Here is a 56,130-nt window from a genome sequence, read left to right as displayed (position 1 = left end):
TCGGGGCCGGAACGCCGTGGTAGGCGACCTCGGTGGTGAACGGCAGACCCTTCCACAGCGGGGACCTCGGCGTGATCACGAGTTCGTGGTCGCCGGTGCGCGTGAACTTCGCGGGTACGCCATTGACCTTGACCGAGTCGACGGTGAGCCCGCGCAGGTCGAGGTCGAACGAGCTGAGCGACTGGGTCGCCTTCGCGTGGACCGTCTGGAGGCCGATGAGCTGGTGGGTGTTCGGTGCGTAGTTGACCTTGAGGTCGTAGTCGGAGACCTCGTACCCGCCGTTGCCGTCCTGGGGGTAGTAGCTGTCTCCGGCACCGTCCGAACCGGGCTTCGGCTGATCCCAGCCGTTCTGTCCGGCCGACGCGATTCCCGTGCCGAGCGTCAATGCGGTGAGGGTGGCTGCGACGGTCACTGCCGGGCGACGCCAGCGGTGCAGTGTCATGGGCGCTCCTGTGTCTGCGGGTGAATCCTCCGCAACGTAGCGCCGAGAAGCCATGCAGTAACCGGTAGGCGGCAGAATGTCCCGAAAGTCCACACTTCCGTCGGGCCCCGACACGGCCGGGTCTTCGTCTGGAAAGCTGGACCGTATGCGCCTCGCGCTACTGGGCCCGCTGCGCGCGGAAGGGGAGGACGGCACGCCGATCGACATCGGCGGAGCCCGCCTTCGCATGCTCCTTTCCCGGCTCGCGCTCGACGCCGGTCGCGCGGTTCCCGCCGAGGCGCTGATCGACGGTCTGTGGGGTGCTGAACCCCCGGCCGACGCGGCCAACGCGCTCCAGTCGCTCGTCTCGCGGCTGCGTCGCGCGCTGCGGCCGGTGGGGGCCGAACTGGAGTCCGTCAACGGCGGTTACCGGCTTGTGGTGCCGCCGGAGGCAGTGGACATCCACCGGTTCGAGCAGCTGTCCGCGGAGGGCCGCCGGGAGCTTTCCGCTGGCCGGGACGGTACCGCCGCTGAAGCGCTCTCCGCCGCGCTCGCGTTGTGGCGCGGGGCGGCGCTCGCGGACGTGCTGGACGCGCCCTTCGCCGCCGCGCCCGCGACGCTGCTGGAGGAGCGGCGCACGGAGACCGCCGAGGACTGGTTCGAGGCTGAGTTGCGGCTGGGACGGCATGCGGACGTGCTCGCGGAACTCACCGCGGCGGCGCAAGCGCATCCGCTGCGGGAACGGTTGGCCGGCCTGCGAATCCGTGCGCTTTCCGCCGCCGGACGGCAGGCGGACGCACTCGCCGCGTACTCCGCGATCCGCACGACGCTGGCCGACGAACTGGGCGTGGACCCGTCGGCTGAGCTGCAGGAAGTGCATCTGCGTGCGCTGCGCGGCGAGTACACGCCGGTCGCCGCGGTGGCGGACCGGCTGCCGCAGCGGCTGACCAGCTTCATCGGCCGTACCGACGAGCTGAAACTGCTGGCTGAGCTGCTCGAAGGGGCCCGGCTGGTCACGCTCGTCGGCCCGGGCGGCGCGGGTAAGACGCGGCTCGCGACGGAAGCGGCTTCGCGTCATCCAGCACACTCGCGCGGCCTGGTGTGGTTCGTGCCGCTGGCTGGTGTTCGCGACGCTGAGGACGTGTTGTCCGCGCTGCTCAACGCGTTGGAGGTCCGCGATCTCCGTACCGCGGAGACCGACGCGCGGCGGCGGCAGATCGACCCCTTCGAGCATGCGGTGGAAGCGCTCGGCGGCGGGGAAGCGTTGCTGGTGCTGGACAACTGCGAGCACGTCGTGGACACCGCGGCGGAGCTGGCCGAGAACCTGCTGCGCCGGCTGCCAGGGCTGCGGGTGCTCGCCACGAGCCGCGAACCGCTGGCGATCACCGGGGAAGCGTTGTGCCCGCTCGGTCCGCTGCCGGTGCCGGACGAGGCCGCGCCGCCCGCGGACGTCGGCACGCTCGATTCCGTCCGGTTGTTCCTCGACCGGGCAATGGCGGTGCGGCCGGGTTTCCGGCTCGATGAGTCCACAGTGGACGCGGTGCGGCAGATCTGCCGCCGGCTCGACGGCATGCCGCTCGCACTGGAACTGGCTGCCGCGCGGCTGCGGTCGATGACCGCCGAACAGATCGCCGAACGCCTCGACGACCGGTTCCGGCTGCTCACCTCCGGCAGCCGGACGGCGTTGCCTCGGCAGCGCACGCTGCGTGCCGTGGTGGAGTGGAGCTGGGATCTGCTGAGCGACGCCGAGGTCCGGCTCGCCCGCAGGCTCGCGGTGTTCGCGGCGAGTTTTTCCGAGGAGGCGGTGGAAAACGTCTGCGCGGACGACGAGCTGGCCACTGACGACATCGTGTACGTATTGGGTTCGCTGGTCGAGAAGTCCATTGTGGACGTAGTGGGCCTGCGGTACCGGCTGCTGGAAACCCTGCGCGTCTACGCGAGCGAGCGGCTCGTCGAATCCGGCGAGCGGGAGCGGATGCGGGAGGCGATGGTCGCGTATTACGCGGAACTGGCTGCCCGCAACGAACCGCTGCTGCGCGGCCGGGATCAGCTCGACGCGATCGACGTCTACGAGCACGACAGCGACAACTTCACCTCCGCGCTGCGGGCGGCGATCGAGTCCGGCTCGGCGGAAGCCGCGGCCCAGCTGCTGTTCGGGCTGTTCTGGTACCTCAACATCGTCGGCCAGAACGAACGGGCCGTGCAGTTTGTCGACGAGGTGCTCGAACTGGGCGACGACCTCTCGCCGGACAAGCTGGCGAGCTTGCGGCTGATCCAGGTGCTGATGCGGGTCATGGCCGGTCCGCACGACAAGGTGAACGTGTCCGAACTGGTCAACGAATGCGTGCGGACCGGTGCGGCGGAACGGAATCCGTGGTTGTGGGTCGGGTTGCCGATAGTGGCTTACCTCAGCGGCGAGCGGGACCTGGCGAAGCGTGAGATCCGCCGGGCGATCGAACGGGACGACGTCTGGGGCCGCGCCGCCGGACGCTGGGCGGAGAGTTTCGTCCTCGGCGACATGGGCGACCTCGAAGGCGCGGACCGGGCGCGGGACCTCGCCCACCAGGGCTTCTCCGAGGTCGGCGACCGCTGGGGCCTCGGCATGACGTACGGCTTCCGGGCCGCGGCGCAATCGCAGTCCGGCGACCACGAGGCGGCGATCGCGGGATACACCGAGGGCCTGCGGCTGGTGATGGAGCTGCGGTCACGCGACGACATCGTGCAGCAATGGTGGCGGCTAGCCGTCGAGCGTTCGCGCGCCGGCGACCAGGCAGGCGCGTGGCGGGACATGGAAGCCGCGGAACGGTACGCGGCCGCCGGCACGAACAGCGGGCTGCGGTTGATCGTCCTGCTCGGCCGCACTGAGCTGCTGATCCGCGAGGGCAACTTGGCGGAGGCGCGCGAGGCGTACCGGGAAATGAAGTCGGCGCGGGCGGAGTGGCAGGCGCCCGAGGGCTTCGAGATGGAATGGTTCGGCGCGATCGAAGGTGGTTTGCTGCTCGCCGAAGGCCGCCCGGACGAGGCGGAACCGGCCGTGTTCGCGGTGATCGAGCAGACGGCCGGGCGCTTCGACATGCCGGATCTGGCGGGCGTGGTGGAGCTGCTGGCGCGGATCCGGTACGCGCAGGGCCAGCTGGAGTCGTCCGCGCGGCTGCTGGCACTGAGCGCGGTGGTGCGCGGACGGTTCGACCTCGGGAGCCCGGAGGTGCGGGGCCTGATCGAGAGCCTGACCACGGAGCTTGGCGCGGAACGGTATGAGGCGCTCGTCGCCGAAACCTTGAAGACAGACCGGGTCGCGGCGATCGAGGCCGTTCGGGCGGAGGGGGCCCGCGAGTAGTCGTTATCGGCGATAAGCAAGTCTTGCTTCCATCGATGTTTTCAGTGATACGCTTCGGGAGGTATCACTGGAAACACCAGGAGCTGTCATGCGCATCGTCGCCCTTGAAGAACACGTGGTCCTGCCCGTCCTGCGCGACGCTTGGGCGAAGGCGGGGCTCCGCCCGCACGGCTATCCCGACGACCACCCGGTCACTCAACGCCTGTACGACGTCGGCGAGAGACGTCTCGCCGACATGGACGAGCAGGGCATCGACGTCGCGGTGCTGTCCCTGTCCACGCCCGGCGTGCAGAACCTTCCGGCGGCCGACGCCGTGCCCGTCGCGCACGAGGCCAACGACGCGCTCGCCGAGATCGTCGCCGCCAACCCGTCGAGGTTCCAGGCCTTCGCCACCCTCCCGACGTCCTCGCCCGAAGCCGCCGCCGAGGAGCTGGAGCGCGCGGTCACCCTCGGCTTCCGCGGCGCGATGCTGTACGGCCGCACCGGCGACAAACTGGCTGACGCACCGGAGTTCGACGTCCTTTACGGAACCGCTGAACGACTCCGTGTCCCGTTGCATTTCCACCCGCAGGCTCCGGTAAAGGCGGTCCAGGACGCGTACTACTCGGGGCTGCCGGGCGGCGTCGGCGCGGCGCTGGCGACCGCCGGGCTCGGCTGGTACTACGACCTCGGCGTGCAGTACCTGCGGATGATCTTCTCCGGAGTGTTCGACCGGCATCCCGAACTGCAGGTGATCGCCGGGCACTGGGGCGAGGTGGTTTTGTTCTATCTCGACCACGTCGGCTTCCTGCGGGAGATGGCCGGGCTGCGGCAGCCGTTGGCGGACTACTTCCGCCGGAACTTCTGGATCGCGGGCAGCGGCACGGTCAGCGAGCGTTATCTGCGGTGGGCGGCGGAGGTGGTCGGGACCGAGCGGATGCTCTACTCGACGGACTATCCGTACACCTTCGGCACTCGGCCTGGTGGTTTTCCTTACCTGGACACGAGCGGCGGGGTTGCGCGGTCGTTTCTGGAGAAGGCGCCGTTCAGCGAGGAGGAGAAGGTCGCCATCGGTTCAGGCAACTGGGAGCGGCTGACCGGTCATCTTGCCGTCAGCCACTAAAAAAGTGAGTGTCTGTGCCCGGCTGTGGAACCCGGACACAGACACTCACCCACAGCGCCCACACCCCCGTGAAGGACGCCCTCAGACCCGCTTGCGGTAGGCCCACGTCGCGAGCGGGAAGAACACCACGACCGCACCGGCCATCCACGCCAGTGCGCCCAGCAGGGAGCCGCCGTATGCGACGCCGCCGTTGAGCAGGCCGCGCATCACGTCGGACATCAGGCTCACCGGGCTGATGTCCGCCCAGGCCTTGAGCCAGCCCGGCATCGTGGCCGTCGGGAGGAACACGTTGCTGCCGAAGGTCAGCGGCATGATGAAGACGAACATCAGGCCCTGCGCCGCGCCAGGCGATTTCATCAGCATTCCGACGAACACCGAACCCCAGCAGAAGCACAGGCCGAACGCGACCGCCAGCAGGATCGCGAGGACGAACTCCCCAGGACCGGTCTGCACGCGGAAGCCCATCACGGTCGCCACGACCAGCAGGACCGCCAGGCACACCACGTATCGCACGAGGTCCGCCAGCACCGCGCCCACCAACGGTGCCGAACGAGCGATCGGCATGGCACGGAAACGGTCGAAGACGCCCTTCGTGATGTCGGTGTTGAGCTGCGTGCCGACCGACAGCGACGCCTGCAGCACGTTCATCACGATCAGGCCCGGCACGAACGACTGCAGGTAGTTCTCGATCGAACCGCCCAGTGCGTTGCCGAACAGGTAGGTGAACATCAGCAGGAAGATGATCGGCATCAGCGTGACGTCGGCCAGCTGTTCCGGATTCTTGCGGATCTTCAGGATTCCCCGCCAGGCAAGCGAAAACGCGTGCTTCGCACCCTGGACCGGGCTGATGTGCCGGGGCGGGGCCGCCACGGCGGTCGCGGTGGTCACGAGCGGCTCCCTTCGAGTTCGCGTTCCGGCTTCGGTTCTTCGGCGGTGTGCCCGGTCAGCGCCAGGAACACCTCGTCGAGGCTGGGCAGTCGCAGCGCCAGTTCGTCCGAGGTGATGCCCGCCGAATCGAGGCGGCGCACCAGCGTGGACAGCAGCACCGGGTCGGACACCGGTGCGGTCAGCAGCCCGGTGGCGTCGTCGCGGACCGGCCGGACGCCGGTGAGTTCGGCCAGGATGCGGTCGACCTCGTCGAGGTCCCGCAGCGACGTCGGCCGTACCTGCAGCGTCTGCCCGCCGACCCGTCGCTTTAGCTCGTCGGCGCGGCCGTCGGCGACTACGTGGCCGTGGTCGAACACGGTGATCCGGTCGGCCAGCTGGTCGGCTTCCTCCAGGTACTGCGTGGTGAGCAGCACCGTCGCGCCGTCGGTGACGAGGCTGCGGACCACCGTCCACACCTCGTTGCGCGCGTGCGGGTCGAGCCCGGTGGTCGGCTCGTCCAGGTACAGCACCGCGGGACGGCCGACGAGGCTCGCCGCCAGGTCGAGCCTGCGCCGCATCCCGCCGGAATACGTGCGGATCGGCCGCTTGGCCGCGTCGGTCAGCTCGAACCGTTCCAGCAGTTCGGCCGCCCGTGCCCGCGCGTCGCCCCGGGACAGGTTCAGCAGCTTGCCGATCAGCACCAGGTTCTCGGTGCCGCTCAGGTCCTCGTCCACCGACGCGTACTGCCCGGTCAGCCCGATCAGGCTGCGCACCCGGACCGGGTCGCGGACCACGTCGTACCCCCCGACCGTGGCCCGCCCCGCGTCGGGTCTCAGCAGGGTGGCCAGGATGCGGACCGCGGTTGTCTTGCCCGCGCCGTTCGGCCCGAGCACCCCGACCACCTTCCCGAACGGGACCTCCAGGTCCACCCCGTCCAGCGCCTTCGTCTCCCCGAAATGCTTGACCAGGCCTTCCGCCTGGATCGCGTGCGACATGTCGCCTCCTCCTGTGTCGCTCCAGCACACAATGGACGGAGGCGCTGGCAGGACGCGCACACGGCGCTGACACGGACCTGTCAGCGGCTGCCCGGCATACTCTTCGATCATGGTGATGGAGGCGCGGACGCGAACCCGGCTGGTCACGGGCCTGTTCGTGCTGCTCGGGCTGCCGCTGCTGGCAGTGGCCGTGCTGCGCACGATCGGCTGGGACGGCTTCTGGTACCTGACCGCACTGCTCGCGCTGACGCCGTACGTCGTCATCTACGGCGTCCTGCTCGCCGCTCTCGCGTTGCTGCTGCGGCGGTGGTGGGTCGGCGGCGTCGCGCTGGTGCTGTCGGTGCTGCTGGCGGTGTACGTCGCGCCGCGGGTGGCGTCCGACGACCAGCCCGCGGCGAAGGGGAAGACGGTGCGCGTGCTCGCCGCCAACCTGTACCGGGGCCAGGCCGATCCGGCGGCGCTCGTGAAGTTGGTCCGGGAGCAGCGGGTCGACGTGCTGAACCTGCTGGAGATGACGCCGCTCGCGATGTCCGGGCTGGAGAAGGCCGGGCTGTTCCAGGCGCTGCCTTATCGCGTGATGCACCCGGCGTCCGGAGTGGACGGTTCCGGCATCGTGTCGCGGTATCCGCTCACCGAAGCGGACTACACCGGCGATTCGACCCAGAAACAGCCGAGCGCGGCGGCGGATCTCGGCGGCGGGGCGACGCTGGAGATCGTGGCGGCGCATCCGTTGTCGCCGGATGCGGGGTATCACCAGTGGGAGCAAGAGATGCGGGACCTGTCGCGCGCGATCGGGGAGCACGGCCTGCGCGTGGTGGCGGGCGATTTCAACGCGACCCTCGACCACGCCGCGCTGCGGACGGTGCTGTCCCGTGGCTATGTCGACGCGGCGGAGGCTCGCGGCGACGGACTGATCCCGACGTGGTCGACGGCGGCGGTCCCGCTCGTCCCGCTGGATCACGTGCTGGTGGATCGCCGCGTGGCGATCCGCGATTATCAAGTGCTCGATGTGCCCGGGAGCGATCACCGGGCGGTTTACGCGGAGGTGCAGTTGCCGTGACGATCTTGCGACCGAGCCGAGGGGAAGCGGAATACCCGCGGCTGCTGGAAGTCTGGCGCAGTGCGGTCGAGGCGACACACGACTTCCTGGCTCCGGCGGACGTCGAGTACTACGCCACGCGCATCCCGCACTACTTCCCGGCAGTGGACCTGACCGTGGCGGAGGTCGACGGAATCGCGGCGGGTTTCTCGGGAATCGCCGAGGGAAAGCTGGAAATGCTGTTCGTGCACGACGATTTCCGCGGTCGCGGGGTCGGGACGGCGTTGCTGCGCGCGGCGCTGGACCGGCACCCGGACCTCACCCTCGACGTGAACGAGCAGAACCCGAAGGCGGTCGGTTTCTATCTGCACCACGGGTTTGAGGTGGCCGGCCGCCAGGAGACCGATCCGGACGGCCGCCCGTTCCCCCTGCTGGAACTCAAACGAGCTTGACCAACGTCTCCAGCGCGCCGGCGGGAATCGATATCCCGCGCCCGTGCCGGATCCGCGGCTCGCGCGGATTGATCCGGATCAGCGCTCCCGTCGCCGCGCTGGCGAGTTCGGAATACCGTCGCACGGTCGGAACCGCCTGTCCCGCCCCGATTTCGACCACCACCGCGTCGCGATGCGCACGACGCCAGGCGGCCAGTTCGTCCAGCTGTTCCTGACTGCGGTCGGGCACCCAGTCGAAATCGCCGAACATCAGGATGTTCGGCCGGGCCAGACCGCCGCAGAGCGGACAGGACGGCAACGGCGGCCGGGCGCGCATCGTCGTCTCGTCCAGATCGATCGCGATGTCTGCGGGCCAGATTTCCCGCGAACACCCGGCCAGGCACTGCAGATGGTGGATCGACCCGTGCGCCTCGGCGACGTGCGGAAAGCCCGCCGCCTGGAACTGTCCGTCCACATTGGAGGTGAACACGCGCACGCCGCCCGGTTTCGCCTGACCGCACTCCAGCAGCAGACCGAATCCACGATGCGGCACCGTTTCCCGGTACAGCGCGAGCCGGTGCCCGTAGAAACCCCAGGCCAGCTCGGGGTCCGAAGCGAAATGCCGCGGGTCGGCCAGCTCCTCGAACCGCAGCCCGAGCCCGGCGTACGGCGGATACGCCCGCCAAAACCCTTCCCCGCTACGGAAATCGGGCAGGCCGGAGTCAACGCCCATCCCGGCGCCGGCGCACACGAGCAGCGCGCCGGCGTCCGAGATCAGCTCAGCGGCGCGGGAGAGTTCGTCACTCACCCGGCTTCGATGCCTGCACGACCTCGAATTCCAGCAGATTCGCGCCGGTCGACACCGGGTTCTTGCGCTCACCCGCGTGCGCCTCGCGCGACGGGCCCTTCGCCCAGGCCTGGTAGTGCTCCTCGGTTTCCCACTTCGTGTACACGAAGTACCGCTTCTCGCCCGCGACCGGGCGGAGCAGCTCGAAGCCGAGGAACCCTTCCTGGCTGTCGACGGAGTGCAGCCGCGCGGCGAAGCGCTTCTCCAGCTCCGGGCCGGCGCCTTCAGGGACCTCGATTGCGTTGATCTTGACCACTGCCATACGCCGAGTTTATTGCGCCGACTCCGTCGGCGCGTGCGGGATCGCGTCGGCGTCTGACGGAGCTGCGCACCCGGCCTGGGGGCCGTGCACGCAGCTCCGTCAGACGCCGACGCGATCCCGCGTTTGCGTTGATCTTGACCACGGTCATGCCCAGGCGTCTTACGGCTGGCCCGAGTTAGCGGTTCGTGCCACTCTGCTCACATGGGGGACGACGAAGTCTTTGGCACCGAACTGGCCCGTAACCTCCAGCGCCTCGTGAAAGCCGCGGCTGGGTCGGCCGGTTCGGGCAACGGGAATGAGCTGATCGACCGCGTCACCGGCCACCTCGGGGTACCGCTGGCGCAGGCGCTGGTGGTCACGCGCAACTTCGAGGACTGGGAGCACGCGACCATCCAGGCCGGGGTCGACGCGTACCTCGCGGAACACGGGGTCGGCACGGACTGGTTCGGCATCGTCGGCGGACTGCGCGGCCACGAAGACCTGGTCGGCATGCTGTTCACGGCCAAGCAACACGGCCACTACGAGCTGGGCGCGGTGGACTACGCGACCGTCGCGATCGGCCCGGACGAGGCGGCGGATGTCGTCCAGCTCGGGTTGGTCGGCACGACCGCGCCGGACGGTTCTCCGGTGCTGGTCGGCGTACGCGGCGCCGCCCCGCAGTACGGGCAGGTGAACTGCAGGCTCGAGGTAATCGCCGAGAACCGGCGGGCGGCCACCGAGACCCGCGACCGCATCGAAGCATTTATGACCGAACGCGACGTGCTGCGCGGCCAGGTGATCGCGTTCGGCCTGAGCGAGCACCGCAACAACGAGCTGGTCACCTTCCTGCCGCGCCCGGAGCTGAGCAGCGAGGACGTGGTGCTGCCGGACGGCATCCTGGAATCGATCGAACGGCACACCCTGGGCATCGCGGAATACGGCGCGCGGCTGGCCGCAGCGGGCCAGCATCTAAAGCGCGGCCTCCTGCTGCACGGCCAGCCGGGCACCGGCAAGACACACACCGTGCGGTACCTGATGGGTCAGCTCCCGGACTGCACGGTGGTGATCTTGACCGGCAGCGCGATGCGGTTCATCTCGAAGGCGGCGTCGCTGGCGCGCCGGCTGCAGCCGAGCGTCATGGTGCTGGAGGACGTCGACCTGATCGCCGAGGACCGCGACCTCGCGCACGGTCCGACGCCGCTGCTGTTCAGCCTGCTCGACGCGATGGACGGCGTCGGCGGCGACGCGGATGTCACCTTCCTGCTCACCACCAACCGGGCGAGCAGTCTGGAGAAAGCGCTGGCAGACCGCCCCGGCCGGGTCGACCTCGCGGTGGAAGTGCCGCTGCCGGACGCCGCTGGCCGGGAAGCGCTGCTGCGCCTGTACTCGCGCGATCTGGAGCTGACGGCCGACCTGGCCCCGGTGGTCGAGGCAACAGATGGCGTCACAGCGTCGTTCATGAAGGAGCTGCTTCGCCGAGCATCCCTGCGCGCGCTGGCGCTCCGGCCGGACGATCCAGTGCGGGTTGGCGACCCCGAACTAACCGAGGCCCTAGCCGAGATGAACGACTCGCGCAGCAGCCTGACCAGGTCCTTGCTGGGCAGTCACGGCCGCAACGGGCCCGGATAAAGGTCGGCGTCCGACGGCAGCTTCGTCCCGTGGAACCAGTCGTTGAGGAATCCGCTCAAGTCCCGTCCGGCGACATGCGACACGAGCTTCTCGAAGTCCGCCCACGTAGCGTTCCCGTTGCGATGCTGACCCACCCACTCGTGCAGCACCTTGTCGAACGCCGCTTCGCCCAGCTCCCGGCGCAGCGCGTGCACGGCGAGGATGCCCTTGTCGTACGCCCCCTGGAACAGGTGCTCCGGCCCCATGTCGACGAGCTTCTGGCCCCAGAAATCCGTGCTGCCCTTGGTGATTTCGACGGCCGCGCGGTAGCGGTCGTCCAGGTTCTGGCCCTCGCGTTCGCCCCACAGCCACTGCGCGTACGACGCGAGGCATTCGTTCAGGCAGATGTCCGCCCACGAGTTGAGCGACACCGAATCGCCGAACCACTGGTGCGCGTTCTCGTGCACCATGGTCAGGATTTCCGCCCATTTCGCATAAGTGGGACGGGTTTGCGTTTCCAGGGAGAAGTGGATGTCCTCGTCGAGGTAGATCCCGCCCGCCGCGCTCTGCGGGTATTTGCCGAATTTGCTTTCCAGGAACGAGATCACCTCGGGCAGCCGGTCGCCGGTGGCCTGGCGGGCCTCGGCACCCGGCGCGTAGCCGGAAACGACCGGCGTTCCGTCCGGCAGCGTGGACCGCTGCACGGTGAACTTGTCGATCGCGATCGTGGTCAGGTAGCTCGCCACCGGATTCGGATCCGCCCACGTCGTGGTGGTTTTGCCGTCCTTGGCGCTGGTGCCCTGTTCCCGGCCGTTGGACAGCACAGTCCAGCCGGTGGGCACGTGCGCGGTCAGCGTGAACGTTGCCTTGTCGCGCGGGGTTTCGTTGACCGGGTACCAGAACGACGCCGAATGCGGTTCGCCGACCAGGTACGCGCCGCCATCTTCGGATCGGGCCCAGCCGTTTTCCGACCCGCCGTCGTGCGGGGTTTTCGCCGGAACGCCCGAATAGCGCACGCGCGTCCGGAACGTCGAGCCCGACCGCAACGGCTCGGCCGGGGTCACGATCAGCTTGTTCTTTTCCCGACTGTACTTCGCCGGTTTCCCGTCGATCTCCACTCCCGCGACGTCCAGCCCGCGCAGGTCGAAGCCGAAGCGGCTGAGGTCCTGGGTGGCTTTCGCGGAGACCGTGGTGTCGCCGTCGAGGCGGCCGCTTGGCGGGTCGTAGCTGACGTCGACGTGGTAGTCGAGGGCGTCGTACCCGCCGTTGCCGTCCTCCGGGAAGTACGGATCGCCCGCGCTGTTCGCGCCCGGTGCCGGATGCATCGGCGGCGGCGGAGCAGCGGGCGCGGCAGGGCTGCACGCGGACAGCGCAAGCACGCCGGAGAGGGCGAGGACGGCGGTCTGGCGGCTGCGCATTCCTTCACCCTAGGGGCAGATTTGTGATGAAGTAGCCGGGAAAACCCGGGAGGATTAATGCGACCAGGCCTGATCGACTTCGGGGGTGACGAACGCCCCGGCGTGTCGATCCTGCTGCTGCACGGGTTGATGGGCCGCGCCCGCACGTGGTGGCCGGTCGCGCAATGGCTCAACCGGTACGGCCGGGTGCGCGCCCTCGACGCGCGCGGGCACGGCCGGGCGCCGCACACCGGGCCGTGGACCACCGAACAGTTCGCCGAGGACGTCGCGGACGTGCTGGCCGACCTCGGTCCCACGGTGCTGATCGGGCATTCGATGGGCGGGCTGCACGCGTGGGCCACCGCGGCGAAATACCCGGAGCTGGTGCGCGCGGTGGTCAGCGAGGATTTCGCCCCGGACCAGCGCGGACGCACCGTCGAGACCTGGCGCGGCTACTTCGAGAGCTGGCCGGTGCCGTTCGAGTCGCTGGCGCACGTCCGCGAGTTCTTCGGCACCGCGGGCGACTACTTCACCGAATGCGTCGAGGAACGCGAGGACGGCTACCACCTGATCGCCGACCTGGAGAACCTGTACGAGATCGCCGCCGAATGGGGCCGCCGGGACTATTGGTCCATTGTGGACGGCATCCGCTGTCCGCTGCTGCTGGTCGAGGGCGAGCACACCGCGATGCCGGCCGGTCAGCAAGCCGAGGTCGCGGCGCGCGTGCCGGGTGCGCGGCATCTGGTCATGCCCGGTTCGGCGCATTTGCCGCACGCCGAGGCACCCGAGACCTATCGCGGCGCGGTGGAAGCGTTCCTGTCCGGCCTGTGACGCCTCACGCGTGCCGCCCTCGCTGGCATGCGTGAGGCGTCCCCGGTCAGCGGGCCAGCTCGGTGCGCCACGCGGCGGTCGAGCGGTCCGCCGGCACGATCAACGGCCAGACGTCCGAGCCCAGGTACGCGGACTCGTCGCCAGCCCGCGCCGCGGTGCAGCTGTCGCGGGAGAGCCCCTGCTCAACGGCCAACGCGGACACGGCGGCAGCGGTCGTCTTGCCGAACACGCCGTCGGTGGGCACGCCGAAACCGGCCGCGCGCAGGAACCGTTGCGCGGTCCTCACTCGCGGCCCGGTGTCACCCGGCTTGAGGAGCGGCCATTCCGGTGCGTCGAGCCGCGCGACGGACATCCCGAGCTGCTTGCCGACCGCCTCGCGCAGCTCCGGAAGCCGGTCGTAGAGCACCTGGCCACAGCACTCGGTCGAGTTGAAATCGCGGTGGCCCTTGATGAACTCGGGCGTGATGCCGTATTGGTGCGCGATGTAGGTGATCAGCTGCACGAGCGAATCCCAGAGCGCGACCGGCACGTCGACCGTGCTGTAGAGGCCTTCGTTCTCGATGCCGAGGCATTCGCTGTTGTGGTTGCCGACGTTCGCGCCCTGCACGTGCTGCGTCCCGCCGCGCAGGATTTCGAGGCTGCGGTGCCGTCCCTCCGTCACGAAGCCGCCGCGGCTGTTCGTGAACTGCTGGCCGGTGTCGATCCAGCCGCGGGTGTCCATGTGGAAGTTCTGGATGTCCCGCGAGATCTGCAGCGCGTGCGCCAGCGAGTAGTCGGTGTTGTTGCCGGGATCGACGGTGTGGTGCACCACGATGTACGTCGGCTTGTGGTTCTCCACCACGATCGCGCCCGACGCGGGCCGGGCGTTCCACTCGGCCGTCGAATGGATGACCGGAGTGGTGGCGGCCGCCGCGGATTTCGCTCCAGCGAAGCCCAAAACGCCCACGGCGGTGGCGGTGAGGCCGCCCTTCAAGACGGCGCGACGCGTTGCTTCCCCCATGCGGAACTCCTCAGCCCGGAAGTGCGACGGGGGAAAGCTAACCCGGCGCCCCGGGGGTGACAACTTTTTGCCGACTTTCGTCGTAGTGCGTCAGTGTTCCCCAGGCAGCGCGAACAGCCCGTCGTGGGTTTGCTCCAGCAGACCGTCCACGAGCAGCGAATCCAGGCACCGGTCGCGCTGGCCGGACTCGTGCCACACCAGGTCCAGCCGGGCCTTCTCGACCGGCCCCTCGCTGCCGCGCAGGACGTCCAGCAACAGCCCGCGGACCTGCCGGTCGGTGCCGGCGAACTTCTGCACCGGCTTGGCCGGGCCGGCGTATTCGGGACGGCCGTTGTGCTGCCACGCGCATTCGGCGTAGATCGGGCAGTCCGCGCACTTCGGCGAACGGGCGGTGCAGATCAGCGCGCCCAGCTCCATCAACGCCGCGGACAGCTTCGCCGCCGGCGCGTCCTCGGCGGGCAACAACGCCTCGACATCCGCCATGTCGCGCGTGTTCGACGCCGGGCCAGCGTCACCCGCGCCGTGAACGGCCCGCGCGACCACCCGTCGGACGTTCGTGTCCACGACGGGCGCACGCTTGCCGTACGCGAACGCCGCCACCGCGCGCGCCGTGTACGCGCCGATGCCCGGCAACGCGAGCAGTGTGTCGACGTCGGAAGGCACGACGTCGCCGTGGTCCTGAGCAATGACGGTGGCGGCAGCATGCAGCCGAAGCGCGCGACGCGGGTAACCGAGCTTGCCCCACGCGCGCACGACCTCGCCGGTGGTCTCCGCGGCCAGCGCCGACGGCACCGGCCAGCGGGCCATCCACTCCAGCCAGATCGGCTGGACGCGCGAGACCGGCGTCTGCTGCAGCATGATTTCGCTGACCAGCACGCCCCACGCCGAACAGTCCGGCTCCCGCCACGGCAGGTCCCGGCCGACGTCGGCGAACCAGTCGATCAGCACATCGGTGTCTACTGCCACCCCGCCATTGAATACGACCGAATCCGACGGCCGTTACTTGACCTCGGTCAGGCTCCCGGCCTTCACGTCGTAGACGAATCCGCGCACGTTGTCGTTGTGCAGGAGGAAGTCGCTGCGCCGGGCACGCTCGACCGAGGTGCGCACGCTGTCCTCGACCTTGCGGAACGCCTCGACGGCCCAGGTCGGCCGCAGCCCGGTGGCGGACTCCAGCTCGTCCTTGAACTCGTCCTCGGTGACCGTGGAGAGACCGCAGTCGGTGTGCTGGACGATCAGCACCTCGCGGGTGCCGAGCTTGCGCTGGCTGAGCGCGAGGGAACGGATCATGTCGTCGGTGACCACGCCGCCCGCGTTGCGCAGCACGTGCGCCTCGCCCTGCAGCAGGCCGAAGATCTCGAACACCCGGATCCGGGCGTCCATGCAGGTCAGGATCGACACGTGCAGCGACGGCTTCGGGGAGGACCGGTCGCCGGGGACGATGTTCCCGATTTCCTGATTACGCTTGAGCAGCACGTCGATGGAGGTCATGGGGCACCTTTCGGCCTGCGCTTTCCCGCGGGACGCGGGCGGTTCTGTCCATGGAACCGGGCCGGGGCCGCGCGCACAATGCGGTGGGCGCGAAATCACGGCAAAGGCTGGGGTGACTCGTGAGTGCTGATCACGGTTCTAACCGTGATCAGCACTCACGACTCACCCACCAAACCAGGGCTCTTCAACCGTCCGCGGCGGCGCCGACGTCCGCCCGACCCGCAGCTCAGTCGGCAACGTGATCACCTTCGGGCCCACTCGCTCCGCCGAGCTGAGCAGCAGCCGACCGGCCACCTTGCCCTTCTCCAGCACCGGCTGATGCACCGTCGTGAGCCCGGACCGCTCCGCCTCGGAGATGCCGTCGAAACCGGTCACCGTGAGGTCGAGTGGCACCCGCAGCCCGCGCCGCGCGGCCTCGGCCAGCGCGCCGAGCGCGAGGATGTCCGAGGTGCAGACCAGGGCGGTGACCTGCGGATACGCGTCCAGCAGCTGGCGCGCGGCGGAGGCGCCGTCGTCCACCGTGTGGTCGAAACGCTCGACCACCGGAACGGTCGCCCAGTCGACCCCGGCCGAGGAAAACGCCGTCGCCAGCGCTTCCAGCCGGGTGCGCTGCACGTGGAAATGCGCGCCGCTCTGTCGTTCAGCGGTCACGAAGTCGTCGTTGCGCTCGCGGCCGAGCCGCATGCAGAGCACGCCGACCTGCCGGTGGCCGAGCGCCACCAGATGGTCGGCGAGCTGCGTGACCGCGGCGGCGTCGTCCGGGCCGACGCGATCGATGCCTTCGATGCGCGGCTGGTCGATGATCACCGTGGGCACCGGCCGCTCCATGACGGCCGCGAGATGCGGGTCGTCGTCGGGCACGGAGTACACGACGAACCCGTCCACGCCCGCGCGGTGCACCGCGGCGAGGTCCTCGCGACCGGGGCTGGCGGGCACGAGGTGCAGGCCGACGCCCGCGTCCTCGCAGGCCAGCGCGAGCCCTTCGAGCACGCCGACGGCGGCCGGGTCGCGGAAGGCGTAGGAGAGGTTCTCGGTCAGCAGCAGCCCGACCGCGCCCGCTTTGCGCGTGCGCAGCGAGCGCGCGACCGGGTCCGGGCCGGGGTAGCCGAGCCGTCGCGCGGTCTCGAGCACCCGGCGGCGCAGTTCGGGGGAGAGCTGATCCGGGCGGTTGTAGGCGTTGGACACGGTGGTCCTGGACACCCCGAGTTCCGCCGCGAGCGACGCCAATGTCGCCTGCCTCCGGGTGCGAATAGGACGGCCCATCCGCAAACCGTAACGGTTCAGATCGTTTTCCAGAAGCGACACCCCTGTGGTGAGCGTCTCGATCCGTTCGGTGATCACCAGTGGGTACGACCACCCGGTGGAGTGAGGCGCGCCGTTCGGATGGGGTAAAGTGAATCTGACAACGGTTTCCATTAGCAGTTTGACCCAGGAGTGCCCGATGACTTCCCGCCGCACCACGAGCGTCCTCGCCGCCGCGTCGGCCCTGGCTGTGTTCGCGCTCGGCGCGTGCTCCAGCACGTCGTCCTCGACCGGTTCCGGGGCGGGAGGGGGAACGGGCGACCAGGTGAAGGTCGTCGCCTCCACCGATGTCTGGGGCAGTGTCGTATCCGCCGTCGGCGGCGACAAAGTGCAGGTCACGTCGATCATTCACGATCCGTCCGCCGACCCGCACTCGTACGAGTCCACCGCCGACGACGCGCTCGCGGCCAAGAAGGCGCAGCTGACGCTGGCCAACGGCGGCGGCTACGACGAGTTCTTCACCAAGCTCTCCGGCGAGGCGGCTTCGGCGAAGAAACTGGTCGCCTACGACATCGCCGCGCCCGGCGAGGAGAACGAGCACGTCTGGTACGACCTGCCGGGCGTCGAGAAGGTCGCCGACCAGGTCGCCGCCGCGCTCGGCGAGATCCAGCCCGCGTCGAAGCAGAAGTTCGAAGAGAACGCCAAGACCTTCAAGGGCCAGATCGACGGCCTGATCAAGAAGGCGGGCGCGCTGGGCACCGCGCACCCGGACACCAAGGTCGTCGTCACCGAACCGGTCGCGCACTACCTGCTCAAGACCGCGAAGATCGCCGACTCCACCCCGAAGGCGTTCTCCGACGCGATCGAGAACGAGACCGACGTGCCCGCCGCGGCGGTCTCCGAGTTCACCAAGCTGATCAAGGAGAAGCAGGTGAAGGCGCTGGTCAACAACGTGCAGACGGTCACTCCGCTGACCAAGCAGGCGGTCGCCGACGCGAAGGCGTCCGGGGTCGCGGTGGTCGACGTATCCGAGACGCTCCCGGCGAACGTCACGGGCTACATTGACTGGATGACCAAGGATGTGGACTCGCTTTCGGGGGCTCTGAACAGCTGATGCCCGTCCAGCTTCCGGAAGCCGCCCCCGCGGTCCGCGTGCGCGGGGCCGGGCTCGCCTTCGGCGACCGCACCCTCTGGTCCGGTTTGGACTTGGACGTCGAGCCGGGCGAATTCCTGGCCGTCCTCGGCCCGAACGGATCCGGCAAAAGCAGCTTCCTGAAAGCGTTGCTGGGCATGCAGACGCTGTCGGCGGGCACGGTGGAAATCGCGGGCGGCCGTCCGGGCGGGGCGAACCGCAAGGTCGGCTACATCCCGCAGCAGCGCGCGATCGACGATGCGCTCACGCTGCGCGGCGTCGACCTGGTCGGCCTCGGGCTGGACGGCCACCGCTGGGGCCCGGGCCTCGCCGGAATGCGCGCGCGGAAACGCCGGGTGGCGTCGGTGATCGAATCGGTCGGCGGCACGCGTTACGCGAAGCAGCCGGTCGGCCGGCTGTCCGGCGGCGAGCAGCAACGGCTCCGCGTCGCGCAGGCACTGGTCGGCGACCCGACAGTGCTGCTGTGCGACGAACCGCTGCTGTCACTGGACTTGGCGCACCAGCGCGCGGTAAGCGAGCTGATCGACGCGCGGCGGCGCGAAGCCGGGTCCGCGGTGCTGTTCGTGACGCACGAGATCAACCCGGTGCTGCAATTCGTCGACCGCGTGCTGTACCTGGTGAACGGCCAGTTCCGGATCGGCAAGCCGGACGAGGTGATGACCTCGGAGACGCTGTCGGATTTGTACGGCACGAAAATCGAGGTGCTGCGCGTCGGCGGGCAGATCCACATCGCCGGTGCGCAAAGCGCGCTGTGCGAGGACGAACCGCATCACCACGAGCAGGAAGCAGTGGGCTGAGCCTTGGACGGCATGTTCGACTTCGCCAAGACGTGGGAGCTGATCGCGGAACTGGACAGCGTCCGCATCGCGTTGATCGCGGCCGCGGTGCTCGGCTTGCTGGCCGGGGTGCTCGGCCCGCTGATCGTGATGCGCCGCATGTCGTTCGCGGTGCACGGCACGTCCGAACTGGCGTTCACCGGCGCGGCCGGCGCGCTGCTGCTTGGCGTCGGCGTGGAGTACGGCGCGCTGGCCGGTGCCGTCGCCGCCGCGTTGCTGCTGGGCATCCTCGGCATCCGCGACGCCGACCGCGATTCGGTGATCGGCGTGATCCTGTCCTTCGGACTGGGCATGGGCGTGCTGCTGCTGTCGTTCTACAAAGGACGGTCGGCGAACAAATTCGGCATCCTGACCGGCCAGATCATCACGGTGGACAGCACGAACCTGACCGCGTTGGTGATCTCGGCGGCGGCGGTGCTGGCGGTGCTGGCGCTGATTTACCGGCCGCTGCTGTTCGCGAGCGTCGACCGGTCGGTGGCCGAGGCGCGCGGCGTGCCGGTCAAGACGTTGACGGTGCTGTTCTCCCTGCTGGTCGGGGTCGCGACGGCGCTGAGCGTGCAGGTGGTCGGGTCGCTGCTGGTGGTCGCGTTGATGGTGACCCCCGCCGCGGCTGCCGCCCGGGTGACGGCGAGCCCGTTGCGCGCCACGGTGTTGTCGGTGGTGTTCGCCGAGGTTTCCGCACTGGGCGGCATCGTGCTGTCGCTGGCCCCGGGGCTGCCGGTGAGCGCGTTCGTGACGTCGATTTCGTTCTTGATCTACCTGGTGTGCCGGGTGATCTCGTGGGTCCGCGACCGTCGGCGCGGGGTGCGGACCAGCCCGGCGGAAGTGGCCGCGGTTCCGGTCGGCTAGGCCGGGCAGGCGCGTCGGGGCCGTTGCGGGTGGCGGGAGCTGGGCGCGTCGTCCGTGAGGGACTCCTTCAGGGAACCAGATTCCAATGCCGGGGACTTCAGGCGGGCGCTGCGGGTGCCGTTTGAGGCTCGTCTTGCGGTGGCAGGGGCTGGCCAGGGCCGGTGCCGTTCGTGGCGGGCCGGCTGGTGCGGGTTTGGTCGTCCGTGAGGGGAACCCTGAGGGACTCTGATTCCCCCAGGGTTCCCCTCACGGACCTCCGGACATGGTCATGCGGGCATAAAACGGGCAAATCGCCGGTTCTGGCGTCCTTTGTGGATGGTCCAGCCGGCGTGCGGCCACGCACCTTAAGTCCCTGGCATTGGAACCAGATTCCCTCAGGGGTCCCCTCACGGACCTGCTCGGGTTCGCGAACGACCCCGAGCACTCCTGGCGCACCGCCACCACCGAACCCCTACCGGATCGGATGCTTCGCCAGCGCGTCCTTCACCGCCGCGATGAACCCCTCGTCCGTGAACGGCACCAGCCCGCCCGAGACATTCCGCTCCACCGCCTGCAACACCACCACGTGCGAGTTCACGAACTGGTCCACCGCCTGTGACTGCGGCGTCTTGTCCGTCGAATACGCCAGGTACGTCAGATTCGTGAACGCCGCCTCCAGATACCGCGACGACGCGAGGCTGAACGAGTCGCCGTAGATCAGGGTCGGCTGGTCGATCGTGCCGACGATCGGCGGTGCCGAGCGGTGCACCGGCTGGTCGATGCTGCCGACGAATTCGCCCGCGCGGTCGGTGACGCCGTCCGGGCGCAGGTTGTACCGGGTGTTCGTTTTGACGCCGGTCTGGCCGAGCAGCAGCGGCAGGTCCGCGACCGCGTCGTACTGGCCGTCCGGGGCGCTCAGCCAGCTGTTCGAGGTTCCCGGCTTGATCGTGTCGGCGAGCGCGCGGGTGAGGACGAGACCGCCTTCGTCGCGCCAGTGCGTGTCGTTGGGGGCGTAGATCGGGTGGCCCACCCGGGCCGCTTCGGCGGCGAGCTGCGGGCGCAGGTCGAGGGAGTGTCCTTCGGTGGTGATCTTGTACCAGTCGTTCGGCGAAGCGGCCTGCGAACACTCCTTGCCCGGATAGCTGGCGGGGAGGAACTGCGGCACCATCGTCGTCTTGTCCGGCGTCACCACGAACACGAACTTCCGGCCGGACGCCTCGACCGCCGCGCGCAGTTCGCCGATCCGCTTCATCGTGGTGTCGACGTCCTGGGTCGGCGTGCACTTCGCCTCGGAGTCGTAGCCGTAGTACAGCCAGCCGTCCGAGCCCTGGACCACCTTGCGGTACCCGGCCTGGCTTGATCCCGGTCCGCTCGGCAGCGTCGGGCCCGTGTTCGGCGCGCCCGGCTGCTGCAGCGGCGGGGCTGGGATCGGGCCGGTGTTCGACGCCGAGCCCTGGTCGAGCGGAGCGGCCTCGCCGAAGACTCCCTCGCTGATCCCGTTCGCCGCGTTGATCGCGGCCGCGCGGAACGACAGCTGGTCGGTCGCCCATTTGGGGAGGTTGGTGAAGAAGCTGAACCCCTCGCCGAGACTGGGGAATCCGGCGAGCTTGTGGTTCTCGATCTCGGTCGGCCGGACTCCGACGACCCACAGCATGGTCGGTGTCACGAAGAACAACAGGGCGCTGATCAGCGCGGTCAGCTGCCGTTTGCCGTGCCTCGGGCGATGCAGCGCGTGCTCGCGGGGCAGGTAGGCCTCGTGGACTGCGGGCAGCTGTGGTGGCTCGGACACGCCCTCACGTTAGTCAGTTCGAGTGAGGCTGGCGCGAACAACCGCCGAAAAGCCAGCCGAGCACTCAGCCGAGCATGAGGAGGACTTGCAGCTCGCCGACGAGGAACCCGATCACGCCGCCGACCGCGATCAGCTTCCATTCGTCCTGCCGGAACGCCGGCCGCAGCAACCCCTCGAACTCCAGCGGTGTGAGCGCGAGCATCCGCTGCTCGACCATCTTCGCCACGTCCATCGCCTCGGTCAGGTACCCCTCGGCGTAGCGCGCGGTCAGCGGCAGCTCAGCCAGCGCTCGCTGCGCCGCGGCGTGCTTCATCTCCTGCAGCCGCTGCGCCCCCACGGTGAGTGCGACCACCGGTTTCGCGGCGCTGACCTGCGCGTCCACCGCGTGCCCGACGGCGCGTTCGACCATCGCCACGAGCCGGTCGGACTTCGGGCCGCGCAGCAGTGCGTCGAGCAGATTCGGGACGGTCAGCACCTCGTTGGCGACCAGTTCGCCGTACTGCCGGGCCACCTCGGCGCGGCGCCGCTGGAACTTGCCCTGCAGGATCACCCGGCCCAGCCGGACCGGCTCGCGCGGCAGGAAGATCATCTTGATCGCCAGCCAGTCGGTGAACAGCCCGATCGCGCCGCCGAAGATCGGCAGCACCAGCGGCTGCCGGGTCAGCGCCCACACCAGCGCCTGGACCAGCCCGAGCACGAACCCGAAGACGATCCCGGCGCGCGCGATGAAGGTCATCTCCGGCCGCGACGTTTCGCGGATCAGCCGGACCAGCAGCGCCCGGTCGCGGGTGAGCCGCTCGACCGTCATGTGCCGGACGTCGAGCACCTCGTCCAGGTTGTCGCGGACCTCGTCCAGGAACTCCCGCACCAGCTGCGGCGCACTCGCCTGCACCTGTTTGATCAGCAGTTCCTGCGCGAGCGTCGGCATGACCTCCCACAGCCGCGGATGATGCTGTTCGAGCACTTCGCGGGCGATCCCGTCGACGGCGCGCAGCAGCGGCTGTTCGAGTTCGCGGGTGATGATCACCGGGTCGACGCGGGCGAAGACCTCTTTGATGTCGAGCAGGTTCGAGGTGAGCAGGTCGGTCGCGATCGCGGCCATCCGGCCGCCGTGCTTCGGCACCACGCCCTGCCAGCCGAGGAAGGGCTTGAGGCCGACGAATTCGAGCGGGCGGAACATCATCTCGATCGCGACGCGCTTGGTGACGTAGCCGATCAGCGCGGCGACGAACGGCATCGAGACGTACACCGGCCAGTGCCGCGCGAAGTCGTCCAGCACCGCGTCCACCCGGGTCTCCCTCCCCGTTCCGGAAGGAAACCGTATCGCGTGCCCGATCAGCCGAGGAGAAGCAGCGCCTGCAGTTCGCCGACCAGCCCGCCGATCACCGCGCCGACCGCGATCAGCTTCCACTCGTCCTGCCGGAACGCGGGCCGCAGCAGCTGCTCGAATTCGAGCGGGCTGAGCCGGCGCATCCGGTCCACGATGGTGTTGCGGACGTCGAGCGCGTTGATCGCGTACGTCTCCGCGTGCCGGATGGTGTCCGGCACCCGCTCGGCGGCCTTCGCGGCGGCGACCTGCTTCATTTCCTGGAACCGCTTGGTGCCCACCGCGATCGCGACAAACGGCTTCACGACGCTCGCCTGCGCGTCGATCGTCTTCTGCACCTCGCGGCTGATCAGCGAGAACAACCGGTCCGATTTCGGTCCGCGCAGCACGGCTTCCAGCAGATTCGGAACGGTGATGATCTCGCGCGCGATCATGTCGCCGTAGTCGGCGGCCACCTCGTCGCGGCGCTTCTGGAACACGCCCTGCCAGTTGTAGAAGCCGAAGAACCGTTTCGGCTCGCGCGGCAGGAAGATCATTTTGAGCGCGAGCCAGTCGGTCAGCCAGCCGATCGCGAGCCCGAACAGCGGCAGCACGATCGGCGAGCGCGTCAGCGCCCACACCAGCAGCTGCACACAGCCGAGAATGAACCCGAACCAGATGCCCGACCGCGCGATGAACCGCATTTCCGGCCGCGAGATGTCGCGGATCAGCCGGTTCAGCAAAGCCTTGTCGCGCACCAGGTTCGTGACGACCATGTGCTTGAGGTCGAGCACGTCCTCGATGTTCTGGGAAATCTCGCGCATGATCTTCGTGATCGCCCGCGGTGCCTCGGCCTGCACACGTTTCAGCAGCAACTGCTGCGCGCCGGACGGCAGCATTTCCCACAACCGCGGCTGATAGGTCTCCATCACCTCGCGGGTGACGTCCTCGACCACGCGCAGCAGCGGCTGTTCGATCTCCTTCGCGACCTGCGCCGGGTCGAGCCGGGCGAAGATCTCCTGCGGGTCGACGAGATTGGTGGTGAGCATTTCGGTCGCGGTGGTCGCCATCCGTTCGGCGTTCGCGGGCAGCACGCCCTGCCAGCCGAGGAAGGGCTTGAGACCGACGAATTCGAGCGGCCGGAACATCATCTCGATGGCGACGCGCTTGGTGACATACCCGATCAGCGCCGCGATGAACGGCATGGAGACGTACACCGGCCAGTGCTCGGCGAAAGTGTGCACGCGCGTCCCCTCCGTGTTGCCTACGGAACGGTAACCCGCGCGCCTAGTGGAGCAGGAGCAGGACCTGCAGTTCGCCGACGAGCCCGCCGATCACCGCGCCGACCGCGATCAGCTTCCATTCGTCCTGTTTGAACGCCGGCCGGAGGATGCCCTCGAACTCCAGCGGGGTCAGCTGCTGCATCTTCTCGACGATGGTGTTGCGGACGTCGAGCGCGTCCGTCGCGTAGCTCTCGACGTGCTTCACCGTCTCCGGCAAATACGCGATCGCTTTCTCTGCGGCAGCCTGTTTCATCTGCTGGTACTCGCGCCCGCCGACCGCCAGCGCGACCAGTGGCTTCGCGAGACCGGTCTGTGCGTCGACAGTGCGCTGGACCTCCCGCGTGACGAGCGCGAACAACTTGTCCGCCCGCGGTCCAGTTAGGACAGCTTCGAGGACATTCCCCGCGGTGAGGACTTCTTCCGCGATCAACGCGCCGTAGTCCGCGGCGACCTGCGCGCGGCGTTTCTGGAACATGCCCTGCCAGGTGAAGAACAGGAACCGGCGCGGCTGACGCGGGTAGAAGATCATTTTGAGCGCGAGCCAGTCCGTGACGAAGCCCGTGACGAAACCGAAGATCGGCATGATCACCGGTTGTTTGGTCAGCGCCCACGCGATGAGCTGGACGAGCCCGATCACGAAGCCGAAGCCGATCCCGCTGCGCGCGATGAACCGGAACTCGGGCGCGGCGACCTCGCGGATCAGCCGGCAGGTGAGCGATTTGTCCCGGACCATGGCGTTGATCAGCATGTCGTTGACGTCGAGCACTTCGTCCACATTCGACGACACTTCCCGCATCAGCCGCTTGACGACCTCGGGCGCCTGCGCGCGGACCCGGTCCACCAGCAGTTGCTGCGCGCGGGCGGGCAGCATTTCCCACAGCCGCGGCTGATAGGTCTCAAGCACCTCGCGGGTGACCTCGTCGACCGCCTTCAGCAGCGGTTCTTCCAGCTGCGCGACCATTTCCTCCGGATCGAGCCGGGCGAAAACCTCGCGCGGGTCGAGGAGATTCTTGGTCAGCAGGTCGACCGCGGTGGTGGCCATCCGCCGGGAGTTGGCCGGGATGACGCCCTGCCAGCCGAAGACGGGCCGGATGCCGCGGAACTCGAGCGGCCGGAACATCATCTCGATCGCGACGCGTTTGGTCAGGTAGCCGATGAGCGCCGCGATGAACGGCATGGTCGCGTACACGTGCCAGTGCGCGGCCAGGTCGGCGGCGATGGCTGAAAGGTCCATGCGTCTGCCCCGTTCGCCCGCGCGGTAGGTCGAGGGGACAGGATGCCATGCGTGACGTCGGGTTTGGCGCTTCGTAATGCAGCCGTTTGGCGGTACGTGCCGGAGGTGCTCTGCTCACTAAGGTGGCCCGATGGTCGCGCCCGAAAAGCCGCAGCACCCCGCCTTCGCTGTTACCCGGAAGGGATACGACCCCCATCAGGTCGACACCCGCATAGCCCAGCTGACCAGCGAACTTACGACGACGTCGCACGGCCGCGACGAGGCAGTCGCGACCGCGGGCGAGCTGACGAAGGCCCTGACGACGGCGCAGGCTGAACTGTCGGAAGCGAAGGCCGCGCTAGTCCGCGTCACATCGAGCCCGGCGGGGGCCGGCGCGATCTCCGAACGCGTGCGGATGATGGTGCAACTGGCCGAGGAGGAGATCGCCGACCTCCGCCGCTCAGCGGACGCCGACGCGACCTCGACCCGCGCCGAAGCCGACCGGTACGCGCACGAAACCCAACGGGCAGCGGACAAAGCGGCCAAAGAGGCAGAGGCCGAACGTCAGCGGCTGCTAGCGGAAACGCAGGCCGACTTGGCCGCGCGCACGGAGGCACTGGACGCCCGGGTCGCGGCCGCGGAGAAGGACCTGGCCGCGCGGCAGGCGGATCTGGAATCCCGGACCGCCGCTGCCGAAGCGGACATCGCCACCCGCACGGCCGCCGCCGACGAGGAGATCGCGACCCGCCTGGCGGACCTGGAAGCCCGGCTCAAGGCGGGCAACGAAGACATCGCCACGCGTACGGCGGCGGCCGATGCGGATATCGCGTCGCGCACGGCCGCGGCTGACGAGGACATCGCTTCCCGCACCGCTGCCGCTGACGAGGACATTGCCACGCGGACCGCCGCTGCCAACGCGGATATCGCCACGCGCACCGCCGACGCCGATGCGGAGATCGCCTCCCGCACCGAAGCCGCCGCCCGCGCCCGCGCCGAGGCCGACGAACTCTCCGCTGCCGCCCGCGCCGAGGCAGACCAGGCCGCGCTGACCGCCCGCACCCAGGCCGACGAAGCCGCCGCCGAGGCCCGAGCCAAGGCAGACGCCGAAGCCCAGCACGCCCGCGCCGTCGCCGACGCCGAAGCCCGCAACATCCGCGACGAGAAGGACGCCGAAGCCCTCCGCGTCCGCACCGAAGCCGACGAGGCCGCCGCCAAGGTCCGCGCAGAGGCAGACGCCGCTGCCGAAGCCGCCCGCCTCGCCGCCGACGAAGAATCGGCCCGACTCCGCGCCGAAACCGACGTCGCTGCCGAGGCAAAGGCTGCCGAGGTCCGAGCCGAAGCCGACCGGCGAGCGTCGGAAGAGATCGCGATCAAGAAGGCGCAGGCCGAAACCGCCCTCGCCGACGCCCTCCAGAAGCAAACCGAAGCCACCGAATCGCGCACCCTGGCACTGGACTTGCGCACCAAGGTCGCCGACCGGATCGCCGCCACCAACGAGGCGGTCCAAGAGGCATTGCGTTTCCTTGGCACGCAGGAAGAGGAAGCCGCATCGGCTCCCGCTGACGCCCCTGCGGCGGCTCCCACTGACGGACCTGCGCAGGCTTCGGCTGACGCACCTGCCCTGCCGCAGCCAACCCCGCGGCCAGCCGCATCGACTCCGCAGTCGTCCGAAGACCCGCAGGCCAAGTCCACGGAACCGCCGACCCCGCGCAGCGGCAACGGCAATGGCCGCCGCCCCGGCCGTCCTCGCGCAGGCCGCTCCTGACCGCCTGTCAGGACATTCGGCCGGCGTGCTCCTGTTCGGCCGGGTCGCGCGTGGTCGCGAGCAGACCGTCGAGCAGCGACCGGGTGTGGACGAGCCGGTCGATGTCGCCGGTGATCCGGCGGCGCTCCGCTTCGAGTCGTTCGCGGCAGGCGTCCAGCAGCAGCGATTCGCCGGCCAGGCAAGCCAGGATCTCGCCGATGAGGTCCATGCCGAGACCCGCCGCGAGGAGGGTCTGGATGTGCGCGACCTTGCGGACGTCGGAGTCGGCGAAGATCCGGTACCCGCTGGGCGTCCGATCCGGTCGCAGGACGCCCTTTTCCTCGTAGTAGCGCAGCGCTCGCACGCTGACTCCCGTCCGGTGTGCCAGCTCCCCGATCTTCACTGGGTTCCTTCGCTGTTCGACTTGACTCTCACGTCGACGTGAGAGTTTAGCGTGCGAGCATGCTCCGACTAGCTATCCTCATGTTCTGCGTTTTCAGCATCACCACCGGCGAATTCGTGGTGGCCGGAATCCTGCCCGCGGTCGCCTCCGACCTCCAGGTCACCGTCGGCACCGCGGGGCTGCTGGTGACGGCGTACGCCGTCGGCATGATCATCGGCGGCCCGCTGCTCACCGCGCTGACCGCCGGGATCGACCGGAAGCGGCTGATGCTCGCTCTGCTGGCCGTCGCGGCGGCCGGGAACGCGGTCTCCGCCCTCGCACCCGATTTCGCGCTGTTGCTGGCGGCTCGGGTGGTCACCGCGCTGGTGACCTCGACCTTCTTCGCCCAGGCAATCGTGACCGCGGTGACCTCCGCGCCACCGGAGCGCGCCGGGACCATGGTGGCCCGGCTGGCGTTCGGGATGAACGTGGCCATGATCCTCGGCGCACCGATCGGCACCCAGATCGGCAGTCAGTGGGGCTGGCGCGCGACGTTCGCGGTGATTGCCGTGGCTTGTCTGATCGGGCTGGGCCTCGTGGGCTGGCAGCTCGCCCCGTCAAGCGAGGAGAGCCGGACCTCGGCGATCTCGGAATTGCGGACGCTGCGCCGCCGCCCGGTGCTGCTGGCACTGGCCATCACCGCGGTCGGCAACGTCGGGGTGCTCATGGTGTTCAGCTACCTTGCCCCGCTGCTCACCGATCTGGGCGGACATCCAGCCGCCCGGCTGCCGATCCTGCTGCTCGCGTACGGCATCGGCGCGACGATCGGAAACCTCGTCGGCGGCACGCTCTACGACCGCAACCCGCGGCTTTACCAGCCCCTCCTCCTCGGCCTGCTGGCCGCAACCTTGGTGGGCAGCTGGTTCGTCGCAACCTCCGAGACCTTCACCGTGGCGGCAGTCGTGGCGATCGGCCTCCTCGGCTTCGCGATCATCCCCGGCATGCAAGCACGCGTGATGGCGACCGCCGCCGAAGCTCCGACGCTGGCCATGGCCGTCAACGCCTCCGGATACCAGGTCGCCGCCGCCTGCGCCGGCCTGTTCGGCGGCCTCATCGCCGACTCGACCGCTGGCCCCCGGCCCATCTACCTCGTCGCCGCGGCCCTGACCACGTGCGGCCTCCTCCTGACGGTCCTGATTACCCGCGGGCGGCGCACTCCCGACCGCGAAGACGCCGCAGCGACCGCAAAGTGACTCTGACGCGTTCTGAGCCCTCGACGAACCCGCGTAACCCTAAGCCGCCAACCGCATCACCCCGCCGCCACGGTGAACAGCTCGTCGTCAATCCAGCCCCGGTCCCGCAGCTCCCGGCAAAACCGTTGGTACGAAACCACCATCGCCGCCGCCTCACCCGGCGCCGGCTCGACGAGCGACCCCACCGGCATTCCCGCGCACGCCGCGCTCAGACCTCCTGGCGTGCACCCGGCCGCAGCAAGCAACGCCGCGCCGTATCCCGTTTCCGCCTGCGGTGCCACCCGCAAGCCAAGCCCGCTCACGGTAGCCCGAATCCGAGTCCACAAAGGACTCTTGCTGCCACCGCCCGCCGCGAGAAGCGGTTCGCGGACCGGCACGCCCAACCGTCGCAGGTGATCCAAGGCAAGCCGCTCCAGGAAAGCCACGCCCTCCAGCCGCGCCCGATGCAGCTCGACCTCGTCGGCCGGGGTGCCGAGCACGAACCCTGCCGCGTCACCGTGCGCGAAGGGAAATCGTTCCCCCTTGCGCCGCAACGGAAACGTCACCACCTGAGCTGGACCGCGCGCAGCGGCAGCGGCATCCAGTTCAGCCAGCCGCGGACTGTCCGAAACAGACTCCCCGCCGGTATTCGACGCACCGCCCGGCAACCACCAGCCATCCGGATGCCGATGGCTGTACATGACTCCGGTGGGATCCGGCACCAGCGACTCCGTGACCCCCTTCAGGACATACGTCGTCCCGAGAATCCCCACGAACCGCCCCGGCTCGACTGCCCCTGCGGCCAGCTGCCCCGCGCACCCGTCCGTCATGCCCGCCACCACAAGGCATCCAGCGGGCAGCCCGGCCGTTGGCACCGCAATCTCGCCGAGCACGCTCGTCGGCGCGACCACCGGCGGCAGCATCCCGTCCGGCACACCCAACCCGGCGAACACCTCGGACGGCCATTCCTCAGCCAGCGGGTCGTAGCCGCTCTTGAGCGCGTGCGACCAGTCCGCCGAGACCGGATGTCCGGTCAGCTTCGCCGCGATCATCTCCGGCGTGTGCCGGACGGCGACCGCCTCGGTGTGCTCGGCCAGCCAAGCGATTCGTCCGAGCGCAGCGGTCGGCGAGACACCCGAACCCAGTTTCCGCCACCGATCGGCACCGAGTTCCACCGCTTTCGCGTTGTACTCCGCACCGCGCCGATCGTCATACATCAACGCGGGAGTCACCGGTTCCCCCGCGGCGTCGACTCCGACGATCGTCCCGGACGTCGCCGCGATCGCCACCGCGGATACTTCCGCGCCGCGTCCGGGCAACGCGGCAGTGACCTCGCTCAGCACCGAACCGACCGCGGGCCACCACGCCGACGGATCCTGTTCGCTGCGGCCATCGCCCGCGCGCACCGGCGCCGGCAGCGACGCCGATGCGGTGGCGAGGACCGAGCCGCCGCGCACCGCGAAGGCGCGAACCCCCGCGGTGGCGACGTCGATGCCGACCGAGACCTGCTCGTTCACGCCGTGCTGACCCTTTCTTCGACATCCTGCAGGCTGCCATCGCTCGCGAGTGCTTTCTCGGTTTCCTCCGGCAGCTTCAGGAACCGCACCAGCACCGCGGCCACCAGGTACAGCGCGGCGAAGATGATGACCACGCCCGCGGCACCGGCCGGACCGAGGAACAGCGACACGATCGCCGGCCCGACGAACGCCGCCGCGCCCGCGCCGAGGTTCAGCAGGGCCATCGCGCCGCCCTTGTGTTCCGGAGCCAGCGACGGCAACAGCGCGGAGATGGGCACGAACCCGGCGAGCGTCGCGCCGTAGAGCGCGCCGACGATCAACGCGAGCCAGTAGTACTGCGCACCCATCGCGACCGGCACGAAGTACAGCAGCAGGATCGAGATCGCACAGCCGATCGCGCCGAACCAGAAAATCGTGGTGCGCCAGCCGATCCGGTCGCTCAGCACGCCGAAGATCAGGTTGAAGAAGATGTTCGTCCCGTAGATCACCGACACCAGCAGCAGCCAGCGGCTCTCGCCGAACCCGATCTGGGAAATGAAGATCGTCGGGAAGAACACCAGCATGCCGAACTCCGGCGCGGTGTTGATGACGCGCACGATCATGCCGACGCCGACCCGCGGTTTCTTCCACGCGATCGACACGCTGGAAACGAGGCTCTGCACCGGTTTCACGTCCGGCGGCGCGAGCCGGCGATATCCCGTGCGCTGCCGGACGCCGAGCACCGCGACAAGCCCGCCCGCGCCGAGCAGCACGACCGCCACCCACAGCGTGCCGTAGTGGCCGAACAGCGGGTTGGTGAAGCTCGCGACGAGCGCGCCGAGCGTGGGCAGGCCGCCGGTGAAGGCGAAGTAGAACCAGCCGACCGCCGCGCCGAGCCGCGCGACCGGGGCCACCGCGGTGATCCACACCAGGAACCCGAACGCGAACATCGGATAGCCGAAGCCGCGGATGCCGTAGCAGATCAGCATCGCCGCGTAGTTCCCGCCGGCGAGGCCGAGCGTGAGGAACAGCGCGTCGAACACCAGCCAGATGGCCAGGCCGATGATCATCACCCGCCGCGGGCCCCACAGTTCGGACAGCGCGCCCGAAAGCCATGACGCCAGCATGACGGCTACGCCGTACACGGTGATCACGTACGACGCTTTGATCTCCGTGCCCGCGCCGTTGCCCGCCATGTACGGCGCGATGAAACCGGACTCCACTCCGTCGCCGATCATGAACAGGAGCAGTCCGACATACCCGAGGAACAGGGGCGCCGGCAGCCCCCATTTCGTGAGCAAGCGCCCGAAGCCCGTCTTGGGCAACTCCGCTGTTGCCGACTCGTTCATACACGCCTCCATGACGTCGAAATCGAACATATCATGGACTGTGTGAACTTCGCACGCAAGAGTGTTATTAAGTCGATCAGTTGTCGGGATCTTCGGCGACCTGCACCTCGACCCGGCCGCGCAGCTCGTCGACGTAGTGCGGGTCGGCTTCCTCGTCCACGATCAGCAGGTCGTAGTCGTCCAGCGGCGCGAGCCGGTGCAGCGCCGTGCGGTTCATCTTGCTGTGGTCCATCAGCAGCACCTTGTGCCGCGCGCTGGCCAGCATGGCCCGCTTGATCATCACGATCTCGGGCTCCTGGTGGAAGCTCATCGACGTGGTCATCGCCGAGGTGGACACGAACGCGATGTCCACCGAGAGCCGTTCGATCGACTCGATGCTCTGCATGCCGAGGAACGAGTCGTGGGTGGGCGAGTAGTCGCCGCCGATGCAAATCAGCCGCAGTTCGTGCACGTTCTTGAGCGCGTCGATCGCGGCGAGGTAGTTCGTCGCCACGGTCAGCGGCGTCACCTCGACCAGCAGCCTGGCCAGCGCCAGCGCGCTCGTCGAGTCGTCGAGCAGCACCGACATCCCGGGCTCGACCTGCTCCACCGCGTGCATCGCGATCACTCGTTTGGCGTCGACGTGCGCGTTCATCCGGTACTCGGCATTGCTCTCGAACACCGTCGATGGCATCGCCGAGACCCCGCCGCGGTACTTCCGGACCAGGCCGCGCCGGGACAGTTCGTCGATGTCCCGGTGCACCGTCATCATGCTGACGCCGAGCAGGTCCACCAGCTCGCCGATGGTCGCCGAACCCTGCTTGAACACGTGCTCGGTCAGCCGCTGCTGGCGGTTCTCGCGGGGGTGGGCGGGAGGCTTTTCGCTCGACATGCCGTGATTATCGCGGTTCGACTGGGAGGTTGAAGCGGACCAGTGCGGTTCGGGCACCACTCACCTCCAGTTCGGTGACGGCCGCGTTGTCCAGGCGGGGAAACACGCTGCGGTAGCGGGAGAGCGGGATGCCGAGCAGCTCGCAAAGGGTCAGCCGCAGCAGCGTGTTGTGCGCGACGACCAGCGCGGTTCCGCTGGTCGCGGCGGCGATCGCCCGGATCGCACGAGCCCCGCGCCCGGCTGCTTCGGCCGGATCATCGGCACCGGGAAACGCGCCGGCGATCGGGTCGGCGAGGAAGCGTTCGACCGCTTCCGGATCGGTCTGGCGCACCTCGTCGCGGGTGCGGCCCTCGGCGATTCCGAAGTAGGTTTCCCGCAGGTCGGGGACGATTTCCGGGACTAGCCGCAGAGCCTCGGCCGTCGGTTCGATCGTGCGGCGAGCGCGTCGTTGCGGAGAGCAGAACAGCCCGTCTGGCTTCACCTGGCTGGCGAACGCGGCGAGCGCGTCGGCCTGGCGGAGCCCCTCCTCGGTCAGCGCCACCTCGCTGGTGCCCGCGTACCGGTTCTCCGCGTGCCATTCGGTCTGTCCGTGCCTGGCCAGCAGCAGCCGTGCGCCCACTCGTGCTCTCCTTGCGCGATTGTGTGAAGACTCTTGCGAACTTCTCAACGTCGCTGTTAACTTAACATTGCTCGTGTGAAACGGGCTCGCTCTCTGAAGGGATCTGGTGGATGACTCTCGACGCGGTGGTGTTCGACCTCGACGGTGTCCTGGTGGAAAGTGAACACCTCTGGGAGGAGAACTGGGTCGCTTTCGCCGCTCGTCACCAGGTCGAGTGGACGGCGGAGGACACGGCCTCGGTGCAGGGCATGAGCGCGCCCGAATGGGCCGGCTATCTCGCCCGCCGGTGCGGCGTGCCGGAGCAGGCGGACGAGGTGGAACGCGCGGTGGTCGACGGCATGATCGCCTCGATCGACGCGGGCGAAGCGCCGTTGCTGCCCGGTGCGGGCGCGATGGTGCGCGAGGTCAGCGAGCGGGTCCCGGTCGCGCTCGCGTCGTCGGCGGCTCGTCGGGTGATCGACGCAGTGCTCGAGAAGCACCAGCTCACCGGCGAGTTCACTGCGACGGTGTCCAGCGCCGAGGTCGCGCGGGGCAAGCCGAACCCGGACGTGTACCTGGAAGCGGCGGCCCGGCTCGGCAAATCGGGCAGCGAATGCCTCGGGGTCGAAGACTCCAGCAACGGCATCCGGGCGGCGGCCGCGGCCGGGCTCACCGTGATCGCGCTGCCGAACCCCACGTACCCGCCGAAGCCGGACGCGCTGGAGTTGGCCAGCGCGGTGGCAGCGAGCAATGACGACGTCCGACTGAAGCTCCTGGCCTACCTGGCCGGCGAGCCGGTGGCTGCGAAGGACTGAACCATGACCACCTTGGGTTCCCCGGACACGTTCAAGCGGCAGTGGCTGGACGGGTTCGTCACCGCGTACGGCCGCACGGTGCAGAAGGTGCCGGATGCCTACGGCGTCGTCCGCCGCGAGGCTCCGGCGAGCCCGAAGGTCGCGGTCGTGATCGGCGGCGGATGCGGCCACTACCCGGCGTTCGCCGGTCTCGTCGGTCCTGGCCTCGCGGATGGCGCGGTGGTCGGCGACGTGTTCACGAGTCCCAGCGCCGAGCAGGTCTACCGCACGGCGCGGGCGGCGGACAACGGCGCGGGCGTCCTGTTCGGTTTCGGCAACTACCAAGGCGATGTGCTCCACTTCGGGCTCGCGGCCCGAAGGCTGGCAGCGGAGGGTATCCCGAGCCGCACCATCCTGGTCACCGACGACATCGCGAGCGGCCCGGCCACTGAACCGGAGCGCCGCCGCGGGGTGGCGGGCGACTTCCTGGTCTTCAAGATCGCGGGCGCGGCGGCGGAACGAGGCTACGACCTGGACGCGGTGCACGAGGTCGCGGCGAAGGCGAACGCTCGCACGCGGACGTTCGGTGTCGCGTTCGGCGGCTGCACGCTGCCCGGTGCGGATGCTCCGCTGTTCACTGTCGCGGACCAGGAAATGGAGCTGGGCCTCGGAATTCACGGCGAACCGGGGGTGCGCACGGTGGGCCGGTTGTCCGCGGCGGAGCTGGCCGACGAACTGGTCGACGGGCTCCTGCCGGAGCTGCCTGCCGGCGACGGGCGTGTGGTCGTGCTGGTGAATGGGCTCGGCCGCACCAAATACGAGGAAATGTTCGTCACCTACACCCGCGTGCACGAGCGGCTGGCCCAGGCCGGGCTCAGCCCGGTGCACTCCGAGGTCGGCGAGTTCGTCACGTCGCTCGACATGGCCGGGGTTTCGCTGTCGATCCTGGTGCTGGACGACGAATTGGCCGAGCTGTACGCCGCGCCGTGCGACACCCCGGGCTACCGCACCAGCGGGGCCGAGCTGGCCACGGTCGATCTTGAGTCCACAGTGGACGAATTGCTGACCGCGGAGTACCCGGGGGACAGCCTCGTCGACCGGGTGCTCACCGCGGCCCTGCGCAGTATCGAGGAGAACGAGGCCGAGCTGGGCAGGCTCGACGCGGTGGCCGCGGACGGAGACCACGGGCTCGGCATGACTCGCGGGATGCGTGCCGCCGTCGTCGCGGCGCGTCGTGAACCGGACACGATTTCCGGTGCGCTGCTTGCCGCCGGGACCGCGTTCGCCGATGCGGCCGGCGGTGCCTCGGGCGCGTTGTACGGCGTGCTGCTGGCGGAAACCGGTGCCGGGCTGAGCGGGGCGGCCGCCGAGGACATCACCACGGCGCTGCTCGCGGACGCGGTCGACGGCGCGGTTCGGGCGTTCTGCGAGCTGGGCAAGGCCGAACCGGGGGACAAGACAATGCTCGACGCGATCGAGCCGTTCCGGGCCACGCTGCGGGAGCAGGCGGGCTCGGAGGTAGTGCAGGCATGGCGGAAAGCCGCCGGAGCCGCGGCCGTTGCCGCTCAAGAGACCGCGCACTTGCGTCCGGCGAAGGGACGCGCGGCGCGGCTCGCACAGCGGAGCGAGGGCCATGCGGATCCAGGTGCGGTGTCGTTCTCGCTGCTGGTCACGGCTGTCGGCGAGGAGCTGGAAAGGAGCGCGGACTGATGCGCATCGTGGTGGCGGCGGACAACGCCGGGGTGGAACTGAAGAATCAGCTGCGCGATCTGCTTCAGGCCGACGAGCGGGTCACCGAGGTGACCGATCTCGGCGTGCCCGACGCGGCGGACGACCGGGCGTACCCGTTGCTGGGGCTCGCCGCGGCGGAGGCGATCGCCCGCGGCGAAGCGGACCGCGGCGTTCTCGTCTGCGGCACCGGCATCGGCATGGCGATCTCGGCGAACAAGGTGCCCGGCGTCCGGGCGACGGTCGCACACGATTCGTACTCCGCCGAGCGGTCGATCAAATCGAACGACTGCCAGGTGATCACCTTCGGAGCGCGCGCGATCGGCCCCGAGGTGGCGAAGAAAATCGTGGCCGAATGGGTCGGGTACCGCTTCGATCCGGAGTCGGCCAGCGCGACGAAGGTCGCGCACATCACCGAATACGAGAACGCCCACTGACCTAAGCGCCGGGTGTGGCGCACAATCGGCACAGAGCGAGTGAGGGAGCAGAGTTGCACATTCTCGCTGCGGGAGACCACTTCGTCAGCCCCGGCCTGCTGGCCGGAGCCGTCCGCGCGGAGCTTGGCGGCGACCACGAGGTCGCCGAGTTGACGCTGCCGTGGCCGGTCGAGCCGTTCGGGCCGGTCGGCAACGTGCTGGAGGCCAGCGGTACCGAAGCCCAGGTGATCGAGGCACTCGCCGGTGCCGAGGCCGTCGTCACGCAGATGGCTCCGTTCACCAAACAGGTCTTCGCCGCCGCTCCGGCGCTGAAGCTCGTGTCGGTGTGCCGGGGCGGGCCGGTCAACGTCGATCTCGCCGCCGCCACCGAGGCCGGGGTCGCCGTCACCTATGCGCCGGGACGCAACGCGGGCGCGGCGGCCGAGTTCGCCGTCGGCATGATCCTCGCCGCGATGCGGCGGATCTCGACCTCCTCGGCCGAGTTGCTCGCCGGCACCTGGCGCGGCGACTACTACGCCTACGACCAGGCCGGGCTCGAACTGGGCGGCACCACGGTCGGACTCGTCGGCTACGGCGCGATCGGCTCCCGGGTCACCAAGGTGCTCGTCGCGTTCGGCGCGAACGTCCTGGTCGCCGACCCGTATGCCGACCAGGCCGCGGTCGAGGCAGACGGCGCGCGGCTCGTCGAGCTGGACGAGCTGCTCCGGCAGAGCCGGGTCGTCAGCCTGCACGCGCGGCTCACCGAGGAAACCCGGCACCTCATCGACGCGAGCAAGCTCGACCTTCTGCCGCAGGGCGCGGTCCTGGTGAACACCGCTCGCGGCGGCCTGCTCGACTACGCGCCGCTGCCCGAGGCTCTGCGTTCCGGTCGGCTTGGAGCGCTCGCTCTGGACGTCTACGACGTCGAGCCGCCGCCAGCGGACTGGGCGCTGCGCGACGCGCCCAACGTGATCGCGACCCCGCATCTCGCCGGCGCGAGCAGGCAGACCGCCGAGCGGGCGGCCGCGATCGTCGCCGCTGAAGTCGGCCGGTACGCCCGCGGCGAGCAGCTCGCCAACCTCGCGAATCCCGAGGTGCTGGAGCGACGGCCGTGATAGTCGGGGTCGACATCGGAACGTCGCTCACCAAGGCCGTGGTGTTCGACGAGGACGGCAGCTCCATCGCGAGCGCGTGCACGCCGTCCGAGGTGCACCACCTTCCGGGCGGCCGGGTCGAGCAGGACCTCGACCAGGTCGTCGGCACGGTCGCGACCGTCGTGCGCGAGGTCGCGGCCGCGCTGCCCGAACCGGTGTCCGCGCTGGCGTTGACCGGACAGGGCGACGGGCTCTGGCTCCGCGACGAGTCGGGTGCCGCGGTGCACCCGGCCATCTCTTGGCTCGACGGCCGGGCGAACACGGTGCTCGCGAAATGGCAGGCCGACGGCGTGACCGCGGAAGTCTTCCGCCGCACCGGTTCCGGCATGTTCCCCGGCTGCACCGCCGCCATAATGTCCTATTTGGACACTCATGAGCCTGAGGTGCTCGGCCGCGCGGCCGTGGCCGGATACTGCGTTGACGCGGTCTTGCAGCGGCTCACCGGCGAGATCACCGTGGACGTCTCGGACGCCTCGCTGCCATTCCTGAACCCGGCCACCCGCAGCTACGACGACGGTGCCATCGAAGCCTGCGGTCTGGGCCACCGCCGCTCCCTGTTCGCAACCCCGGCCCCAGCGAAGTCGGTGTTCCGCCTCGACCGGCGCGGTGCTGAGTTGCTCGGGCTGCCCGTGGGTTTGCCGGTCACCGCAGGACCTTTCGACCTCCCGGCGAGCGCGATCGGTGCGGGCGTACGAAAACCAGGCGATGGCATTCTCACCGCCGGGACCACGCTCGCCTGCCAGGTGCTTACCGCCGATCCCACCTTCGACCCCGCCGCGGAACCGGCCGGCATGTTCCTGTGCACCCCGGACGAACACGAGTACCTGCACGCGATGCCCGCGATGGTCGGCACGGCTGGCATCGACTGGGCGTGCGAGTTGCTGGGCATCAGCGTCGAGCAGATCGACCCGTTGCTGGCGAGCAGCAAGCCGGGCGCGCGCGGGGTACGTGCGCTGCCGTTTCTCTCGGTGTCGGGCGAACGCGCGCCCTTCGTCGACGCTGGCGCGCGGGCACAGTTCTCCGGACTGAGCCTGGAAACCGGCCGGGCTGACCTCGTCCGGGCGCTCTGCGAGTCGATCGCCTACGCCGCACGGCATTGCTTCGAAGCGGCGGGACTGTCCGGCCAGCTCTACGCCTGTGGCGGCGGAGTCCGCTCACCCGAGTGGCTGCAGATTTTCGCCGACGTACTCGGCCGCCCGGTCGTGATCCCGAGCGATCCCGGAGTCGGCGCCCGCGGTGCCGTGCTCACCGCCGCGGACGCGCTGGGAACGCCGTACGATCGGGACCGCTGGGCCGCGAACTCGCGAACAGTGGAGGCCCGGCCCGAAAATGTGACTGAATACGAGCGCGGTTACGCCGACTACCAGGCTTCGCTGTCTGCCGCGCGCGGACTGTGGAGGCTCTGAATGATCCTGGAAAACGAGCGTGCCGCAGTATGCGAGTACGCCCGCCGCCTGACCGCGGACGGTTTGGTCGTCGGCACCTCCGGCAACGTGTCGGCCAGGTCCGGCGACCTGGTCGCGGTAACCCCGACCGGCGTCGACTACGCCGCACTCACCCCCGCCGACATCCCGGTAGTAGACCTGGCTGGCAATCCCGCCGACGGCACCCTGAAGCCGACAAGCGAACTCCCGATGCACCTGGCTGTGTACACCCGAGCCGCCGATCCGGAGAACGCCCCGGTCAACGCGGTAGTGCACACGCATTCGGTACACGCCACCGCAGTGTCCACTTTGGTCACCGAGGTCCCGCCAATTCACTACATGCTCGCCACCATCGGCCCCACCGCCCGAGTGGCTCCGTACGCGACCTACGGCACCACCGAACTGGCCGACGCGATGCTGCAAGCCCTGGCCGACCGCCGAGGCTGCCTGCTGGCCAACCACGGCACCGTCACCTACGGCGACACGTTGGCGAGCGCGTACAACCGCGCTCAGCAATTGGAATGGGTCTGCCAGTTGTGGCTGCTGGCCCGCTCCGCTGGCACCCCAACCTTGTTGCCGCCCGCGGAAATCGAGCACGTGGTGGAAAAACTGAAGGGATACGGCCAACGCTGAACGGTTTACGGCAGCGGTACGAGCGCCCCCATGCCTTCCCGCGCGAACTGAGTCGCCAGCCGTTGCGGCAGCGGATTCGGGTACAAAATGATCGACGCGAACGGCGACGGCGTGAACGCGGCCCCGCCGTTGCTCTGCAGATGGACGCTGACATGCACGTTGCGGTCAGCGGGAATCTCGAACGACACCGCACCCCAGGAAACGACGTACTGCCTGCCGTCGATCCCCGCGAACGGGACGTAGGCCCCGGGACGGAAAACATGCGGGAAAATGTCGATCGTGAGCAACCGCCGAGGCCCGGCATGCGAGTCGACGTACGGAATCACGTTCGGAGTCGAAGCCAGCTCCGGCGGCTCGGTCGCGTCGGTCATCGGTTCCGGGCCTTCCGTCAGGGCGATGAGCGAAGCTTACCCTCGGCGGACCGGCCGTCGGGTGCCGAAGACGGGAGAGTCGCGCGCATCCGGGCGAGGCGATGCCCGATCCGTTCGCGGTTCTTCGCGGCCTTCAGCCAGGCGGGAAGCTTGGCGAGCATGGTCATGCGGGGTTGCTGAACGTGGTCGTCAGCAGGCAGGTGTTGCTCCCGAAGCCGCGCGGCGACATAGGCTTCGAGGTAGTCCAGGTGCCGTTCGTTGTAGGCCCACAGCACATGCCCGTCGAAGTCGGTCTGCAGCCACAACGGTCGCTGCAGGAAGGGATCACGCACGGTCCCGGGTGAAGCTGGTCCGAGCTGAACGCGGTTTCTCGCATCCTGGGCGTAGCCACAACGACCGCACACTAGCCGCCTAGGGGCGAACAGGATTTTCTCAGTCGGCGGCATGCCTGGCACGACGACGATTTTCGCGCAGTGCTCACAACGAGGACAGTGAACCAGCACGGCATCAGCGGTGAAATCCCACGCCCAGAACTGCTGGTCACGGAACCGTTCCCCGTCCTCGTGACTGGCCGCCGACCCCATCCGGAAATCCTGACGTTCGCCGGTCCGGGACGTCAACCCGAATAAGCGGTTCCGCGATCAGAACTGGTAGTACAGGAACGGGCTGAACGTCCCGGTAGCCACCAGGATCGCCGCGTAAACCAGCCCCACCGTCATGACCCCGATGCGCAGCGCGGTCGCCCCGCGGCTCCGGGACGATTCCAGCAGCGGGCCGGTCACCGGGTGCGCCGGGAGGATGAACACGATCAGCGCCAGCAGCAGGATCACCAGCCGCTGGTTCGTCAGCGCGCTCTCCACGACGTCGCCCAACCCGCCGAAGTCCGGGATCAGCATGTGGCCGATCATCGACAGCGCGTGGCCAAGGTCGGCGGAACGGAAGAAGACCCAGCCGAACACCACGAGGATCAGCGTCAGCACCCGGCGGGCGGCGCGGGCGACCGGGCTGGCCGGGGCGTCGCCGAGGTTGAAGCGGCGTTCGATCACCAGCAGCGCGCCGTGGTAGCAGCCCCAGATCAGGAACGTCCATTGCGCGCCGTGCCAGAAACCCGTCAGCACGAAGACGATTGACAGGTTCCGGTACGTCTTTCCGGCCCCCGAACGGTTGCCGCCCAGCGGGATGTAGACGTAGTCGCGGAACCAGCGGGACAGCGACATGTGCCAGCGGCGCCAGAACTCCGTGATCGTCACCGACGAGTACGGGCGCGCGAAGTTTTCCGGCAGCCGGAAGCCGAGCATGCGGCCGAGGCCGATCGCCATGTCCGAGTAGCCGGAGAAGTCGAAGAACAGCTGCAGGGTGTAGCCGACCGCGCCGAGCCAGGCCGTCGTGAACGTCATCTGGTTCGCCGGGGTGGAGAAGCAGGCTTCGACCATCGGGCTGAGCGAGTCGGCGATGATCGCCTTCTTGCACAGCCCCAGCGCGAACCGGGGGAAGCCCGCGGCGAGGTCGTCCAGGCGATGCGAACGCCGCTGCGGAAGCTGGTCGGCGATCTCCCGGTACCGCACGATGGGACCCGCCACGAGCTGCGGGAACATCGCGATGTAGGCGGCGAACGACACCGGGTTGCGCAGCGCGTGCCGCTCCCCGCGGTAGATGTCCACCACGTACGAGATGTGGTGGAAGGTGTAGAAGGAAATGCCGATCGGCACCACGATGTTCGCGACGCCCATGTCCCCGCCGAACCAGTGCGCGACGGCCGCGATCTGCTGCGTCGCGAACCCGGCGTACTTCCAGATGACGAGCACGAGCACGTCGAGCGTGATGACGCCGATCAGGATCCGCTTCCGGCGCGTGCCGCGCACGTCCCACGGGCTGGGCTCCAGCGCCGGTCCGGCCAGGAAGTTGACCGCCATGCAGAGCAGCAGCAGGAACAGGTACGGGCCGGCGCCGATCGTGTAGAACAGCAGGCTCGCGACCGCGACGATGCCGTTGCGCCAGCTGCGCGGGCACACCAGGACCGCGATCAGCACCGCGGGCATGAAGTACCACAAGAACAGCGGCGAAACGAACGACATCGGTGACGGACCCCCTCGGTTCCGGAGGAGACCTTAGCCCGAGCGGGTGGCTCCGCGGGGCGATGCCCGACGGATCACAGCGCGAATCACCGAGGGTGACGGATTTGGGAGGTTTTCTCCCCTCGCGACGGGACAGTCGGGGTGCGGAGCGAGGTAGTCCGGGGCACGGGAGGTGAGGTTCGGGGGCAAGGCTGAGTCAGGGAGGGCAAGGCACCTGAGCCGGAACCGCGAACGCTCACCCAGCCCGCGCGCCGGAGGCTGTCATGGCGCGACCCGACAACCCCGGCTCAGTCAGTAACCCGGTCCAGCCATTCGCTCATCAACGCCTTCTCCGCCCCGCTCAACCCCGACACCTGCGGCAACACCGCCCGCAACGCCGTAGCCGCGGCGACCGGCCCAGGTGTGCGCGACACCGGGCGATCCGTGCTGATCGCGGCGATCACCGCTTCCCGAGCCGCGACCGACAGGGCCAGGTCCCGGGAGGCCACCGGCGTAGCGATCAGGCTCAGCGTCGTCCCGGAGCCCGCGGCGTGGATCAAAGCCGCGGCAAGCGGTTCCGGCACCCGGAGCCGACCCGCCTCGGCGACCCGGCGGACCCGCGCCGACAGGATCTCCAGGGACTTCTCCAGCGCGGGAGAGGGTGCGCCCGGGCGAGTGGTCATCAGCAGGTACAGCGCGGGGTTGGCCAGGCCGAACTCCAGATGCTGATCCCAGCCCTGCCGCAAGTCCTCCAGCGGGTCATCAGCCGGGGGCTGGGCGGTTTTCGCGTCCAGATAGTCCGCGTAGCCCTGCACGGTGATCGCGTCGAGCAGGCCGTCCTTGTCGCCGAACAGGCGGTAGATCGTCGGCGGCTGGACGCCCGCCGCGGCGCTCACCGCGCGCGTTGACACCGCGTCCGGGCCGCCGTTGGTCAGCAGGTCCAGAGCGGCGGTGATGATGCGGGCGCGGGCGTCCATGTTATCGACGATAACAGGCTGACGATTCCACCGGTAAGCGTCAGATGCGTCCGGCGATCCGGCGGCGGCGGGCGACCTCGGCCAGCAGCACGCCAGCGGCGACCGAGGCGTTCAGGGATTCCACACCGGCGGCCATCGGGATCGACACGGTCGCGTCGCAGGTCTCGCGGACCAGCCGGGAGAGGCCGCGGCCTTCCGAGCCGAGCACGACGACCAGCGGGTCCGCGGCGAGGTCGAGCGCGTCGATGTCCACCGTGCCGTCCGCGTCTAGGCCGACGATCATCAGGCCCTCCGAAGCCCACGCGCGCAGCTGGCGGGTGAGGTTCGTGGCGACCGCGATCGGCAGCTTCGCCGCGGTGCCGGCGCTGGTGCGCCACGCGACCGCGGTCATGCCGGCGCTGCGGCGTTCCGGCAGCAGCACGCCCTGCGCGCCGAACGCCGCGGCCGACCGGATCACCGCGCCGAGGTTGCGCGGGTCCGTGACGCCGTCGAGCGCGACGAACAGCGGGGTGCTGCCCGAGTCGCGCGCGGCCTGCATCAGGTCGTCGGGGTGCGCGTACTCGAACGGCGGCACCTGCAGGCCGAGGCCCTGGTGCATCGCGCGGTTGGTCTTGCGGTCCAGCTCCTCGCGCGGGATCTCCAGGATCGAGATGCCCTTGTCGCCTGCCAGCCGGACGGCCTCGTTGACCCGGTCGTCGATGTCGATGTTGAGCGCGACGTACAGCGCGGTGCCCGGCACGTCCGCGCGCAGCGCCTCGACGACCGGGTTGCGGCCGGCGATCAGCTCCGGCCGGTCGGCCTTCTTCTGCCGGGCCTGGTCACGCTTGGTGGCGGCGTTGGCAGCGCGGTACGCCTTGTGCCCTGGCCGGTCCTCGGCCTTCGGCGTCGGGCCCTTGCCCTCGAGCGCCTTGCGCCGCTGCCCGCCCGAACCGACGACGGCACCCTTCTTGGTGCCGGTCTTGCGGATGGCACCTTTGCGCTGTGAGTTGCCTGCCATGAATCCTCAATCTCTGCTGCCGCGAGGAGGTCAGGAGTTCCTGACCGTCCATTGCGGACCGTTCGGGGTGTCTTCCACCGCGATCCCCGCCGCCACGAGACGGTCGCGGGCGGCGTCCGCGCGGGCGAAGTCCTTCGCCGCACGGGCCTCCTGGCGCTGCGCCAGCAGGGCTTCCACGAGCGTGCCCAGCGCGTCGCGGACGGGAGTGTCCGAACCGCCGTCCGCCCAGTCCGGCGACAGCGGGTCGAGACCGAGCACGCCGGTCATGCCGCGGACCGTGCCGGCCAATTCGAGTGCCTTCGTGGTGTCGCCGCCGTCGAGGGCGGCGTTACCGTCGCGGACCGTGTTGTGCACCACGGCGAACGCGGCCGGGGTGGCCAGGTCGTCGTCCATCGCCGCGGCGAACTCCGGCGACACGTCGCCCACGGAAACGGCGCCAGCCGACTCCGCGCGGCGCAGGAACGCCTCGATCCGCCGGTAGCCCTGCGCGGCTTCGGAAACCGCGCCGTCGGAGTACTCGACAGTGGACCGGTAGTGCGGCTGCACCAGGTAGTAGCGCAGTTCGGGCGCGCGGTAGCGCTCCAGCATCGCCGGGATCGAGACCGTGTTGCCCAGCGACTTCGACATCTTCTCGCCGGACATGGTCACCCACGCGTTGTGCAGCCAGTAGCGAGCGAACCCGTCGCCCGCCGCGTTCGACTGCGCGCGCTCGTTCTCGTGGTGCGGGAACACCAGGTCGACGCCGCCGCCGTGGATGTCGAACTCGGCGCCGAGGTAGTTGGTCGCCATCGCCGAGCACTCCAGGTGCCAGCCCGGGCGCCCGTCGCCCCACGGCGTGGGCCACGACGGCTCGCCTGGCTTCGCGCTCTTCCACAGGGTGAAGTCGCGCGAATCACGCTTGCCGCGGGTGGGCGTCTCGCCCTGCTGGACCTCGTCGAGCTGCTGGCCCGACAGCGAGCCGTACTCCGGGAACGACTTCACCGAGAAGTACACGTCGCCGTCGACGGCGTACGCGTGCCCGGCCTCGATCAGCCGCTCCATCAGCTGGACCATCTGCGTGACGTGCCCGGTCGCGCGCGGCGTGACCGACGGCGGAAGGCAGCCGAGATCCTCGTACGCCTTCTCGAACGCCCGCTCGTGCGTCGCCGCCCATTCCCACCAGGGACGACCGGCGTCGGCGGCCTTGGTAAGGATCTTGTCGTCGATGTCGGTGACGTTGCGGACCAGCAGCACGTCCAGTCCACTGTGGAGCAGCCAGCGGCGGAGCACGTCGTAATTCAGCATGCCGCGGACGTGCCCGATATGCGGTACTCCCTGCACGGTGGCCCCACACACGTAGATCGACGCCGTTCCGCTGCGGACGGGAGAGAACTCCCGAGGGGCACGGGTCGCGGTGTCGTACAGGTGCAAAGCCACGAGGTAAAGGGTACCGGGGCCTGCGAGAACAACTGTGGGGGACGTCGCAGGTGCTCAGAGCACGCCGTGCTCCCGCAGCACGCCCAGCAGCGCGTCCGGCCGTTCGGCCGTGGGCAGCGGGTCGACCAGGGCGAACTGGCAGCCCAGCGCACGGGCACCGCCGTCGGCCTCCTCGCTGTCGCCGACCATCAGCGTTTCCTCGGCGCGCACGCCGAGCCGCTCGATCGCGCCCTGGAAGATCTCCGGCTCCGGTTTCACGGCCCCGACCTCGAAGGACAGCGTGAACTCGGAGACGTGCGCGTCCCAGCCGCGCTGCCCGAACGCGGGCCGGATGTCGAACGCGATGTTGCTCAGCACGCCCGCCTTGCGCCCGCTGCTCGCGACCGCCTTGAGCGCGGCCTCGGTGTCCGGGTACGGCGTCCATTGGTCCGGTGCGATGAGCTGCGCGTACAGCGCCTCAGCCTGGTCACGGCGGGGCACGCCGGACAGCCGCAGCACCTCCAGGTACACCTTCCGGTGCAGCTGCGGGTCGCGGTCGCGGTTGTGCCAGGCGTGCAGGTGCTCCTCGTCCAGCTCGACGGACTGCTCGACCGGCGCGGTCATCCGCCGCATCAGCTCGGTCTGGGCTTCGACGTCGAGCGCCGAGCCGTCGTCGTCGCGGACGTCGGAGAGCCAGCCGTCCTGCTGCTCTAGCCGGAAGAGAGTGCCGGAGAAGTCGAACAACACCGCGTTGATGGCCACGCGCCAACCTTATCCGGCGTTCCGGGTGCGATGCCGCCCGTTTGTGGCGTCCGGCTCAGCCGGACGGGACGTACAGCTCCACGAACTCCGGCGGCGCGTCGAGCCGGACCCGCAGGATCGGCACGGCCTTGTTCACCGGGTCGCCGCGGTCGTCGAACGAGATCCGGCCGCTCGCTCCGGGGACCGCGGTCTTTCCGTGCAGCCGGTTCTTGGCCTGCAGCACGTCCTGCGCGGTGACCTGGTCCGGCGACGACCGGGGGATGTTCCGGGCGGCCCAGATCACGGTCAGCGTCGCGTCGTGCGCCAGGATCGCGATGCCGTCGTCCAGCCGGTCCTTGGGGAAGACCGCGGTGAAACAGCCGTCGCACGCCGGTTCCTCGAAGCTCGCGATGGCCGCCTTGTTGAACGACTCCGGGTGGTCGCGCCAGGCCTGCGGATGCGCGAGGCCGGGGGCGAGCACGGTGACGTTCGACTGCAGGCCGCGGCGCATTTCCGGGCTGGGCGGGCCGACCTGGGCCAGGTCGCCGGTCAGCACGGTCAGGTGCCGGTCGAGGCACGGCCGCTGGGCGAGCTGCGCGACGAAGGACTTCAGATGGTCCTCGCGGCCGGCGAAGTACACGACGTCCGGATTGTCGCCGCAGATGTTGGGCATCATCTGCAGGAACGTGCTGGCCATCCCGGTCAGGCTGGAGTTGTAGAACTCGGTGCTCCCGACGATCCGGTGCGTCGAGTCGGCGAAGGTCTTGGTGAACGCCGTGGCCAGCGTCTTCGGGTACAGGTCGTCAGGGTTCTGGTCCTGTACGACGGTGGCGGTGCTCGCGGTCGGCTTCACGTAGCCGGCCATCGAGGCGCCGTAAGTGGAGCTGGTCGGGGACACCCGCAGGAAGCCCGGGATCTGCGAGAACTCGTCGGCGGCCAGATGCGAGGCGACGACCGGGATGCGGTTGTCGGACAGCTTCTGGATGGCGTTGCGCGCGGTGTCGAGGCTCAGCCCGATCCCGGTCACGCCCACGATCCGGTCGGCCGCGGTGCGGCTGATCAGGTCGTTGACCACCGGTTCCCACTGTTTGAGCTGGCTGCCCGGGTTGGCGAGCAGCAGCCGGATGAGCGGCGGGCCGCCCCACGACTGCGTCTTGTTGGCCCGGTGCTGCGCGACGTACGCCCCTTCGAGCTGATGGCGCACCCATTCGCGGGAAAGGATGTCGTTCTCGGTGAGCGTCATCGGCAGCAGCACCGCGATGGTCACGTACGGTTTCCCGCTTCCGACGGCGTCGGCATTTTCCTGATGAATTCTGTTTTCCACATCCGCGAGGTCGGGGGAGAACACGAATTCGCCGTCAGTCGTGCCAATGCATTCGGAATTCTCACCGCGTTCCTGGACGCCGGGGCCGCAGCTGTGGTTCGCCTCGACGACCGCGGGCACCACGACGAACGCCACCACGGCGAGGACCGCGACCAGCGCCACCACGCCGCCGCCCCACAGCCACTTCGCCCAGGACGGCCGGGGCGGTTTGATCCGTTGCGTCATCGGTAGCGCTCCGCTCGTTCGTGCAGCAGCATCGATCCTCGTCCCCGGCCCTGGGCCAGATGGTGGAATCCGCTCTCGATGGTGGCGTTGAGGGTGCCGCCCGGGTCACCGAGCGGATCGCGCGCGAGCCACAGCGAAACGACCAGCCACGCCACGGTGGTCTCCAGTTCGCCCTCCCATTCCCCGACGTGGTGCTGCACCTGGGTGTAGGGATCCGCGTTCTCCACCAGCCGGTTGGGCGCGGCGGTGATCGTGTCCAGTTCGGCGAGCCACGCCTCCGCGGTCGGCACGTCGAATTCGGCGTGCGGCGCGCTGAGCGGCTTGCACAGATGCGTCACCACCGCGTCGACGTTCTCGAGCGCGAGGTCGTGGTAGCGGGCGGCGGCGACCCGGCCGTTCTTCTCGTAGAAGTCGCGGCAGCGCGTGTGCACCTTCTCCCAGTTCAGCGGGTGATCGTCGGAACGCGAAGCCAGTTTCCGCAACAGCAGCCTGCGCAGCCACGGATGCAGGACGTACCGCGACGGATCGTCCGGATCCGCCCGCAGCCACAGCTGATCGGCGAGCTGCTTGAACAGCGGGCCCTCGCCCATCGGATTGCGCAAATCGAGAATTTCCTTGTGGAACAGCATTTCCACGTCGACCGCGGCGCTCGCGGTGACGAGTTCCTGGCGGCTCGCGGTCGAAAAGTCCTGCAGCAGGTAGTCGCACATCTCGGCGAGCAAAGTGGACTCGCCGCCGTCGGCCGCGGTTACCTTGGTGTACAAGGATTCCCGCAGAGTGTTCGGATTGGCCGGCTCGTATCGCACGGCGAGGGTCTGGAGCACCTCCTGCACCGCGCCGGGGTGCCCGTCGGTGAGCCGGGTCAGGAACCGCGGCAGTCGCGACGTCGGATGCACGTCGTGCGCGGCGGCGATGTCGACGACGTCACCGCTGGAAAGCGTGCCGAGTTCCAGCAGGTACCACGGGGTCCAGCGGTTGTCCGGCTGTCCGGGAATCCAGTCGGTCTCCACGTGCGCGGGCTGACGCGGCACCGGCCAGTCGAGCCCGCTGGTCCGGTGCTCCGGGTTCCGGCGGATTTCCCGGTCGCTGCCCGGATGCGCGGTGACCATCGACCAGCTTTCGCCCCAGTCCGGATTCCACGTCCGGCTCGTCGCGACCACCACCAGCGGGTCGGCCTCGTCCGGCGTGTGCCTGCGCGACTCGGCGAGCGCGCGCAGGAAGTCCTGTCCGCCCTTGGTGTGCGCGTTGTCCAGCAGTACCAGGCAGTTCAGCGTCCGGCGGCTGCCGGAGATGCCGGAGTACGCACGGCGCAGATCGGCGAGGAACGCGTCGCAGATGATCGCGTCGACCGCCGCCCGGTCCTCCTCGTCGCCGTGCGCGTGCTTGGCGATCTCGATCAGGAAGTCCTGGTGGTTGCCGTGTCCGGTCGGCATGGCCTTGACCTTGCCCATCAGCCGCCGCCGGTCGTACCAGCTGAGCCCGCGCAGCAGCAGGTCGGTCGCCTCGTTCCAGCCGGGAAGGTTGTTGCCGGACGTGACGCCGCCGACGAGCTTCACGACGTCCACGATCGCGTCGCGATTGCGTTCCAGCGGCTGGTTTTCCGCGATCAGGTCCCGGAGCTTGCGCAACGCGACCCTGCGGTCGCCGGTTTCCACCGGCGCGCTGAGCACGAGCATGCATAGCCACAGCCGGGGAAACGCGATACGGCCGAATTGCCGCCATTGCCTGCCGAGATCGAACGCCAGGTGCCCCAGCAGTTCCCTCGGCTGAATCTGCTCCCAGTCGCGCCGCTCGAAATCGACGAGCGCGTGCGGGATGTCCTCGCATCTGGTGCGCAATTCCTCCAGCAGCGCCGACTTCCCCGATCCGCGCACGCCGAGCGCCACCGCGATCGGCAACGGCCTGCTCTGCCCTCCTGGACGGGACAGCAGTTCTTCGACCAGCCTCCCGGTGATCGACCGTACTCCGGACAATCGATGCGCATCGACGGGCATCGTCCCCCTTTGGCCGGGCGGCCCCGCTCCCTGCCGCCGCAAACGTCGCTGAATAACTATAATGAGCCGTGCGGGCGCGCGCAGAAGTTAGCGCGGATCTTGCCCGATCGGCGAAGATCATTTCCCGTGGATCGGCTAGTACACGCTGGTCAGCTATCGGGGAAAATGGAATATCACGATTTCCCCGCGATCGAATTTCGCTCAGTCGCGGATCAAGAGCGCGGTCGCGACCGCCGCGATGCCCTCGCCGCGGCCGGTGAGCCCGAGCCCGTCCGAGGTCGTCCCCGACACGCTCACCGGGCCGCCGACGGCGTCGCTCAGCACCCGCTGCGCCTCGTCGCGCCGTTTCCCGATCCGCGGCTGGTTGCCGATGACCTGCACCGTCGCGTTGGCCACTTGCCAGCCCTCCGCCCGCAGCAACGCGCGCACCTCGACGAGCATGTCCGTGCCGTGCGCGCCGTCCATGCGCGGATCGCCGGTGCCGAATACCGCGCCGAGGTCGCCGAGGCCGGCGGCGGACAGCAGGGCGTCGCACAGCGCGTGCGCCGCGACGTCGCCGTCGGAGTGGCCCGCGCAGCCGTCGGCGTCCGGCCACCGCAGACCGGCCATCCAGCATTCGCGGCCCGGTTCGACCGGATGGACGTCGACGCCGTTGCCTACCCGCAGATCGGTCACAGGGGATCCTCTCGGTCCCCGCCGGCGACGAGCGCCTCGGCGAGGGTGAGTTCGAAGGCGCTCGCGACGCGCATCGCGTCCGGGTCGCCGGGGACGACGGCCGCGCCCGCGGTGTCCGCGACGCCGGGGTCGGCGGAACCGGCGAGCGCGGAGCGGAACGCGGACAGGGAGAATCCGATCGGGGTTTGCGCGCTGCGGAGACCGTCGCGATCCACCGTGGCGGTGACGATCCCGGTCTCGTCAGTGGTTTTCACCGTGTCGGACATCGGCAGCACCGGCACCGCGGCGGACGCGCCCGCCTTGACCGCGGCCAGCACGTGGCGGACCGTCCGTTGTGGAGTGAAGGCCCGCAGCGCGTCGTGCACCAGCACGACGGCGTCCGGGGAAAGAAGCGGCTCGACGGCGGAAAATACCCGCCGGAGCGATTCGCCGGAAATGACCCGGCAGCGAAGGCCGCTGAGCGCGTCCGAAAACGACTTCGCACACCGCTCGGGGGCTGCGGCGACCACCAGATCGATTTCCGGTGTGCCGAGCAGCCCCCGCACGGTGTGCGTGAGTAGTGCTGCACCACCGACCGCCGTGAGCGCTAGCTCGGGATCGGCCGGACGGTGCGCGACAGTCACGAACGCGACGCTGTGCACCTGAGGGTTCATCAGGTCGTGATCGTAGGGAACCGGTTGCCGCGGCGGCGAACCGGAGGACCCGGGGTCAGACCGTCGCGGTCTCTAGAACCTCGTCGAGGAGCGTTTCCGCCTTGTCCTCGTCGGTGCCCTCCGCGAGCGCAAGCTCGCTGACCAGGATTTGCCGTGCTTTCGCCAGCATGCGTTTCTCGCCGGCTGAAAGTCCGCGGTCCTTTTCTCGCCGCCAGAGGTCGCGCACCACTTCGGCCACCTTGTTCACATCGCCGGAGGCGAGCTTCTCCAGGTTGGCCTTGTACCGCCGAGACCAGTTCGTGGGCTCTTCGGTGTGCGGAGCACGCAGCACATCGAAGACCCTGTCCAGTCCTTCTTGCCCGACGACATCGCGCACGCCGACGATCTCGGCGTTGTCCGCGGGCACGCGAACCGTAAGATCCCCTTGCGCGACTTTGAGGACGAGGTACTTCTTTTCCTCGCCCTTGATCACGCGGGTCTCGATGGCTTCGATGAGTGCGGCACCGTGGTGCGGGTAGACGACGGTCTCTCCGACCTTGAAAACCATGTGTCCTCTGCCCCTTTCGCTGACTCCATCCTATCACGGCCCGTCGGCGGCCACCTAGCGACCCGGGATCGTCGTCGCAGGTCAGCGGCCTGAGCGGGGCTTGACAAACCGGTTTTCGCCGTGCTCATGCAGGTGAGCCGACAGCGCCCCGACCGGTGCCGTGGGATCCTTTGTGGACAGTCGATCGGCCGGGAACGCACACCGGTTCCGCGCGCGGAGAACCGCCCGGCTAGTCTTCGGGAAGGACGAGGCCGTGAAAGGGAAGGACTCTGACGTGAGGCTGCAGAATCGCCGCGTGCTCGGCGCAGGCGTGTCGGCGCTCGGCGCCGCACTCGTGCTCGCCGGTTGCGGAGCCGGTCAGATCACCCAGACCGACACCCAGCAGCCCGCCGTCAACGGCACCTACGCCCAGGTGAAGACGATCGTGCTGCGCGACGCCGCGGTGCAGTATCCGGCGCAGGGCCCCGGTTACGCGGCCGGTTCGCCCGCCCCGCTCACGCTCACCGTCGTCAACCAGGGCCAGAAGGACGACAAGCTCGTCTCGGTGACCTCCGAGGGCGCTTCCGCCCCCGCGCAGATCTCCGGGGACGCGACGATCGTCGCCGGCCACTCGCTCGTGATCGGCCCGGCCGACGCCGTCGAGCAGGGCGCTCCGGCCCAGTCCGAATCGGCGAACAGCACCCCGGCGTCGGAGACCAACTCCGCGGCCAACAGCGCGCCCAACTCGGCTCCGAACAGTGCGCCGAACTCCGCCACCGGCTCGGCGTCGAACGCGCCGGCGGCGGGCGAGAACGGCGGCGCGGCGAGCAAGCCCGGCACCGCCAAGGTCGTGCTGCCGGGCCTCAAGCAGCCGCTGTGGCCGGGCGCGACGCTCAAGGTCACCTTCACCTTCCAGAACGCCGGCCCGATCGTGGTCGAGCTGCCGGTCGCCGCGCCCGCCCACGCGGGATCCTGATCGCCGCCGCGGTTTTGTCGGTGCCCGCCGATAGCCTCGCGGCGTGGTGAAGAAGACCAGCACCGTCCACCGGTGCGCGGAATGCGGGTACGAAACGGCGAAGTGGGTCGGCCGCTGCCCGGAATGCCATGCGTGGGGCACGCTCGAGGAGCGCGGCTCCGCGAAACCGGCGATCGCGCGGGTGGCCGCCGGAGCCCCGAGCGCGCCCGCGCGGCCGATCGCCGAGGTCGACGTCGAGGCGGCCCGGGCGAAGGCCACCGGCGTGCCGGAACTCGACCGGGTGCTCGGCGGCGGGCTCGTGCCCGGCGCGGTCGCGCTGCTGGCCGGTGAGCCCGGCGTCGGCAAGTCCACGCTGCTGCTCGAGGTCGCCTATCAATGGGCGGTCACGGCCGGGCGTTCGCTGTACGTCACGGGCGAGGAATCCGCGGGACAGGTCCGGCTGCGCGCCGAGCGCACCGGCAATGTGCACGGCGAGATGTACCTCGCCGCGGAGAGCGACCTGTCCGCGATTCTCGGGCATGTCGACGCGGTGAAGCCGGGTGTGCTGATCGTCGATTCGGTCCAGACCATGGCGTCGCCGCAGGTCGAGGGCTCGCCGGGCGGGGTGACCCAGGTCCGCGCGGTCACCGCCGGGCTCGTCGCGCTCGCCAAGGAACGCGGGCTGCCGGTCGTGCTCGTGGGACATGTCACGAAGGACGGTTCGGTCGCCGGTCCGCGCGTGCTGGAGCACCTGGTGGACGTGGTGCTGCAGTTCGAGGGCGACAAGCACTCCACGCTGCGGATGGTGCGCGGCATCAAGAACCGGTTCGGCGCGGCGGACGAGATCGGCTGTTTCGAACTCACCGAGGAAGGCATCGTCGGGGTGCCGGACCCGTCCGGGCTGTTCCTGAGCCGGACGGCGGAACCGGTGCCGGGCACCGCGGTCACCGTCGCGGTCGAAGGGAAACGCCCGCTGCTGGGCGAGGTGCAGGCGCTGGTGTCGAGCAGCGGCATGCCACAGCCGCGGCGCGCGGTGAGCGGCCTCGATGCGGCGCGGATCGCCATGGTGCTCGCCGTGATGGAAAAACGCGGCCGGATGAAGCTGGGCGACAAGGACGTCTACGTCGCCACGGTCGGCGGCATGAAGATCACCGAGCCGGCGATCGACCTGGCGCTGGTGCTCGCGCTGACCTCGTCCCTGCACGACGTGGCCCTGTCGCCGCGGTTGGTCGCGGTGGGCGAGGTCGGGCTGGCTGGCGAGATCCGGCGGGTGCCGAACGTGGGCCGCCGGCTCGCCGAGGCGGCCCGGCTGGGCTTCACGCACGCACTGGTGCCGCCGGATTCCGGCAAGCTCCCGGACGGCATCCGGGTGCTGGAGGTGCCCGACGTGGCGAGCGCGTTGAACGCGGCGAACCACGCGAAATGATCAGTCCCCCGCCCGGTCGGTGGTCTCGTAGGAGAACTTCGCGGAGCTGGCCAAGGTGCCGGGCGGAAACCCGGTGACGGGGCTCGTGGCGAGCACCTGGACGTCGGTCAGCTGAGCCCGCGCCCGGTTGGCCGAGACGAGCACTTTGTACGGGCCGGCGGCTACCGAGTACTGCACGAAGTCCGGACCGATCTGCACCAGGTAGAAGCCGAGCACCGGATTGTCCATCGCTTTCAGGAGGGCACCCCGCAGCTCGCGCGACGCGTACCCGGAAGCGAGGACGTTCAGGATCATCCCGGTCGCCGACGGATAGCTGATGAGGTAGGGCCACCTCGAAGTGTCGTATCTGAGCGGCTGCGGCAGCGGCCCGTCGCTCGCGGGCGACAACTTCGGGGGGATGCGGTCCTTCATGAGGCGAGCGATCAGCGGGCTCGTGTCGGTCGGCAGGCCCGCGACGAATTCCGGGGTCGGGCGGGACCAGCCCGGCTGAGTGCCTTCAGGCGATTCTCCGGGGAAGCGGGAGTCGTGCTTGAACAGCCCGCCGGGCGCGGATTCCTCGGCCGTGGCCGGCCCGGGCAGTTTCGCGCTGTCCTTGGGGTCCCCGCCGAGCAGCGTCGGCGGTTCGGCCCGGGTCCAGCGGCGTTTCCAGATTCCGGCCGGGTCGGCCGGAATCCACAGGTCCACCTGGTCCTGGACCCGGAACGAACCGGCCCGGCTCACCAACGCGGCGCGGCTGTACTTGGTCACGACATGGGTGAACGGCGCACCCGGTTCGCGGGTGGCGCCCGGGCCCGCGGGTGCCAGCGTCGTCGGCGCGGTGGCGAGTTCCGTGGCCACGACCACGCCGCCGGTCAGCAGCGCGACGGCGGCGGCCACGGCGATCCATCGCCACGCGCCGGAGCGCTTTTTCTGTTGCGGGACAACAGGTTCGTCTGAATCGCTCGCGGCCGTGGCGGCCCGCATCAGGCTCGCGCGGGCCCGGTCGAGTTCCGCGCGGTCGGTGCTCGTCTCGTGCGGGTTCAGCGCGGCGAGGGCCTCGTCGAGTTCGGCGTCGGACCACAGATGCCGCACGGTGTCGTCGTTCACTGGTTCTTCGCCTCCTCGCGGGTCGATGTGGTGGGGTTGGTGCGCAGCCATCTGCGGATCCGGTGCAGTCTCGAGCGCACCGTGCCCGGCGGGATGCCGAGCGCCTCGGCGACTTCGACCGGTTCCAGCCCGGCCCACGAGACCAGCAGCAAGGTGTCGCGGTCAGCGGCGCTCAGCTTCGCGAGCGCACCGGCCAGCTGCGCCGCACGGGCCTGGGCGTCGACCTGTTCGGCGACCCGGGTGTCGTGCCCGCCCTGTCCGCGGTCGCCGGAGTTCGCGAGCCGCGCGGTGGCTCGCAGCGCCCGGGTTTCGCTGCGGATGTGGTGGCGCAGCAGGTTCGTCGCGATCCCGTACAGCCACGAGCGCGCGGTGCCCAGCTCCGGCTGGTACGAATCCCGCCGGCGCAGTGCGACGAGGAACGTCTCGGCGACGAGATCGTGCGCGGCATCCGGGCCGACGCGGCGCGCCAGGTAGCGGTGCATGGTCGCCGCGTGCATGTCGAACAGCCGCCCGAACGCCGGGGCGGGATCGGGACCGCCCAGGTCCGGGCGGTCTGGCGAGCCTGCCGACACCGGCTCGGGACCGTCATGGGTCACCTGCATACCTGTTCTTGCCCGCGGCGTCGGCGAGCGTTCACGGCGTCACCAGATGGGATGGTCGCTGAACTTCTCCAGCGTGCTCACCGACGGCCGGACGAACCAGAGCCCGGCGCTGTAGCCGATCAGGCCGATGGCGAAATTCGCGAACGTCGCGAGCAGTTCGGTGAAGCCGAGCCGGGCGTGGTCGCCCCAGAGATCCACCAGCGCGGACACCCCGAGCGCGATCAGGCAGCTGACCGACAGCGCGGTGAAACAGGCGGTGAGCGTCGCTCGGGTGCCGCGAGCACGGGCGATCACCAGGTAGTCGCCTTGCAGGCAGCGGCGCGCGGACAGCACCACCACCGCGATGGCGAGCACGGACAGCATCGGCAGCAGCAAAGCGGCGATCCCGAGCGGGCCGCGCGGCAGGCTGTGCCCGTGCAGCGGACGGTTGACGAACGCAGTGAGCCCGAACACCGCGAGCGTGCCGATCGTCAGCGCGACCCCGGTGACCACGGAAGCAGTGCGCACCCGGGCGGCGAACGACGCCGGCAGCGGGGCGTACTCCGCGGCCTGCTGCCCGTAGTACTGCTTCACGCACCACCTCCGCGCCGGCCACCCGAACGAATGTGCAAATGCTCGTGAAGACCACCTTAACGGAATGCGATTCCGGCAAGGCGGCCTTCACGGCACTTGTCACCGAGGCGTGCTAAGGGGCTTGCCTGATCAAGCCTTCTCTGCCAGCAGATTCGCGCAACGGATCAGGCCGATGTGCGAGTACGCCTGCGGGTGGTTGCCGAGCGAGCGCTCCGCGACCGGGTCGAACTGCTCGGGCAGCAGCCCGGTCGGGCCCGCCGCGTCGACGATCTGCGCGAACAGCTCCTCGGCCTCGTTGCGCCGACCGGTGCACAGGTACGCCTCGATCAGCCAGGCCGCGCAGATGTGGAAGCCGCCCTCGCCGCCGGGCAGGCCGTCGTCGCGCCGGTAGCGGTACACCGTGGAACCGCTGCGCAGTTCGGCCTCGATCGCCGTGACGGTCTTCTGGAACCGCTCGTCCGCCGGGTCGATGAGGCCG

The 56,130-nt window shown here is 69.4% G+C and carries 54 protein-coding genes (2 of these 54 running past the window's edge); 19 read left to right on the top strand and 35 right to left on the bottom strand.

The genetic code is table 11. The features are described from left to right. On the bottom strand, positions 1 to 442 hold the start of the coding sequence (locus ACFSVL_RS30235; protein ID WP_378308951.1) for a M1 family metallopeptidase. 1,001 nt of this gene lie to the left of the window's left edge; the window shows 442 of its 1,443 coding nt (coding positions 1-442); its start codon is at positions 440 to 442; its stop codon lies off the left edge, out of view. A 145-nt stretch (positions 443 to 587) separates the two neighbouring features. Here ACFSVL_RS30235 and ACFSVL_RS30230 point away from each other — a divergent pair, with 145 nt between their 5' ends. Together ACFSVL_RS30230 and ACFSVL_RS30225 are read left to right on the top strand one after the other, a co-directional pair. Continuing rightward, the gene (locus ACFSVL_RS30230; protein WP_378308950.1) at positions 588 to 3,758 is read left to right on the top strand and encodes a BTAD domain-containing putative transcriptional regulator; all 3,171 of its coding nucleotides are present in this window, start codon (positions 588 to 590) and stop codon (positions 3,756 to 3,758) included. A gap of 88 nt (positions 3,759 to 3,846) precedes the next feature. Next, the gene (locus ACFSVL_RS30225; RefSeq protein ID WP_378308949.1) at positions 3,847 to 4,860 is read left to right on the top strand and encodes an amidohydrolase family protein; all 1,014 of its coding nucleotides are present in this window, start codon (positions 3,847 to 3,849) and stop codon (positions 4,858 to 4,860) included. A gap of 81 nt (positions 4,861 to 4,941) precedes the next feature. On the opposite strand, the gene ACFSVL_RS30220 is transcribed toward ACFSVL_RS30225, so the two are convergent. Together ACFSVL_RS30220 and ACFSVL_RS30215 are read right to left on the bottom strand one after the other, a co-directional pair. Then, the gene (locus ACFSVL_RS30220) at positions 4,942 to 5,748 is read right to left on the bottom strand and encodes an ABC transporter permease (protein WP_378308948.1); all 807 of its coding nucleotides are present in this window, start codon (positions 5,746 to 5,748) and stop codon (positions 4,942 to 4,944) included. Then, on the bottom strand, positions 5,745 to 6,722 hold the full coding sequence (locus ACFSVL_RS30215) for an ATP-binding cassette domain-containing protein (RefSeq protein WP_378308947.1): 978 nt from the start codon (positions 6,720 to 6,722) through the stop codon (positions 5,745 to 5,747). The genes ACFSVL_RS30220 and ACFSVL_RS30215 overlap by 4 nt, the downstream gene beginning before the upstream one ends. Positions 6,723 to 6,831: 109 nt before the next feature. Between ACFSVL_RS30215 and ACFSVL_RS30210 the strand changes: the two genes are divergently transcribed. Beyond that, positions 6,832 to 7,782 carry an endonuclease/exonuclease/phosphatase family protein gene (locus ACFSVL_RS30210; protein ID WP_378308946.1) on the top strand — a complete coding sequence of 317 codons (951 nt, stop codon included), beginning with the start codon at positions 6,832 to 6,834 and terminating at the stop codon, positions 7,780 to 7,782. Further along, complete coding sequence (locus ACFSVL_RS30205) at positions 7,779 to 8,213, top strand: acetyltransferase (protein ID WP_378308945.1); 435 nt, start codon at positions 7,779 to 7,781, stop codon at positions 8,211 to 8,213. The genes ACFSVL_RS30210 and ACFSVL_RS30205 overlap by 4 nt, the downstream gene beginning before the upstream one ends. Here ACFSVL_RS30205 and ACFSVL_RS30200 read toward each other — a convergent pair. Together ACFSVL_RS30200 and ACFSVL_RS30195 are read right to left on the bottom strand one after the other, a co-directional pair. After that, positions 8,200 to 9,000, bottom strand: coding sequence for an SIR2 family NAD-dependent protein deacylase (locus ACFSVL_RS30200; RefSeq protein ID WP_378308944.1), 801 nt, complete (start codon positions 8,998 to 9,000; stop codon positions 8,200 to 8,202). The genes ACFSVL_RS30205 and ACFSVL_RS30200 overlap by 14 nt on opposite strands. Then, positions 8,993 to 9,301, bottom strand: coding sequence for an antibiotic biosynthesis monooxygenase family protein (locus ACFSVL_RS30195; protein ID WP_378308943.1), 309 nt, complete (start codon positions 9,299 to 9,301; stop codon positions 8,993 to 8,995). The genes ACFSVL_RS30200 and ACFSVL_RS30195 overlap by 8 nt, the downstream gene beginning before the upstream one ends. Positions 9,302 to 9,502: 201 nt before the next feature. Here ACFSVL_RS30195 and ACFSVL_RS30190 point away from each other — a divergent pair, with 201 nt between their 5' ends. Next, positions 9,503 to 10,909, top strand: coding sequence for an AAA family ATPase (locus ACFSVL_RS30190; protein ID WP_378308942.1), 1,407 nt, complete (start codon positions 9,503 to 9,505; stop codon positions 10,907 to 10,909). Here ACFSVL_RS30190 and ACFSVL_RS30185 read toward each other — a convergent pair. Next, positions 10,885 to 12,306: a M1 family metallopeptidase gene (locus ACFSVL_RS30185; RefSeq protein WP_378308941.1), complete on the bottom strand. Its 1,422-nt coding sequence runs from the start codon at positions 12,304 to 12,306 to the stop codon at positions 10,885 to 10,887. The genes ACFSVL_RS30190 and ACFSVL_RS30185 overlap by 25 nt on opposite strands. Before the next feature lie 57 nt (positions 12,307 to 12,363). Between ACFSVL_RS30185 and ACFSVL_RS30180 the strand changes: the two genes are divergently transcribed. Next, a complete protein-coding gene (locus ACFSVL_RS30180) occupies positions 12,364 to 13,116 on the top strand; it encodes an alpha/beta fold hydrolase (RefSeq protein WP_378308940.1) in 753 nt (250 codons plus the stop codon). Positions 13,117 to 13,162: 46 nt separating this feature from the next. Here ACFSVL_RS30180 and ACFSVL_RS30175 read toward each other — a convergent pair whose 3' ends face one another. From ACFSVL_RS30175 to ACFSVL_RS30160, 4 genes are all read right to left on the bottom strand, one after another. Beyond that, positions 13,163 to 14,116: a peptidoglycan recognition protein family protein gene (locus ACFSVL_RS30175; protein ID WP_378308939.1), complete on the bottom strand. Its 954-nt coding sequence runs from the start codon at positions 14,114 to 14,116 to the stop codon at positions 13,163 to 13,165. Between the two features lie 90 nt (positions 14,117 to 14,206). After that, positions 14,207 to 15,082 carry an A/G-specific adenine glycosylase gene (locus ACFSVL_RS30170; RefSeq protein ID WP_378308938.1) on the bottom strand — a complete coding sequence of 292 codons (876 nt, stop codon included), beginning with the start codon at positions 15,080 to 15,082 and terminating at the stop codon, positions 14,207 to 14,209. A gap of 33 nt (positions 15,083 to 15,115) precedes the next feature. Further along, positions 15,116 to 15,607: a beta-class carbonic anhydrase gene (locus ACFSVL_RS30165; protein ID WP_378308937.1), complete on the bottom strand. Its 492-nt coding sequence runs from the start codon at positions 15,605 to 15,607 to the stop codon at positions 15,116 to 15,118. 162 nt (positions 15,608 to 15,769) lie between these two features. Continuing rightward, positions 15,770 to 16,870: a LacI family DNA-binding transcriptional regulator gene (locus tag ACFSVL_RS30160; protein WP_378308971.1), complete on the bottom strand. Its 1,101-nt coding sequence runs from the start codon at positions 16,868 to 16,870 to the stop codon at positions 15,770 to 15,772. Positions 16,871 to 17,048: 178 nt separating this feature from the next. Between ACFSVL_RS30160 and ACFSVL_RS30155 the strand changes: the two genes are divergently transcribed. Genes ACFSVL_RS30155 through ACFSVL_RS30145 form a run of 3 tightly spaced genes read left to right on the top strand, consistent with a single transcriptional unit; the run spans position 17,049 to position 19,687 of the window. Further along, positions 17,049 to 17,963, top strand: a complete 915-nt coding sequence (locus ACFSVL_RS30155) for a metal ABC transporter solute-binding protein, Zn/Mn family (protein ID WP_378308936.1) — start codon at positions 17,049 to 17,051, stop codon at positions 17,961 to 17,963. After that, positions 17,963 to 18,799 carry a metal ABC transporter ATP-binding protein gene (locus tag ACFSVL_RS30150; protein ID WP_378308935.1) on the top strand — a complete coding sequence of 279 codons (837 nt, stop codon included), beginning with the start codon at positions 17,963 to 17,965 and terminating at the stop codon, positions 18,797 to 18,799. Before ACFSVL_RS30155 ends, ACFSVL_RS30150 begins: the two co-directional genes overlap by 1 nt. A 3-nt stretch (positions 18,800 to 18,802) precedes the next feature. Beyond that, positions 18,803 to 19,687, top strand: a complete 885-nt coding sequence (locus ACFSVL_RS30145; protein ID WP_378308934.1) for a metal ABC transporter permease — start codon at positions 18,803 to 18,805, stop codon at positions 19,685 to 19,687. Between the two features lie 451 nt (positions 19,688 to 20,138). On the opposite strand, the gene ACFSVL_RS30140 is transcribed toward ACFSVL_RS30145, so the two are convergent. The 4 genes from ACFSVL_RS30140 to ACFSVL_RS30125 all read right to left on the bottom strand — a co-directional run bounded on the left by ACFSVL_RS30140 (position 20,139) and on the right by ACFSVL_RS30125 (position 25,278). Continuing rightward, positions 20,139 to 21,455: an alginate O-acetyltransferase AlgX-related protein gene (locus ACFSVL_RS30140; protein ID WP_378308933.1), complete on the bottom strand. Its 1,317-nt coding sequence runs from the start codon at positions 21,453 to 21,455 to the stop codon at positions 20,139 to 20,141. 64 nt (positions 21,456 to 21,519) lie between these two features. Continuing rightward, positions 21,520 to 22,743, bottom strand: coding sequence for a DUF445 domain-containing protein (locus ACFSVL_RS30135; RefSeq protein WP_378308932.1), 1,224 nt, complete (start codon positions 22,741 to 22,743; stop codon positions 21,520 to 21,522). A gap of 47 nt (positions 22,744 to 22,790) precedes the next feature. After that, the gene (locus tag ACFSVL_RS30130) at positions 22,791 to 23,966 is read right to left on the bottom strand and encodes a DUF445 family protein (protein WP_378308970.1); all 1,176 of its coding nucleotides are present in this window, start codon (positions 23,964 to 23,966) and stop codon (positions 22,791 to 22,793) included. 82 nt (positions 23,967 to 24,048) lie between these two features. After that, a complete protein-coding gene (locus tag ACFSVL_RS30125; RefSeq protein ID WP_378308931.1) occupies positions 24,049 to 25,278 on the bottom strand; it encodes a DUF445 family protein in 1,230 nt (409 codons plus the stop codon). 130 nt (positions 25,279 to 25,408) lie between these two features. Here ACFSVL_RS30125 and ACFSVL_RS30120 point away from each other — a divergent pair, with 130 nt between their 5' ends. Continuing rightward, entirely contained in the window at positions 25,409 to 27,022 is a 1,614-nt protein-coding gene (locus ACFSVL_RS30120; RefSeq protein WP_378308930.1) for a hypothetical protein, read from the top strand. Positions 27,023 to 27,029: 7 nt separating this feature from the next. Here ACFSVL_RS30120 and ACFSVL_RS30115 read toward each other — a convergent pair whose 3' ends face one another. Then, the gene (locus tag ACFSVL_RS30115) at positions 27,030 to 27,404 is read right to left on the bottom strand and encodes a MerR family transcriptional regulator (protein WP_378308929.1); all 375 of its coding nucleotides are present in this window, start codon (positions 27,402 to 27,404) and stop codon (positions 27,030 to 27,032) included. A 59-nt stretch (positions 27,405 to 27,463) separates the two neighbouring features. Here ACFSVL_RS30115 and ACFSVL_RS30110 point away from each other — a divergent pair, with 59 nt between their 5' ends. After that, positions 27,464 to 28,636: an MFS transporter gene (locus ACFSVL_RS30110; RefSeq protein ID WP_378308928.1), complete on the top strand. Its 1,173-nt coding sequence runs from the start codon at positions 27,464 to 27,466 to the stop codon at positions 28,634 to 28,636. Between the two features lie 56 nt (positions 28,637 to 28,692). Here ACFSVL_RS30110 and ACFSVL_RS30105 read toward each other — a convergent pair whose 3' ends face one another. The 4 genes from ACFSVL_RS30105 to ACFSVL_RS30090 form a co-directional block, all read right to left on the bottom strand. Then, the gene (locus ACFSVL_RS30105) at positions 28,693 to 30,132 is read right to left on the bottom strand and encodes an FGGY-family carbohydrate kinase (RefSeq protein WP_378308927.1); all 1,440 of its coding nucleotides are present in this window, start codon (positions 30,130 to 30,132) and stop codon (positions 28,693 to 28,695) included. Beyond that, the gene (locus tag ACFSVL_RS30100; RefSeq protein ID WP_378308926.1) at positions 30,129 to 31,460 is read right to left on the bottom strand and encodes an MFS transporter; all 1,332 of its coding nucleotides are present in this window, start codon (positions 31,458 to 31,460) and stop codon (positions 30,129 to 30,131) included. The genes ACFSVL_RS30105 and ACFSVL_RS30100 overlap by 4 nt, the downstream gene beginning before the upstream one ends. Before the next feature lie 76 nt (positions 31,461 to 31,536). Then, a complete protein-coding gene (locus tag ACFSVL_RS30095; protein ID WP_378308925.1) occupies positions 31,537 to 32,331 on the bottom strand; it encodes a DeoR/GlpR family DNA-binding transcription regulator in 795 nt (264 codons plus the stop codon). A gap of 7 nt (positions 32,332 to 32,338) precedes the next feature. Next, positions 32,339 to 32,950, bottom strand: a complete 612-nt coding sequence (locus tag ACFSVL_RS30090; protein WP_378308924.1) for a histidine phosphatase family protein — start codon at positions 32,948 to 32,950, stop codon at positions 32,339 to 32,341. A 110-nt stretch (positions 32,951 to 33,060) separates the two neighbouring features. Here ACFSVL_RS30090 and ACFSVL_RS30085 point away from each other — a divergent pair, with 110 nt between their 5' ends. From ACFSVL_RS30085 to ACFSVL_RS30060, 6 genes are read left to right on the top strand one after another with little or no spacing between them, the layout of a single operon-like run. Next, a complete protein-coding gene (locus ACFSVL_RS30085; RefSeq protein ID WP_378308923.1) occupies positions 33,061 to 33,744 on the top strand; it encodes an HAD family hydrolase in 684 nt (227 codons plus the stop codon). Between the two features lie 3 nt (positions 33,745 to 33,747). Beyond that, a complete protein-coding gene (locus ACFSVL_RS30080; RefSeq protein WP_378308922.1) occupies positions 33,748 to 35,433 on the top strand; it encodes a dihydroxyacetone kinase family protein in 1,686 nt (561 codons plus the stop codon). Then, on the top strand, positions 35,433 to 35,888 hold the full coding sequence (locus tag ACFSVL_RS30075; protein ID WP_378308921.1) for a ribose-5-phosphate isomerase: 456 nt from the start codon (positions 35,433 to 35,435) through the stop codon (positions 35,886 to 35,888). Before ACFSVL_RS30080 ends, ACFSVL_RS30075 begins: the two co-directional genes overlap by 1 nt. A gap of 53 nt (positions 35,889 to 35,941) precedes the next feature. Beyond that, positions 35,942 to 36,982 (top strand): 2-hydroxyacid dehydrogenase, encoded by a 1,041-nt coding sequence (locus tag ACFSVL_RS30070; protein WP_378308920.1) that lies wholly within the window; start codon positions 35,942 to 35,944, stop codon positions 36,980 to 36,982. After that, complete coding sequence (locus ACFSVL_RS30065) at positions 36,979 to 38,427, top strand: FGGY family carbohydrate kinase (protein ID WP_378308919.1); 1,449 nt, start codon at positions 36,979 to 36,981, stop codon at positions 38,425 to 38,427. The genes ACFSVL_RS30070 and ACFSVL_RS30065 overlap by 4 nt, the downstream gene beginning before the upstream one ends. Then, a complete protein-coding gene (locus tag ACFSVL_RS30060) occupies positions 38,428 to 39,078 on the top strand; it encodes a class II aldolase/adducin family protein (RefSeq protein WP_378308918.1) in 651 nt (216 codons plus the stop codon). Between the two features lie 5 nt (positions 39,079 to 39,083). On the opposite strand, the gene ACFSVL_RS30055 is transcribed toward ACFSVL_RS30060, so the two are convergent. The 12 genes from ACFSVL_RS30055 to ACFSVL_RS30000 form a co-directional block, all read right to left on the bottom strand. Further along, positions 39,084 to 39,449, bottom strand: a complete 366-nt coding sequence (locus ACFSVL_RS30055) for a hypothetical protein (protein ID WP_378308917.1) — start codon at positions 39,447 to 39,449, stop codon at positions 39,084 to 39,086. A 17-nt stretch (positions 39,450 to 39,466) separates the two neighbouring features. Further along, a complete protein-coding gene (locus tag ACFSVL_RS30050; RefSeq protein WP_378308916.1) occupies positions 39,467 to 39,781 on the bottom strand; it encodes a hypothetical protein in 315 nt (104 codons plus the stop codon). 309 nt (positions 39,782 to 40,090) lie between these two features. Further along, entirely contained in the window at positions 40,091 to 41,524 is a 1,434-nt protein-coding gene (locus ACFSVL_RS30045; RefSeq protein ID WP_378308915.1) for an MBOAT family O-acyltransferase, read from the bottom strand. Positions 41,525 to 41,811: 287 nt separating this feature from the next. Further along, the gene (locus ACFSVL_RS30040; protein ID WP_378308914.1) at positions 41,812 to 42,480 is read right to left on the bottom strand and encodes a TetR/AcrR family transcriptional regulator; all 669 of its coding nucleotides are present in this window, start codon (positions 42,478 to 42,480) and stop codon (positions 41,812 to 41,814) included. Between the two features lie 40 nt (positions 42,481 to 42,520). Further along, a complete protein-coding gene (gene rlmB, locus ACFSVL_RS30035) occupies positions 42,521 to 43,477 on the bottom strand; it encodes a 23S rRNA (guanosine(2251)-2'-O)-methyltransferase RlmB (RefSeq protein WP_378308913.1) in 957 nt (318 codons plus the stop codon). A gap of 30 nt (positions 43,478 to 43,507) precedes the next feature. Further along, positions 43,508 to 44,893, bottom strand: a complete 1,386-nt coding sequence (gene cysS / locus ACFSVL_RS30030; RefSeq protein WP_378308912.1) for a cysteine--tRNA ligase — start codon at positions 44,891 to 44,893, stop codon at positions 43,508 to 43,510. A 54-nt stretch (positions 44,894 to 44,947) separates the two neighbouring features. Next, complete coding sequence (locus ACFSVL_RS30025; RefSeq protein WP_378308911.1) at positions 44,948 to 45,634, bottom strand: HAD family hydrolase; 687 nt, start codon at positions 45,632 to 45,634, stop codon at positions 44,948 to 44,950. A gap of 55 nt (positions 45,635 to 45,689) precedes the next feature. Then, complete coding sequence (locus tag ACFSVL_RS30020; RefSeq protein ID WP_378308910.1) at positions 45,690 to 47,162, bottom strand: ABC transporter substrate-binding protein; 1,473 nt, start codon at positions 47,160 to 47,162, stop codon at positions 45,690 to 45,692. After that, entirely contained in the window at positions 47,159 to 49,156 is a 1,998-nt protein-coding gene (locus tag ACFSVL_RS30015) for a hypothetical protein (protein WP_378308909.1), read from the bottom strand. Before ACFSVL_RS30015 ends, ACFSVL_RS30020 begins: the two co-directional genes overlap by 4 nt. A gap of 201 nt (positions 49,157 to 49,357) precedes the next feature. Then, positions 49,358 to 49,822: a 2-C-methyl-D-erythritol 2,4-cyclodiphosphate synthase gene (gene ispF, locus ACFSVL_RS30010; RefSeq protein ID WP_378308969.1), complete on the bottom strand. Its 465-nt coding sequence runs from the start codon at positions 49,820 to 49,822 to the stop codon at positions 49,358 to 49,360. Positions 49,823 to 49,827: 5 nt separating this feature from the next. Beyond that, complete coding sequence (locus ACFSVL_RS30005) at positions 49,828 to 50,484, bottom strand: IspD/TarI family cytidylyltransferase (protein WP_378308908.1); 657 nt, start codon at positions 50,482 to 50,484, stop codon at positions 49,828 to 49,830. Positions 50,485 to 50,539: 55 nt separating this feature from the next. Beyond that, the gene (locus tag ACFSVL_RS30000) at positions 50,540 to 51,031 is read right to left on the bottom strand and encodes a CarD family transcriptional regulator (protein WP_184782632.1); all 492 of its coding nucleotides are present in this window, start codon (positions 51,029 to 51,031) and stop codon (positions 50,540 to 50,542) included. Positions 51,032 to 51,305: 274 nt separating this feature from the next. Between ACFSVL_RS30000 and ACFSVL_RS29995 the strand changes: the two genes are divergently transcribed. After that, positions 51,306 to 51,986, top strand: coding sequence for a hypothetical protein (locus tag ACFSVL_RS29995; RefSeq protein WP_378308907.1), 681 nt, complete (start codon positions 51,306 to 51,308; stop codon positions 51,984 to 51,986). 43 nt (positions 51,987 to 52,029) lie between these two features. Beyond that, positions 52,030 to 53,391: a DNA repair protein RadA gene (gene radA, locus ACFSVL_RS29990; protein ID WP_378308906.1), complete on the top strand. Its 1,362-nt coding sequence runs from the start codon at positions 52,030 to 52,032 to the stop codon at positions 53,389 to 53,391. Here radA and ACFSVL_RS29985 read toward each other — a convergent pair whose 3' ends face one another. From ACFSVL_RS29985 to otsB, 4 genes are all read right to left on the bottom strand, one after another. Beyond that, the gene (locus tag ACFSVL_RS29985; RefSeq protein ID WP_378308905.1) at positions 53,392 to 54,477 is read right to left on the bottom strand and encodes a hypothetical protein; all 1,086 of its coding nucleotides are present in this window, start codon (positions 54,475 to 54,477) and stop codon (positions 53,392 to 53,394) included. It lies immediately after the preceding gene. Beyond that, positions 54,474 to 55,079, bottom strand: coding sequence for an RNA polymerase sigma factor (locus ACFSVL_RS29980; protein WP_378308904.1), 606 nt, complete (start codon positions 55,077 to 55,079; stop codon positions 54,474 to 54,476). The genes ACFSVL_RS29985 and ACFSVL_RS29980 overlap by 4 nt, the downstream gene beginning before the upstream one ends. A 39-nt stretch (positions 55,080 to 55,118) precedes the next feature. Next, positions 55,119 to 55,652, bottom strand: a complete 534-nt coding sequence (locus tag ACFSVL_RS29975; protein ID WP_378308903.1) for a hypothetical protein — start codon at positions 55,650 to 55,652, stop codon at positions 55,119 to 55,121. A gap of 129 nt (positions 55,653 to 55,781) precedes the next feature. Then, positions 55,782 to 56,130, bottom strand: partial view of a trehalose-phosphatase gene (otsB, locus tag ACFSVL_RS29970; protein WP_378308902.1) — the final stretch only. It continues 2,186 nt past the right edge of the window; 349 of the gene's 2,535 nt are visible here — the last part of the coding sequence; its start codon lies off the right edge, out of view — the gene reads right to left on this strand; its stop codon occupies positions 55,782 to 55,784.

This window comes from Amycolatopsis silviterrae (assembly GCF_042684085.1).
GTDB classification, from domain to species: domain Bacteria; phylum Actinomycetota; class Actinomycetes; order Mycobacteriales; family Pseudonocardiaceae; genus Amycolatopsis; species Amycolatopsis silviterrae.
This window is presented reverse-complemented; position numbering and strand designations above follow the sequence as displayed.

Excerpts from the sequence above, each read along its gene's own strand:
- ACFSVL_RS30230 (WP_378308950.1), top strand. The coding sequence starts at position 588 with ATGCGCCTCGCGCTACTGGGCCCGCTGCGCGCGGAAGGGGAGGACGGC.
- ACFSVL_RS30225 (WP_378308949.1), top strand. The coding sequence starts at position 3,847 with ATGCGCATCGTCGCCCTTGAAGAACACGTGGTCCTGCCCGTCCTGCGC.
- ACFSVL_RS30215 (WP_378308947.1), bottom strand. The coding sequence starts at position 6,722 with ATGTCGCACGCGATCCAGGCGGAAGGCCTGGTCAAGCATTTCGGGGAG.
- ACFSVL_RS30210 (WP_378308946.1), top strand. The coding sequence starts at position 6,832 with ATGGTGATGGAGGCGCGGACGCGAACCCGGCTGGTCACGGGCCTGTTC.
- ACFSVL_RS30195 (WP_378308943.1), bottom strand. The coding sequence starts at position 9,301 with ATGGCAGTGGTCAAGATCAACGCAATCGAGGTCCCTGAAGGCGCCGGC.
- ACFSVL_RS30190 (WP_378308942.1), top strand. The coding sequence starts at position 9,503 with ATGGGGGACGACGAAGTCTTTGGCACCGAACTGGCCCGTAACCTCCAG.
- ACFSVL_RS30185 (WP_378308941.1), bottom strand. The coding sequence starts at position 12,306 with ATGCGCAGCCGCCAGACCGCCGTCCTCGCCCTCTCCGGCGTGCTTGCG.
- ACFSVL_RS30180 (WP_378308940.1), top strand. The coding sequence starts at position 12,364 with ATGCGACCAGGCCTGATCGACTTCGGGGGTGACGAACGCCCCGGCGTG.
- ACFSVL_RS30175 (WP_378308939.1), bottom strand. The coding sequence starts at position 14,116 with ATGGGGGAAGCAACGCGTCGCGCCGTCTTGAAGGGCGGCCTCACCGCC.
- ACFSVL_RS30165 (WP_378308937.1), bottom strand. The coding sequence starts at position 15,607 with ATGACCTCCATCGACGTGCTGCTCAAGCGTAATCAGGAAATCGGGAAC.
- ACFSVL_RS30160 (WP_378308971.1), bottom strand. The coding sequence starts at position 16,870 with ATGGGCCGTCCTATTCGCACCCGGAGGCAGGCGACATTGGCGTCGCTC.
- ACFSVL_RS30155 (WP_378308936.1), top strand. The coding sequence starts at position 17,049 with ATGACTTCCCGCCGCACCACGAGCGTCCTCGCCGCCGCGTCGGCCCTG.
- ACFSVL_RS30150 (WP_378308935.1), top strand. The coding sequence starts at position 17,963 with ATGCCCGTCCAGCTTCCGGAAGCCGCCCCCGCGGTCCGCGTGCGCGGG.
- ACFSVL_RS30130 (WP_378308970.1), bottom strand. The coding sequence starts at position 23,966 with ATGCCGTTCATCGCGGCGCTGATCGGGTATGTCACCAAGCGCGTCGCC.
- ACFSVL_RS30125 (WP_378308931.1), bottom strand. The coding sequence starts at position 25,278 with ATGGACCTTTCAGCCATCGCCGCCGACCTGGCCGCGCACTGGCACGTG.
- ACFSVL_RS30120 (WP_378308930.1), top strand. The coding sequence starts at position 25,409 with ATGGTCGCGCCCGAAAAGCCGCAGCACCCCGCCTTCGCTGTTACCCGG.
- ACFSVL_RS30110 (WP_378308928.1), top strand. The coding sequence starts at position 27,464 with ATGCTCCGACTAGCTATCCTCATGTTCTGCGTTTTCAGCATCACCACC.
- ACFSVL_RS30100 (WP_378308926.1), bottom strand. The coding sequence starts at position 31,460 with ATGAACGAGTCGGCAACAGCGGAGTTGCCCAAGACGGGCTTCGGGCGC.
- ACFSVL_RS30095 (WP_378308925.1), bottom strand. The coding sequence starts at position 32,331 with ATGTCGAGCGAAAAGCCTCCCGCCCACCCCCGCGAGAACCGCCAGCAG.
- ACFSVL_RS30085 (WP_378308923.1), top strand. The coding sequence starts at position 33,061 with ATGACTCTCGACGCGGTGGTGTTCGACCTCGACGGTGTCCTGGTGGAA.
- ACFSVL_RS30080 (WP_378308922.1), top strand. The coding sequence starts at position 33,748 with ATGACCACCTTGGGTTCCCCGGACACGTTCAAGCGGCAGTGGCTGGAC.
- ACFSVL_RS30075 (WP_378308921.1), top strand. The coding sequence starts at position 35,433 with ATGCGCATCGTGGTGGCGGCGGACAACGCCGGGGTGGAACTGAAGAAT.
- ACFSVL_RS30060 (WP_378308918.1), top strand. The coding sequence starts at position 38,428 with ATGATCCTGGAAAACGAGCGTGCCGCAGTATGCGAGTACGCCCGCCGC.
- ACFSVL_RS30055 (WP_378308917.1), bottom strand. The coding sequence starts at position 39,449 with ATGACCGACGCGACCGAGCCGCCGGAGCTGGCTTCGACTCCGAACGTG.
- ACFSVL_RS30045 (WP_378308915.1), bottom strand. The coding sequence starts at position 41,524 with ATGTCGTTCGTTTCGCCGCTGTTCTTGTGGTACTTCATGCCCGCGGTG.
- ACFSVL_RS30040 (WP_378308914.1), bottom strand. The coding sequence starts at position 42,480 with ATGGACGCCCGCGCCCGCATCATCACCGCCGCTCTGGACCTGCTGACC.
- rlmB (WP_378308913.1), bottom strand. The coding sequence starts at position 43,477 with ATGGCAGGCAACTCACAGCGCAAAGGTGCCATCCGCAAGACCGGCACC.
- ACFSVL_RS30020 (WP_378308910.1), bottom strand. The coding sequence starts at position 47,162 with ATGACGCAACGGATCAAACCGCCCCGGCCGTCCTGGGCGAAGTGGCTG.
- ACFSVL_RS30015 (WP_378308909.1), bottom strand. The coding sequence starts at position 49,156 with ATGCCCGTCGATGCGCATCGATTGTCCGGAGTACGGTCGATCACCGGG.
- ACFSVL_RS30005 (WP_378308908.1), bottom strand. The coding sequence starts at position 50,484 with ATGAACCCTCAGGTGCACAGCGTCGCGTTCGTGACTGTCGCGCACCGT.
- ACFSVL_RS30000 (WP_184782632.1), bottom strand. The coding sequence starts at position 51,031 with ATGGTTTTCAAGGTCGGAGAGACCGTCGTCTACCCGCACCACGGTGCC.
- ACFSVL_RS29980 (WP_378308904.1), bottom strand. The coding sequence starts at position 55,079 with ATGCAGGTGACCCATGACGGTCCCGAGCCGGTGTCGGCAGGCTCGCCA.